General features: G+C 47.2%; 48 protein-coding genes, 1 tRNA gene and 3 pseudogenes (1 of these 52 running past the window's edge). 25 read left to right on the forward strand and 27 right to left on the reverse strand.

What is annotated here, in order from left to right:
* The first annotated feature begins 477 nt into the window (after positions 1-477).
* A complete protein-coding gene (locus tag HMPREF9439_RS09135) occupies positions 478-1,752 on the forward strand; it encodes a M48 family metalloprotease (RefSeq protein WP_008864599.1) in 1,275 nt (424 codons plus the stop codon).
* Positions 1,753-1,837: 85 nt separating this feature from the next.
* Here the strand turns inward: HMPREF9439_RS09135 and HMPREF9439_RS09140 are convergent, their stop codons facing one another.
* Positions 1,838-3,448 (reverse strand): bifunctional metallophosphatase/5'-nucleotidase, encoded by a 1,611-nt coding sequence (locus tag HMPREF9439_RS09140; RefSeq protein WP_008864600.1) that lies wholly within the window; start codon positions 3,446-3,448, stop codon positions 1,838-1,840.
* 256 nt (positions 3,449-3,704) lie between these two features.
* Between HMPREF9439_RS09140 and HMPREF9439_RS09145 the strand changes: the two genes are divergently transcribed.
* Positions 3,705-4,466: a basic amino acid ABC transporter substrate-binding protein gene (locus HMPREF9439_RS09145; RefSeq protein WP_008811171.1), complete on the forward strand. Its 762-nt coding sequence runs from the start codon at positions 3,705-3,707 to the stop codon at positions 4,464-4,466.
* A gap of 102 nt (positions 4,467-4,568) precedes the next feature.
* Here HMPREF9439_RS09145 and HMPREF9439_RS09150 read toward each other — a convergent pair whose 3' ends face one another.
* Positions 4,569-4,826, reverse strand: a complete 258-nt coding sequence (locus HMPREF9439_RS09150; protein ID WP_008864601.1) for a type II toxin-antitoxin system RelB/DinJ family antitoxin — start codon at positions 4,824-4,826, stop codon at positions 4,569-4,571.
* Positions 4,827-5,034: 208 nt separating this feature from the next.
* A complete protein-coding gene (locus tag HMPREF9439_RS09155; protein WP_008864602.1) occupies positions 5,035-5,625 on the reverse strand; it encodes a thioredoxin fold domain-containing protein in 591 nt (196 codons plus the stop codon).
* Positions 5,626-5,796: 171 nt separating this feature from the next.
* Between HMPREF9439_RS09155 and HMPREF9439_RS09160 the strand changes: the two genes are divergently transcribed.
* Positions 5,797-6,690, forward strand: coding sequence for a formate dehydrogenase accessory protein FdhE (locus tag HMPREF9439_RS09160; protein ID WP_008811173.1), 894 nt, complete (start codon positions 5,797-5,799; stop codon positions 6,688-6,690).
* 40 nt (positions 6,691-6,730) lie between these two features.
* Here HMPREF9439_RS09160 and mtgA read toward each other — a convergent pair whose 3' ends face one another.
* A complete protein-coding gene (mtgA, locus tag HMPREF9439_RS09165) occupies positions 6,731-7,444 on the reverse strand; it encodes a monofunctional biosynthetic peptidoglycan transglycosylase (protein ID WP_008864603.1) in 714 nt (237 codons plus the stop codon).
* A gap of 422 nt (positions 7,445-7,866) precedes the next feature.
* On the opposite strand from mtgA, the gene HMPREF9439_RS09170 reads away from it, so the two are divergent.
* Genes HMPREF9439_RS09170 through HMPREF9439_RS09180 form a run of 3 tightly spaced genes read left to right on the forward strand, consistent with a single transcriptional unit; the run spans position 7,867 to position 12,476 of the window.
* On the forward strand, positions 7,867-9,912 hold the full coding sequence (locus HMPREF9439_RS09170; protein WP_244862424.1) for a TonB-dependent receptor domain-containing protein: 2,046 nt from the start codon (positions 7,867-7,869) through the stop codon (positions 9,910-9,912).
* Positions 9,899-11,647, forward strand: coding sequence for an ABC transporter ATP-binding protein/permease (locus HMPREF9439_RS09175; protein WP_244862425.1), 1,749 nt, complete (start codon positions 9,899-9,901; stop codon positions 11,645-11,647). Before HMPREF9439_RS09170 ends, HMPREF9439_RS09175 begins: the two co-directional genes overlap by 14 nt.
* Positions 11,601-12,476, forward strand: a complete 876-nt coding sequence (locus tag HMPREF9439_RS09180) for a substrate-binding domain-containing protein (RefSeq protein WP_008864606.1) — start codon at positions 11,601-11,603, stop codon at positions 12,474-12,476. The genes HMPREF9439_RS09175 and HMPREF9439_RS09180 overlap by 47 nt, the downstream gene beginning before the upstream one ends.
* Before the next feature lie 404 nt (positions 12,477-12,880).
* Here HMPREF9439_RS09180 and HMPREF9439_RS09185 read toward each other — a convergent pair whose 3' ends face one another.
* On the reverse strand, positions 12,881-13,732 hold the full coding sequence (locus HMPREF9439_RS09185) for an NAD(P)H-dependent oxidoreductase (RefSeq protein WP_040603561.1): 852 nt from the start codon (positions 13,730-13,732) through the stop codon (positions 12,881-12,883).
* A gap of 516 nt (positions 13,733-14,248) precedes the next feature.
* Between HMPREF9439_RS09185 and HMPREF9439_RS09190 the strand changes: the two genes are divergently transcribed.
* The 3 genes from HMPREF9439_RS09190 (at position 14,249) to HMPREF9439_RS09200 (ending at position 16,413) form a co-directional block, all read left to right on the forward strand.
* Positions 14,249-14,680 carry a type II toxin-antitoxin system HicB family antitoxin gene (locus HMPREF9439_RS09190; protein WP_008864609.1) on the forward strand — a complete coding sequence of 144 codons (432 nt, stop codon included), beginning with the start codon at positions 14,249-14,251 and terminating at the stop codon, positions 14,678-14,680.
* Positions 14,681-14,830: 150 nt separating this feature from the next.
* Positions 14,831-14,906, forward strand: a tRNA-Glu gene (locus HMPREF9439_RS09195).
* Positions 14,907-15,192: 286 nt separating this feature from the next.
* Complete coding sequence (locus HMPREF9439_RS09200; RefSeq protein WP_008864610.1) at positions 15,193-16,413, forward strand: ATP-binding protein; 1,221 nt, start codon at positions 15,193-15,195, stop codon at positions 16,411-16,413.
* 144 nt (positions 16,414-16,557) lie between these two features.
* On the opposite strand, the gene HMPREF9439_RS09205 is transcribed toward HMPREF9439_RS09200, so the two are convergent.
* Together HMPREF9439_RS09205 and HMPREF9439_RS09210 are read right to left on the reverse strand one after the other, a co-directional pair.
* Positions 16,558-18,468 (reverse strand): esterase/lipase family protein, encoded by a 1,911-nt coding sequence (locus tag HMPREF9439_RS09205; protein ID WP_008864611.1) that lies wholly within the window; start codon positions 18,466-18,468, stop codon positions 16,558-16,560.
* 254 nt (positions 18,469-18,722) lie between these two features.
* On the reverse strand, positions 18,723-19,307 hold the full coding sequence (locus HMPREF9439_RS09210; RefSeq protein WP_008864613.1) for a rubrerythrin family protein: 585 nt from the start codon (positions 19,305-19,307) through the stop codon (positions 18,723-18,725).
* 538 nt (positions 19,308-19,845) lie between these two features.
* Here HMPREF9439_RS09210 and HMPREF9439_RS09215 point away from each other — a divergent pair.
* From HMPREF9439_RS09215 to HMPREF9439_RS09240, 6 genes are all read left to right on the forward strand, one after another.
* Positions 19,846-20,871, forward strand: coding sequence for a DUF7146 domain-containing protein (locus HMPREF9439_RS09215; protein ID WP_008864614.1), 1,026 nt, complete (start codon positions 19,846-19,848; stop codon positions 20,869-20,871).
* Positions 20,872-20,954: 83 nt separating this feature from the next.
* The gene (locus HMPREF9439_RS09220) at positions 20,955-21,977 is read left to right on the forward strand and encodes an AAA family ATPase (RefSeq protein ID WP_244862426.1); all 1,023 of its coding nucleotides are present in this window, start codon (positions 20,955-20,957) and stop codon (positions 21,975-21,977) included.
* Between the two features lie 135 nt (positions 21,978-22,112).
* Entirely contained in the window at positions 22,113-23,066 is a 954-nt protein-coding gene (locus tag HMPREF9439_RS09225; protein WP_008864616.1) for a DUF3150 domain-containing protein, read from the forward strand.
* A gap of 73 nt (positions 23,067-23,139) precedes the next feature.
* Positions 23,140-24,777 (forward strand): VWA domain-containing protein, encoded by a 1,638-nt coding sequence (locus HMPREF9439_RS09230; RefSeq protein WP_157645876.1) that lies wholly within the window; start codon positions 23,140-23,142, stop codon positions 24,775-24,777.
* A gap of 164 nt (positions 24,778-24,941) precedes the next feature.
* Positions 24,942-25,178 (forward strand): type II toxin-antitoxin system RelB family antitoxin, encoded by a 237-nt coding sequence (gene relB / locus HMPREF9439_RS09235; protein ID WP_008864618.1) that lies wholly within the window; start codon positions 24,942-24,944, stop codon positions 25,176-25,178.
* 145 nt (positions 25,179-25,323) lie between these two features.
* Entirely contained in the window at positions 25,324-25,542 is a 219-nt protein-coding gene (locus HMPREF9439_RS09240; RefSeq protein WP_008864619.1) for a hypothetical protein, read from the forward strand.
* 36 nt (positions 25,543-25,578) lie between these two features.
* Here the strand turns inward: HMPREF9439_RS09240 and HMPREF9439_RS09245 are convergent, their stop codons facing one another.
* From HMPREF9439_RS09245 to HMPREF9439_RS09255, 3 genes and pseudogenes are all read right to left on the reverse strand, one after another.
* A complete protein-coding gene (locus tag HMPREF9439_RS09245) occupies positions 25,579-25,767 on the reverse strand; it encodes a hypothetical protein (protein ID WP_008864620.1) in 189 nt (62 codons plus the stop codon).
* A gap of 307 nt (positions 25,768-26,074) precedes the next feature.
* The gene (locus HMPREF9439_RS09250; RefSeq protein WP_008864621.1) at positions 26,075-27,553 is read right to left on the reverse strand and encodes an FAD-dependent oxidoreductase; all 1,479 of its coding nucleotides are present in this window, start codon (positions 27,551-27,553) and stop codon (positions 26,075-26,077) included.
* Between the two features lie 143 nt (positions 27,554-27,696).
* Positions 27,697-27,912, reverse strand: a pseudogene (locus tag HMPREF9439_RS09255) (FAD-binding protein); the annotation flags it as partial.
* A 77-nt stretch (positions 27,913-27,989) separates the two neighbouring features.
* Between HMPREF9439_RS09255 and HMPREF9439_RS13360 the strand changes: the two are divergent.
* The 4 genes from HMPREF9439_RS13360 to HMPREF9439_RS09270 all read left to right on the forward strand — a co-directional run bounded on the left by HMPREF9439_RS13360 (position 27,990) and on the right by HMPREF9439_RS09270 (position 32,066).
* On the forward strand, positions 27,990-28,253 hold the full coding sequence (locus HMPREF9439_RS13360; protein ID WP_008864623.1) for a helix-turn-helix domain-containing protein: 264 nt from the start codon (positions 27,990-27,992) through the stop codon (positions 28,251-28,253).
* 18 nt (positions 28,254-28,271) lie between these two features.
* Positions 28,272-28,550 carry a recombinase family protein gene (locus tag HMPREF9439_RS13365; RefSeq protein ID WP_270208218.1) on the forward strand — a complete coding sequence of 93 codons (279 nt, stop codon included), beginning with the start codon at positions 28,272-28,274 and terminating at the stop codon, positions 28,548-28,550.
* Between the two features lie 106 nt (positions 28,551-28,656).
* Positions 28,657-30,342: an RNA-guided endonuclease InsQ/TnpB family protein gene (locus HMPREF9439_RS09265; protein ID WP_244862428.1), complete on the forward strand. Its 1,686-nt coding sequence runs from the start codon at positions 28,657-28,659 to the stop codon at positions 30,340-30,342.
* Between the two features lie 128 nt (positions 30,343-30,470).
* Positions 30,471-32,066 (forward strand): AAA family ATPase, encoded by a 1,596-nt coding sequence (locus HMPREF9439_RS09270; protein WP_008864626.1) that lies wholly within the window; start codon positions 30,471-30,473, stop codon positions 32,064-32,066.
* Between the two features lie 127 nt (positions 32,067-32,193).
* Here the strand turns inward: HMPREF9439_RS09270 and HMPREF9439_RS09275 are convergent, their stop codons facing one another.
* Together HMPREF9439_RS09275 and HMPREF9439_RS09280 are read right to left on the reverse strand one after the other, a co-directional pair.
* Positions 32,194-33,339 (reverse strand): Fic family protein, encoded by a 1,146-nt coding sequence (locus HMPREF9439_RS09275; RefSeq protein ID WP_008864627.1) that lies wholly within the window; start codon positions 33,337-33,339, stop codon positions 32,194-32,196.
* A 394-nt stretch (positions 33,340-33,733) separates the two neighbouring features.
* Positions 33,734-34,000, reverse strand: coding sequence for a hypothetical protein (locus HMPREF9439_RS09280; RefSeq protein ID WP_008864629.1), 267 nt, complete (start codon positions 33,998-34,000; stop codon positions 33,734-33,736).
* Between the two features lie 467 nt (positions 34,001-34,467).
* On the opposite strand from HMPREF9439_RS09280, the gene HMPREF9439_RS09285 reads away from it, so the two are divergent.
* The 6 genes and pseudogenes from HMPREF9439_RS09285 to HMPREF9439_RS13670 all read left to right on the forward strand — a co-directional run.
* Positions 34,468-35,133: a hypothetical protein gene (locus HMPREF9439_RS09285; RefSeq protein WP_008864632.1), complete on the forward strand. Its 666-nt coding sequence runs from the start codon at positions 34,468-34,470 to the stop codon at positions 35,131-35,133.
* A 183-nt stretch (positions 35,134-35,316) separates the two neighbouring features.
* Positions 35,317-36,705, forward strand: a complete 1,389-nt coding sequence (locus tag HMPREF9439_RS09290; protein ID WP_008864633.1) for an ATP-binding protein — start codon at positions 35,317-35,319, stop codon at positions 36,703-36,705.
* Between the two features lie 51 nt (positions 36,706-36,756).
* Positions 36,757-37,110 carry a type II toxin-antitoxin system RelE/ParE family toxin gene (locus HMPREF9439_RS09295; RefSeq protein WP_008864634.1) on the forward strand — a complete coding sequence of 118 codons (354 nt, stop codon included), beginning with the start codon at positions 36,757-36,759 and terminating at the stop codon, positions 37,108-37,110.
* On the forward strand, positions 37,076-37,378 hold the full coding sequence (locus HMPREF9439_RS09300) for an addiction module antidote protein (protein ID WP_244862430.1): 303 nt from the start codon (positions 37,076-37,078) through the stop codon (positions 37,376-37,378). The genes HMPREF9439_RS09295 and HMPREF9439_RS09300 overlap by 35 nt, the downstream gene beginning before the upstream one ends.
* Positions 37,379-37,800: 422 nt before the next feature.
* Positions 37,801-38,933: pseudogene (locus HMPREF9439_RS09305) on the forward strand (RNA-guided endonuclease InsQ/TnpB family protein).
* Between the two features lie 81 nt (positions 38,934-39,014).
* Positions 39,015-39,212 (forward strand): annotated as a pseudogene (locus HMPREF9439_RS13670) (type II toxin-antitoxin system PrlF family antitoxin); the annotation flags it as partial.
* An 85-nt stretch (positions 39,213-39,297) separates the two neighbouring features.
* On the opposite strand, the gene HMPREF9439_RS09315 reads toward HMPREF9439_RS13670, so the two are convergent.
* From HMPREF9439_RS09315 to HMPREF9439_RS09385, 15 genes are all read right to left on the reverse strand, one after another.
* Positions 39,298-42,276 (reverse strand): conjugal transfer protein TraG N-terminal domain-containing protein, encoded by a 2,979-nt coding sequence (locus HMPREF9439_RS09315; protein ID WP_008864639.1) that lies wholly within the window; start codon positions 42,274-42,276, stop codon positions 39,298-39,300.
* Positions 42,276-43,721: a conjugal transfer protein TraH gene (locus HMPREF9439_RS09320; RefSeq protein WP_040603566.1), complete on the reverse strand. Its 1,446-nt coding sequence runs from the start codon at positions 43,719-43,721 to the stop codon at positions 42,276-42,278. The genes HMPREF9439_RS09315 and HMPREF9439_RS09320 overlap by 1 nt, the downstream gene beginning before the upstream one ends.
* A 12-nt stretch (positions 43,722-43,733) precedes the next feature.
* Positions 43,734-44,639, reverse strand: a complete 906-nt coding sequence (locus tag HMPREF9439_RS09325; protein WP_008864641.1) for a conjugal transfer protein TraF — start codon at positions 44,637-44,639, stop codon at positions 43,734-43,736.
* A 9-nt stretch (positions 44,640-44,648) separates the two neighbouring features.
* Positions 44,649-46,991 carry a conjugal transfer protein TraN gene (gene traN, locus HMPREF9439_RS09330; RefSeq protein ID WP_157645878.1) on the reverse strand — a complete coding sequence of 781 codons (2,343 nt, stop codon included), beginning with the start codon at positions 46,989-46,991 and terminating at the stop codon, positions 44,649-44,651.
* The gene (locus tag HMPREF9439_RS09335; RefSeq protein WP_008864644.1) at positions 46,988-48,187 is read right to left on the reverse strand and encodes a hypothetical protein; all 1,200 of its coding nucleotides are present in this window, start codon (positions 48,185-48,187) and stop codon (positions 46,988-46,990) included. The genes traN and HMPREF9439_RS09335 overlap by 4 nt, the downstream gene beginning before the upstream one ends.
* A complete protein-coding gene (gene trbC, locus HMPREF9439_RS09340; protein WP_008864645.1) occupies positions 48,187-48,780 on the reverse strand; it encodes a type-F conjugative transfer system pilin assembly protein TrbC in 594 nt (197 codons plus the stop codon). The genes HMPREF9439_RS09335 and trbC overlap by 1 nt, the downstream gene beginning before the upstream one ends.
* 96 nt (positions 48,781-48,876) lie before the next feature.
* Positions 48,877-49,893 carry a TraU family protein gene (locus HMPREF9439_RS09345; protein ID WP_008864646.1) on the reverse strand — a complete coding sequence of 339 codons (1,017 nt, stop codon included), beginning with the start codon at positions 49,891-49,893 and terminating at the stop codon, positions 48,877-48,879.
* Positions 49,893-50,609: a conjugal transfer protein TraW gene (locus tag HMPREF9439_RS09350; protein WP_087942013.1), complete on the reverse strand. Its 717-nt coding sequence runs from the start codon at positions 50,607-50,609 to the stop codon at positions 49,893-49,895. The genes HMPREF9439_RS09345 and HMPREF9439_RS09350 overlap by 1 nt, the downstream gene beginning before the upstream one ends.
* Positions 50,610-50,624: 15 nt before the next feature.
* Positions 50,625-51,140 (reverse strand): S26 family signal peptidase, encoded by a 516-nt coding sequence (locus HMPREF9439_RS09355; protein WP_008864648.1) that lies wholly within the window; start codon positions 51,138-51,140, stop codon positions 50,625-50,627.
* Positions 51,137-51,550, reverse strand: coding sequence for a hypothetical protein (locus HMPREF9439_RS09360; RefSeq protein ID WP_008864649.1), 414 nt, complete (start codon positions 51,548-51,550; stop codon positions 51,137-51,139). Before HMPREF9439_RS09360 ends, HMPREF9439_RS09355 begins: the two co-directional genes overlap by 4 nt.
* Before the next feature lie 61 nt (positions 51,551-51,611).
* On the reverse strand, positions 51,612-54,323 hold the full coding sequence (gene traC, locus HMPREF9439_RS09365) for a type IV secretion system protein TraC (RefSeq protein WP_008864650.1): 2,712 nt from the start codon (positions 54,321-54,323) through the stop codon (positions 51,612-51,614).
* A gap of 33 nt (positions 54,324-54,356) precedes the next feature.
* Positions 54,357-54,968: a type IV conjugative transfer system lipoprotein TraV gene (traV, locus tag HMPREF9439_RS09370; protein ID WP_008864651.1), complete on the reverse strand. Its 612-nt coding sequence runs from the start codon at positions 54,966-54,968 to the stop codon at positions 54,357-54,359.
* Entirely contained in the window at positions 54,969-55,814 is an 846-nt protein-coding gene (locus HMPREF9439_RS09375) for a DsbC family protein (RefSeq protein WP_008864652.1), read from the reverse strand.
* A 48-nt stretch (positions 55,815-55,862) separates the two neighbouring features.
* Positions 55,863-57,071, reverse strand: a complete 1,209-nt coding sequence (locus HMPREF9439_RS12950) for a TraB/VirB10 family protein (RefSeq protein ID WP_008864653.1) — start codon at positions 57,069-57,071, stop codon at positions 55,863-55,865.
* Positions 57,068-57,671, reverse strand: the 3' portion of a protein-coding gene (locus HMPREF9439_RS09385; RefSeq protein ID WP_008864654.1) for a TraK domain-containing protein. Its footprint extends 122 nt past the window's final position; the window shows 604 of its 726 coding nt (coding positions 123-726); the start codon falls outside the window, past its right edge; the stop codon is at positions 57,068-57,070. The genes HMPREF9439_RS12950 and HMPREF9439_RS09385 overlap by 4 nt, the downstream gene beginning before the upstream one ends.

Below are 57,671 nucleotides of genomic sequence, written 5' to 3' on the forward strand. Positions count from 1 at the left end.
AGGCCGCTATCAGCAGGAACCCGAAGAGACCTACTGCAGCACTAGGCTACGGCCGCTGTAGAGGTGGTATGGAATCCTTGTTATTTATGACGAGGAGGATGTCAACAAATCTTCGCTTCTTCGCTAGTTATCCGAACAGCAAGCATGGAAAAAATAGACTTTGAGGATGAACATTACTTAATTTCTTAAAAGAACACATTTTCGTTTTTTCGGAAAAAGTCAGCATGTGCTAATTACTCAAACTGTTTAGTGTCGATCCTAAAAATTAAGCTATCTACAGAATCTAACCATCAAACAGATTCGAGAAATTTCTGAGAAACGAATTCTCTAAGTCGACGAAGCGTCGCAACCTTTGCTCAAATATTGTTGCGTGAAATGAGCTTGCTCCGATTGGTGTGATTCTTTTTCTCTCCTTACTCACATCCGCTATCTTTGGGCTCAAGATAAAACGCTCTTCCAGAGGGTTCAAGTAAAAAGATGAATGACGCACTGATTTTTGAAAGTTTGTTTTTAATATTCCTCTTTGCGAATCTCGTATTGGGTTTTTACCTTTACTTGAGAGAGGCTAAGTCGATAAAGGAACATCGGAATAAAGTTCCGCATGTGTTTTCAGGTCTTGTTTCTCTTGACGCCCACAAAGCGGCATCTTATGCTCGCCTGCATGCAGATAAGGTTAACGAGATTCGGCATCTCTCAAATTTAGTTTTAGTGCTTCTGCTGACCTTCGGCGGCGGCATTACTTGGTTTTCTAGCTTGCTGACCAATCAGCTTGGGAACGGTCTTTTCACACAGATCCTTTTTGCCTTGTGTGTTGGTTTAGCGTTCCTGGTAATTAACGGTTTATTTTTTGCCATTGCCAAGAATCCCGAAAAGAACAGTTCATATTTGATCCTTAGAAACTTCGGTTCCTCACGCAGCAAAGTGAGTAATGTTGTCTTCTTTGTAGTAATCGTCTCCGCTGTCCTCACCTGCTGGTCTGTAGGAGCTTCTTATTGGTGGATTCTTGCATGGGTCGCTTCTGCCGTTCTTGTGATCGGCGCTTCGGTGGTCAGCCGATCCATCGCTTACTCTGCTCATCCCTTGAGTGACGGAGAATTAAAGAGCAGGCTGGATCAGTTCTTAGGTAAGGTTGGTTTTGAATCAAAGGGTGTCTTTGTCGCGAATTCTGATCGTCTCGGCTCAGGAAGCGGTGTATTTATCTCTGGCTTAGGAACCAATAAGAAAGTTGTCTTGACTGAAAGTCTTATTGAACGGCTTAATCCTTCAGAGATTGAAGCGATGATTGCCAATGAAATCGGTCAATACAAATACCAAATCGGCTTCAGAGCTTACCTTCCGTACCTAATTCTCTCTTTTATCTTCTTTGGCTTGCTGAGTTACTTTTCCACCAAACCTTGGTTCTTCCAAGGACTTGGGGTTTCCTCAGGTTTTGATGAGAAACATGGTGTTGTATTGGTTCTTTTCGCGCTCACAGCTTATGTCTTCCTCTTCCCGCTGATTCCTTTAAGAAACGCTCTATTGTGGAAAGCCGAAGAAAACGCAGAACGTTCTTCTGTGAAGCTTGTGGACTGGAATGCAATGATCAGCGGAACTGCCAAGTTTGCCTCTGATAAAGCAGGATCTGTAACGCTCGATCCGTTGTATCTCGTCTTTAACAGCACACGGACAGACTCCATGCACCGAATCATGGATATTCAGCATTTGGCGCCGAGACACACTCGTCAAAGAGATTCTTGGCTGCCGAATGCGTAGTTGAGAAATTCAGATAGAAGGAGAGGCTGCTTGTTTGACGACATTGCAGCCTCATTTAATTTCACAGTTTTGAGTTCTCAGGTGTTTACTTCAACGCTGAAATCCTCGGTTCAGGAGTTTGGTTTATGGGTGACTTCTTCTTTAAATAAACTTTCAGGGCATCGGCAACGAGAGGCCCCGAATTCGAAATTTTGATGCCGTCGGCCAGAGCTTTGTGGTCATCTCCGCCGGAAGCAAGAAATGCACCAACTGCCGCGACATAAACCTTATTGTCATCCAACGGGTTCCATTTACCATCCCTGTCCTGCACTTCAACTGATCTTACTCTATGGCCAACCGGAGCAGTCGGACAATAGCTATACCTCAATCCCGACGCTTGAATCATTCTCGGTCCGATCCCGTCAACGTCTGAGACTCCGTGTTCAACGGCTTCGAAAAGCTGTTTGCCTGTGTATTTTCTGAGCAGAACCTTATCTTTGAACGGGAGCAGGTTGTCGATGTCGCCTTGAGTGATTTTTCCGACGGGAAGGGCGGCGCGGAAGTTTCCTCCGTTAATCAATGCAACAACTGCACCTTTAGGCCGTGCGTAATCCAGCATTGCGTCTGTGGTGACCATCGCGGACAGACAATCTCCTTCGCGGCAAGGATCCAGGCCGTCTCTCATTTTGACAAGATTGGTTCCGACGACTGTTGAATTTCTCTTGATGACGGGTTCTGCAGCCTGATTGATGATCTTTGTGATTTCGGGTGAGCCGCCGGCTTTTCCTAAACATACAGGTTCACCGTTCCAACTTGTCGGTATGCCTTCCTTGTTAAAGTTCATTTCCAGATGACCTAAGAATTTTGCTTCGCCGGAAGTTGTCACGATGAGAACCGGCTTGCCGCTCGGAGATCTCTCAACGATTGGATAGGGGCCCAAAGGAGAGCCTGGTCCAATGTAATCATGCGTGTGGCCGCCGACAATCAGATCCACACCGCTGACGTTTTTTGCTAACTCCTCATCGAAAGGTAAGCCGAGATGGGACAAGACAATGATGATATTTACTTTCTGAGTCTGAAGCGCCTTCACGGATTCTTTGACTGCTTTGAAGGGGTTCACAAACTTTGTGTCTTTGCAAGCCTTCGACTGGTTCACGACATCCGGATTGGCTAAACCGATAATTCCTATCTTTGCATCCGGTCTATCAATGACGGTGAAAGGCGCGATATTGTTTTTACTCAAAGGGCAACCCGGCGCCGGTTTGAGGTTAACTGCCAAGAAAGGAAAATCCGCGTTTTTGGCGTAGTCGGACAGCGCTTTGCAGCCTTCGTCGAATTCATGATTACCGAACGTTGCGAAGTCGTACTGCATCTTGTTTGTGATTTTGCCGACCAACGGCGAATGGTAATTCACATACAACAATGAGCCTTGGAACTGGTCGCCGCCGTCCAAGAAAATAGCGTTAGGATTTCTTTCTTTTACTCCTTTTACGTATTCGGCAACTCGTCCGTAACCGCCTTCGCAGTCGTTTTCCGTGATGCAGGCGCTTCCGTTTTTACTGCCTGCAAAGTGAGAGTGCATGTCGTTGGTGTGAAGGATTTCAACGGTTACTTCCTTTTTGTCCTTTATGGATTGGCAGCCGGAAGTAAGGATTAAAGAGATCGCGGCAATGGAGGCAAGAATAAAGCGGGTTGAAAAAAGGAAGCGAGGCGACATCGTAGAGAGAAACAAAATTCAATGAAGTTCTGACAGTTGTGGATCTGAAGGCAAAAACGAGGTGTGCCAAAAACTCGGTAGCTGAAGTTTAGCAAACTCAATTTTTGAGAAATTTCAAAGAGAAAGAATTTTGACCTGCAATTTTCATCATCCGTAAGGATGAGGAAAAAACTTTTCAAAAATGGAATTTGTAAGGATAAATTTCCTAAACTATTTTTTGTCAATAACCTCATCACGTTAGTTATAGGAATTTTCAATGTTCAGAAGAAATCTTTTAGCGTTCCTTTGCGCTTTAAGCATGTTGCCCGTCTCGGCTTCTTTTGCGAAGTCTCCGACTATTGAAGACGGCGTCCTCCTTGTCGGTACAGATTCGAGCTTTGCTCCGTTCGAGTTTTTGGCCGAAGACGGTAAGAATTTCACGGGTTTCGATATGGACTTGATCCGTGCGATCGGTAAAGAACTCGGATACAAAGTCGTGGTCCAGAACATGGGCTTTGACGCGACGGTTCCGGCATTGCGCACCGGTATTGTGGATGCCGTTATCGCTGGTATGACCATTAACGAAAAGCGTAAAAAGTTCGTCGACTTCTCCGATCCGTACTACACCTCCGGTTTGATCATTATGGTTCCGTCGTCTGATACAACAACCAAATCTATTAAAGATCTGGAAGGCAAGAAGATCGGTGCTCAGGTCGGCACAACGGGTATGTTCAGAGCAGAAAAAGTTCCCGGTGCAAAAGTGGTCACTTTCGCTAATGCCGCCGAGACTTTCCTGGAATTCCAAAACGGCGGTGTTGATGCCGTGATTCAGGACTTCCCGGTTGTGGCTTACTACGTTGCTCAAGGCGGTAATAAGGGCCGTTTGGTCGGACCGAAGATGGAAGCCGAAGAATATGGTATTGCCGTGACAAAAGGCAATAAAGAGCTGGTAGCTCAAATCAACAAGGCTCTTGCTTCTCTTAAGAAGAGCGGTGAGTTCCAGAGAATTTATAAGAAGTGGTTCGGCGAAGAAAACTAAGTTCGAAGTAGCTTCTTAATCAATAGAAAATGGCCCGGGTCAGTGAAAGATCCGAGCCGTTTGTTTTTAGAAGGTAAGAAACTAACAATTAATTGGTCAAATCTAGTCTTCAATAAGTTCGTGTTCGACGCCTTTACCTGCATTTAAATCGGCGATTGCTTTCTGCAAGTGCCTCATATTACTGGCTGAGTAGAAAGGGTCGGCTGAGACTTCAAAAGGAATCCGTTTTTCGCGAGTGACAGTTTTGGCGAAGATAGTGAAAGCGGCTGTCATTGACAAACCCATCTCCTGGCAGACTTGCTCCATATTTTTCTTCAATTCGCTGTCCATTCGAAAATTAACGTTGACTGTTCGAGCCATTTCGTTCCTCTTTAATATTTTTTAGATTTTTATTAATGTAATGACATATCGTGATGATTTCATTACAAAGGATATACAGCAATAAGATTTATGGGATGAAATAAAGGTTTGGTCTATTTTTTCCCGCGACGGAAAAGTTAAAGAGGCCTGAGTAATTGAGAATAGACCCAGAAAAAATTAGAGCCTCCGTCAGGAGGCTCGAGAATTGTTAGTTCAGTTCGAAGACTTTCTTCAACTCTTCGGTCGTGAGGTTCTCATCGAAGGGAACGTACTCACCTTTGCTGTTCTTGAAGACACCGTAGGGGACGGCACGGCAGCCGGAGCGTCTGTGCAGCTTGGTGTTTGTCCAGACTTTGTTTCTCAGATCTTCAGGAAGCTTGGAGACGTCGTAGTGGATACCACGGAAGTCCGGATCTTTGAAGTGTTCATGCTGTTCTTCAAAAGTCTTGCAGGGATCCTTAGACATCAAGATCGTTGTTGCCTGCGGTTCGGAGTGGATGTTCATGTATGAAATCGGGTAGAAAATCACATCAACATCATTGAGTAAGGGCTTAATACGGGTAAGCAAACGCATACAGTCCGGGCACTGGGTATCGAATGCGACAACGGCAACAGGAGCGTTGGGTTTGTGCGGGAAGCTGAAGCCGGTACCGTCTTTAAGGAAAGAGTCATACATTTTCTTTCCGTCCCAAATGGAGGGTACATTTGCGGGTGCGGCCTGAGCAGTTCTTGTTAAGCCGACGGCGGCAGCGCCTAAGGAAGCGATGAGGATCTTTCTGCGGGAAACAATTGATTGCATGAAATTGAGGTCCTTATTTGAGAAAAAGCGGATACTACTGCCACTCTAATACGGTTTGATTTTGAGAAACTTAAGATTAGACAAAAGTACTAGTCCGAATAACCGAAGGTGAAATTAGATTCGTTGAATTAGAATTGAGCGTCACCATCTGATTGAATTATTGGGAAAAACATGACAAAGAGTTCGAGACAGGCTGCAATTGCAGGATATCTGAAACGTGATGACGGCGTTGATTGGAAAGGATTGACGGATTACGCCAATTCTATGTATGACGTCAGAGACGAGCTTGAGATTGCAGACGTAGAAGATAATTTTGATACCGAGACAGCTCAAAAGGCAATCAAGAGCAAAACTCCGTACCTGACGCTGCGCCCGCTTCAAATTATTCCTGCCGAATTCAGAAAGGATCTTCAGAAGCTTCAAGACGCTTTTATTGAAAAGGGCGTCATCAATGTTGATGAACAGGTTGCCAAGCTGAAAGCTCTCGATTGGAACAAGCTCACCGATGCAACGATCAAACTTGCCGGTGAAGACCCGACAGCCTTCTACGAAGTCGCCACGAAAGAAGTTTTAGGCGAAGAAGCCGATGAAGACATGATGGCTGTTATTGCCGGTCTTCTGCTGAACGTTCTTCGCAGATATTTCCGTAATCTCGGCGAAGACATGACGCACGAGCTCTCCAAAGTCGACGAAGCCAAATCCGGCGATGCTCCTTTGGGCTGCCCGACCTGCGGTGCTCCGGCAGCGATTTCTTCCGTCACCGAAGGTACGGAGGGTACTTCCAACAACCGTTATCTTTTCTGCTCCTGCTGCGGAACTCAGTGGCCGTTTGAGCGCATTCGCTGCGCACTGTGCGGCAATACCAACAGCAACAAGCTGAAGTACGTCTATGCCGACGAAGATCCGGCGCACCGTATGCATGTGTGCGAAGACTGCGGCGGCGCCATGGCTACGGTTTTCCAGGACGCACTGAAAGGTCCGATGGACTATGACATTGAGCTGATCACAACCGGTGTGATTCTCAGCATGTACGAAGATTCGTTGGAAAACGAAAACAAGCAGTAAGAGAGAACCTTGTTCTTGAGAGCGGCTTCGGCCGCTTTTTTCATCTCTGCGGAATTTGGACCAAGTTCAGGTCGTGAGAGATTCGGTTGACGCGTCGATTGATGAGTGGTGCGGACTTCACAAACTGATATTTCTTCGGGTTAATCAAGATCGAGGCCAAGCGGATGGCTTCAGCGCGAGAAAGGTTTGCCGCGTTCTTATTGAAGTAATAACGGGAAGCGGCTTGTGCTCCGAAGATTCCGTTGCCGAATTCGGCGATATTTAAATAGATCTCAAGGATTCTTTTCTTGTCCCAGATGGCTTCAACGATCGGCGTCAGGATGATTTCCTGAGCTTTTCTGAAGTAGCTTCTGTCGTGGGACAGAAAGAGGTTTTTGACAGTCTGCTGAGTCAAGGTCGATCCGCCGGGGGCGCGCTTATCTGAGAGCAGATTTCTTTCTGCGGCCGTTTTAATGGCGTCCCAACGAAGGCCGTTGTGGTGCATGAAATCCGCATCTTCCGCGGCCACAACGGCCCGAATCAAATACGGAGAAATTTGATCGTAGTCGACCCATTGATACAGAACCGGATGCTTGCCTTCTTCCAACAATCTTTCTTGTTCTGCACGGATGTAGGGACTAGAAGAAGGATTAACGAAGTCGAAGAGGATGATTCGGCCGACATACTGAAGCTCGAATAAAAAGAAAGCGAGCAGGGCGCAAAGAAAAAGTTTGGCGGTCCAGGAGTATTTATTTGTTTTAGATCGATTGAACACGCAATGGTCCCTTTCGGATGAACATTTAGATTATACGTAGATCCTCTGGTGACCAAATTGGCAATTTAATTGATTTGGGTTCTGTCGGATGAAAGACAGAGAATCATGGATGCACTTAGAGGTTTTTTCGCGATTCATTTAGAGCTGTCGATTCGAGAAGAGTAGAGGCTGTCTTTTATCTCCGGAGTTCATAATCATCAAGATTATCATCCCTAAAACACGCTATAAATATAAATGATAATAATTCTTATCATTATTTATATTTTTTTTCATATCTACTTTCAATTGATAAAAAAATACTTTTTATATTATCTCTTTACCCCATAGGGAAGGTACCAACCTATCTTTAATTAAAGTAGTTAGCTAAAGAATAAAATATTGAAAATGATTCTCATTTCTATTTTATTATGAAACCCTTTACATTGACTGCAATTGCTGCCTCTGTTCTGGCAACTGTTACTTATCCCTCAGTTCAAGCCCGAGAGACTCCTTCCAACTCGGAAACGGTCGTCACGGCTCCGGTAGTTGTTACTGCGACGCGAACAGAAAAAAAACTCAACGAAGCTCCGTCCTCTTTAGTCGTTATCACAGACGGTCAGCTGGAGCAGGATAATCCCAAAACGCTTGGCGACGCGCTGTTGGATATTCCCAACGTTATGATGGAAGCCCCGGATAGTCCGGTCTTCACTCGAATCTCAATCCGAGGATCTGATTCTGATCAAATCACGTACTTGATTGACGGAGTCCGTCAAGACAATTACACGATGAGCGGCAACCGTCCCGCTTTCATGTTTGCTGATCCGGAAATGATCAAGCAGATTGAGGTTAGGCGTGGCGGAGGATCTTCACTTTACGGTAACGGCGGCATCGGCGGAACAATCGCAGTTACCACCAAAACGGCGGCAGATCTTCTCAAGCCAGGACGAGATTTTGGTGCCAAACTCAAAGCCGGCTACAACAACGATGCCGACGAGTTCGGACAGGCGGCATGGCTTTACGGCAGGAAGGGATCTGTGGATGCAGTCATCGGTTTTTCACATCGAGACGGCGGCAAAGTTGTCAGTTCTTCCAACGGCAAAAGGTCTAAAACTCCTCGAGACTCTCAATACGATTCATTTACATCTAAACTCAGTTTTACCCCTTCGGATGATTCTATTTTCTCGATCGGTTATAACTACGATGAGAACAAGCTGGATCAGGGTCGCACAGATAATGAAGCTAAATACCGTCTCAAACAGCACCGACTGAGCGGCAGTTGGGAATATAGCTCCGGAGATTGGGTGGATCTTGTTGTCAATATGCAGTACATGAAACTTGACAATAAGTTCGACGGTACTTCCTACAACAATGAAGCGTATTTCAAGGACAAGTTTGACTCCTACAGTATTAATACGCAAAACACCTCTATCTTTGAATTCGGAGGAACACATTCTTTAACTTATGGTTTTGACGCGTCCTTGAATAAGCAAAAAGCTACTGATGTTTACGGTCGTCCCGACCGCAGTCGTCCGAAATCTAAAGGCTATGATGCCGGACTCTTCATCCAAGATGAATACGCAATTAATCCGTATTTGACGCTGACTCCTGTTCTTCGCTGGTCTTATTACAACCGCAAACCGACGACAGATAACAACGATAAATTCGGGTTGGCTTCACGAAGCGACAGTAAAGTAACTCCGGGTATTACGTTAACGCTTTCGCCTTCCAAGCAGTTGTCCTTCTACGCCTCGGTTCAAAGCGGCTATCGTCCTCCCTTCTTGGATGAACTCTACACTTCTATTGAGTATCCGGAATTTGGAATGTATTCAGTCGTTCTTCCTAACCCGGATCTCAAACCCGAAGAATCTATTAACGTTGAGATCGGAGTCAACGGCGACTATAAGAGCTTATTCTCTGACTCCGACCGTTTTGTATTTCATGCCAACGTTTTCCGCGACCGCGTGAAGAACCTCATCAATGCCGGAGCCACGGGAGATATGGACTTTACCGATGACGGCGACATGATTCTTTACTACTCCATTGATAACGTAGGTAAAGCATTAAAGACCGGTTTTGAAGCTTCCGCGGATTACTATCCTGGCAACGCTGATTTTCATTTGTCTTACGGTTATTTGCATGCGGAAGATAAAAACACAGGAGAAAAGATTCCGGGACTCACTCCAATGCAGGCAACTCTTAGAGCCGGTTATACCTACAAGCCTTGGAATGTTAACGGATGGTATCGTATGCGTCTCTTCAAAGGAGGCAAGAGCAATCTAGAGACCGCTTGGAATAGCGGCGAATATAAACAGCTCGGTGGGTTTGCAACACACACTTTGGGTCTCACGTGGAAACCTCAGATCAAGGATTGGGCCGATTTCACGATGACCTTCTCGGTCGATAACATCACCAATAAGAAGTTCCGCTATCTCAACGGCGGATACGGTGTAGGAAGAAGTTACAGAGCGTGGCTGAGTGCAACCTTCTAATCAATTATCTCCCTTCATGTTCATACGACGCTCAAAGGAGGGGAGTTTCCCTTCCTTTCTTCGCGAGACCTTTTTTACCTTTCGTCAATGGCGAATGTGGTTTCTCCTGGGCGTTGTTATTGCAGCCTATCTCATCAACATTAAACTAGCTGTTGCATTAAACGACTGGAACGGTCGTTTCTACAACGCACTTCAAGTTGTAAATAAAGAAGAAATTTTCAGTTGTCTGTATGACTTTATCTTGCTTTGTTCGGCCATTATCTTGGTTTTGGTTACAGCTGACTATCTTCAGGGGAGGGCTGCTTTAATCGCACGCCGAGAACTCACTCACCGATTTTTTAATCGCTGGCTTTCGGAAAATGCCCCTTTTTATTGTCTGCGTTTGGAAAATAAAGAACCTGACAACCCGGATCAGCGAATTGCCGAAGATATTCGCGATGCTGTCTCAGTTTTTTTAAACTTATGCACTAGTTTTTTTAATTCCGTTCTCATGATCGGGAGTTTTTCAGTTATTTTGTGGAATCTCTCAGGTCCCCTAACCCTTTTTGGTTTTTCCATTCCCGGTTACATGTTTTGGGTATGCCTCATTTATACCTTCCTGGAGACACTTATCACGCATTTAATCGGCAGAAAACTTAAGCGACTCAATTTTGATTCTCAAAAACGAGAGGCAGATTTTCGTTCTTCACTCCTTGCAAAACGTACTCATGCCGAATCTATCGCGGGTCTTAAGGGGACATCTGTAGAACGGTTAGAACTTAACGGAAAATTCTCTTCACTCCTGAACGTTCTTATTGAAATCCTTAGAAAGAAAAGAAATCTGGAATACTTCTCGGTTGGTACCGGTCAAGTGACACATCTGACGCCGATTTTCTTTTCTCTACCGGCTTTTTTTGCGGGGACGATTGAGTTGGGTGGTCTCATGCAAATTCGAGGCGCGTTTATCGATGTCGCCCGCTCTCTTTCATGGATTGCCATGTCATATCAGCAGCTCGCTAGATTTGCTGCAACCTACGAACGTCTGTCGACACTTCATTACGCCATCGAAGAAATTAACGAAAAGCATAAGCAAACAGTCTGTTACTCAACATCTACAAAAGGACTTAAAGCGGATTTTTACTTATGCATTCCTGAACGCAGTCAGGACGAGCGACTGAAGGTGAAGTTGACTCTTAAGCAAGGACAATTAACGGTCCTGCAAGGCCCTTCCGGCAGCGGTAAGAGTTCGATTCTTCGAGTTCTTGCGGGATTCGATCGCTTTGCGTCCGGAATGGTTGAATCCCCCTCTCAGAAATTATGGATTACACAGCAGCCTTATCTTTTTAAAGAAACCTTAAAGGCTAACCTTACCTACCCCGAGTTGCCCGATAAAGTGAGTGATTCAAAGGCGCTTGCGCTTCTCGAAAAAGTTGGGCTCGGTCGACTTGAACCGTTTCTGAATCATACAGTCGACTGGCAACACAGGCTCAGTGGCGGGGAACAGCAGCGGCTCATGCTTGCCCGAATGCTCTTATTAAAACCCCAGGTCCTGCTCTTAGACGAAGCTACCTCTGCCTTAGATGAGACAACCGCTGAAGCCATGACGGAGATGCTTCGCCTAGAGCTCAAAAATTCAGCAATTTTGCTGGTGACTCATCAATCTGTTCTCGTTAGACACGCAGACCAAGTACTACAAATGAAGGATTTTTATGTCAACACACGGAAAAAACGTCTTTGTCCCGTTTCCCAGATATGAAAACGCAGTTTTTGTTGGGGACAGCGCAATTGAAGCCTTGGCGGAACTAAAGATTTTCGGCAAAGCCCTAATCGGAGGAGGGCTTCCGAATATGCAGTATTTTCATCCAAATGAAAAACTACTTGAATGCACTTCCTGTGTAATGCAGGATCAAAGGGTCTTGACCACAGCCATTCGTCGCGGTGAAATAGAGTATGTTCTTCTAGAAAATAATCCTGACTCTGATATTAACCCAGCGCTTTTGGCTCCAAAACTTGAAGCAGAAGGCGTGCAGGTCAAAATTCTTACTATTTTTCAAGATCCCACTGAAACGCTCCTTGAAATCGGCAGAGTTTTTGGCGAGGAAACGCGTGCTGGGCGAATTGTTCGGGAGTATCGTTTGCAGCAAGAACAGCTAAAACGTTATTCACCGCTTAGTCCTCAATCTATTCTGGCGCTTCTAGCCATTCGTCATCCACTGGACGATCGAATCTTCTTATTTGCGCTCTCTGATGCCTCCGAATTGAGCAAAGATCTTTACCCGGCACTCTGCGCTCATAATCCGATCAAAGAAGCCGATTATAAAACCGTGATTCCAGGGCTTGTAGAAATTGAAGATTTAAGTTTTTTCTTAGCATTCAATCCGGATTGGATTGCGATCACAGGAGATTATCTTGGAATTCAGAGAGCATTAGCGCAATTCCAAATTCATGAACGTATCGTTCCCGATGCGCTAGCAAAAAATAAGGTTTTTACAGTTCCATATTATGGAAAACCGCTTGCTGTGCGACGCCCACGCATCCTCAAGCTTTGGCGTGAAGCGGCAGAAACTGCCGCTCGAGTAAAGTGAACGGTGTGAGAAGTGTTTTCTCTTTCAACGTGTGATTGTGCCTGGCAAACGTCCGATTGCTACCAAGCATCTAATAACAATCGCTGAAATTGGTCAGGTGCTCTGTAAGCCGAGTCCGAAGACGCAGTTTTCATCATCCGAGAGCAATAGTTGTAGACAACGAGATTGATTCGGATCCGGGCAAATTGTCGAAAAGTTAACAACATTGTTCATAAGACGGGGCCTAAAACATCTCTATTAACGTTGTGTTTTACAACAGCTACGACAAAGGGGAACATCGATAGAAATTCAGTTTTTTCAGCCTGTGATGTGTAACTGTGTCTTGGTTAAGTTGGGAAAATAAATATGGCCGACAAAGATTGTCGGCCGTTCATAGGGGCAGTGGTGCCGATTAATTAAACCGATTACTTATTCCTGAAGAAGTCTCTTTCAAGCCTGGCATCTAAAACCGAAGCGAGTTTCTGAAGTTTTTGTTGGTACTGCGGATTCAAATTGCTCGGGCTTTGATCGTTGACAAATCGACCGAGATTTTTGGCGCCCCAGAAGCCAGCTGTGTCATCATCAACAACTTTGTAGGCACCGAGATACTTGTCCCAGACGGCATCGAGTTTTCCGATTCCGTCACCGACATTGCCTTGGCCGCCGCCAAGCCATCCGGCATTCATGATGGTGTAGATGCCTTTTCCTTTGAGAAGTCCTTCCAAGCCTTTTGGCGTGTCCTGATAAGCAAATTTCTTAGAAAATACGCGCTCCATGTAGCCTTTGGTGATTGCATTCGGACTGTCGTGCCAGTTCGGATAGCAGAAAATGATGTAATCGGCTTTAGAGACAAGAGCTTGTTCGGGCTTGATATCGTCCGGGGTTTGGCCGAAGCCGTCTTTGGCGTGGTAGAAGTTTTCCGGCGTGATGACCGGATTGAACCTGATCTTGTAGAGGTCTCTGATCTCTACTTCATAGCCTTTCTTGAGGAAGAAGTTCGCGGCGGTGTTGACCAAGAAACCTTCTAAGGATTGGTCAAAGCGCGGATCACCGACAACAAAAAGTACCTTCTTTGCCTTGCTGTCAGTAAAGCCTGTGGCTTTAGCCGAGATCCTCAATTTCTGAGGCACGATAGAAGCGGAAGTTACAGCATCGACGTTCTTGATTTGAGAGCCGGGTGCGGCATGATTAGGCGTGGCTCCGCTGACAGCATCTGCTGCATAACAACCGACGGAAAGGGAAGAAAGAAGTGCAGCGAGAAGAAGATTGTGTTTCATAAAGCCTCCGTGACGCTGCGAACGATTTATCTTCAACATTCGCAGCGATGATTAATGATCACGACGACGGCGAACGTTGAAGGAACTTGCACGGAGATGCGCAAGACCTAGCCTGATCTTCAAATGAAAACAAAGGATATTTTGCATATGAAATGTAGCCTTTGATATTGGATTTAACCCGAATTAATTCAACTAAAAAATTAAAAAATCGAATAAACAAAATTGTTTGCAAAAATAAACAAAAATGTATATAATTACTCATGTCGATAAACGATGTGAGGTAATTATGAAGCACAAGAAATTTATCGACGAACTTAAAGGCCTAGGTGTTGTGCTTGTTGACGGGACCAATCATTACAAGGCTTACTACAATGGTAAGCAAACAGTAGTGGTCCGACATCCCGCGCAGGAATACTCCAAGCGGTATATGGAGTTGATAAAAAAGCAACTAGGAATTAAATAGTAGTCGAAACGGAGGGAGAGCCCTCCGTTAACCGACTTAAATAAACGAAAGGAATGAAAATGGCAAACTATCAATATCCAGCGACTATTGAGTCGAATGGAGAGGGTGGATTTATAGCCAGCTTCCGTGATGTACCCGAGGCTATTACAGAGGCTTGGGATTTAGAAGAATTAAAAAATAATGCACGGGACGCACTTATTACAGCTATTGACTTTTACATCGAAGATGGAAGAGTATTCCCCCCAGCTTCAGATCTTCAAACCGGAGACTTAGCAGTTGATTTACCAGCCTCTGTCGTTGCTAAAGTTATGCTTTTGAATACTATGGTTAAGTCTAATGTTCGGCCAGCTGACTTAGCCCGAAAAATGAATATTAAACCTCAGGAAATTACCAGAATTACGGATATTCGGCACGCTACTAAAATAGACACGATTCAAAACGCATTTAGAGCTTTAGGTAAAGATTTGGTCTTAGAATTGAGGTAAAAATAATCTCAATAAGTTTATCGACAAATTTGCCCCTCACAAGGGGCATTTTTTTTAGATATTCCTAAAGACCGGCCTCCAAATAGAGGGAATACATCTGAGTTCTTAACGTTTCTTTTTAGGTGTATACTTTCGTCACATTTCGACGAAGTCCCTATCGTCTAGAGGCCTAGGACATGACCCTCTCAAGGTCAGAACATGGGTTCGAATCCCATTGGGGACGCCAATATCTGGTTTCTTTAAAAATCCTCCCATTCAAAGTTAATATTGATGCGGCCTCTCGTCCTCTTGATGAGGAATTAATTTCGTTTTTAGCAAGTTTGGAAACCTTTTCCAATAAAGAAGTGCTCACGATTCGCGCAATCGTTTAAGAAAGCGGAAAGCGTAGTTTTGAGGATTCTTGACTAATGAATAATTCTTTTATACAAGAAGTCTTACCTTATAATTACAATAGTTTCTTTTATAAAAGAAACTATTGTTTTTAATTAGCAAATTTCTTTTATAGAAGAATTATGAAGATATTTCCTCGAGATCGCTATCTTAAACAGCTCATATCTTTTCATGGTTCGGAATTGATCCGCGTGATTACAGGAATGAGACGTTCTGGGAAGAGTTCTTTGCTCAAACTCTACAGAGATTGGCTGGTTAATGAGAAGAAAATCGAGGAAAAGAATATCGTCTATATCAATTTCGAGTCTCTCAAATACTCCAACCTCACAGATTACCAAGTACTTTATGAACATGTTTGTGAAATCTCAGCTCAAGCCGGAGCTAAGGTGTATTTGCTTTTCGATGAGATTCAGAACGTCAAGGATTGGGAGAGGGCGGTCAATGCCTTGCGGGTCGATTGTGAATGCGAGATAGTTCTGACCGGCTCGAATGCGAGACTTCTCTCTGGAGAATTGGCAACACTTTTAGCCGGCCGCTATGTGGAAATCCAAATGTTTCCGCTTTCCTTCGACGAGTTCTTAGAATTCAGAAAGGATATCGGGGAAGAGATCCACAAATCCTTCGACGCTTTTCTGAGGTTTGGCGGCTTACCCGGACTTCACGAGCTTCAGGCTTCTCCCCGGGCTACCACTCAATATCTCAACGATGTTTTCAATTCCGTTCTACTGAAAGATGTCGTGTCCCGGAACAATATCCGCGACACCGAACTCTTGAATCGCATCATTCAATTCATTTTTGATAATGTCGGAAGTACCTTTTCTGCCAAAAACATCTCTGATTTCTTGAAAAGCCAAGGTCGAAAATTAGGCGTTGAAACAATCTACAACTATCTTGATTATTTGGCGAATGCTTTTGTCATCGAACGCGTGAAACGCTTTGACCTCAAAGGTAAGAAGTATCTGGAAACGCAAGAAAAGATCTACGCCGCTGACGTAGGCATCAGAAATTCAGTTCTCGGTTATCGGCCGTCGGATATCGCCGGCATCTTAGAAAACCTTGTTTACCTGAATCTGAGACAAAAGGGATTTAGCGTTTCAGTAGGAAAAACAGGAACATTAGAAGTGGATTTTGTGGCCTCAAAGGATAGGGCCGTTTTCTACGTTCAGGTCTGCTACCAATTAACGCCGGAAAATTTAGAGCGAGAAGTTTCTCCGCTCAGACAAATCAAAGATAACTATCCGAAACTCGTGCTCACACTGTCAGATTTGATGACAGGAGATATTGAAGGCATCAAGATTAGAAATCTCATAGATTTCTTGGTCGAACCGATAACAACGTACTGAAATACCCGGATTCCGGATGTATAACTGACGTTGCACAAGGCATTCATCGGAGAGAAAACTTTCTTCTCTCTCCGAAAGTGTGTTACTAGAACGTATGAGTCTCTTCCGGTCCTGAACAAGTCGCTGTCGGAATAGTCTCCATTATCAATTAGCCTTCACAGCCTTTGTACGGTGTGAAATATTCTGATCAACGAGTTGATTCCTCAAAATTTTTCTCAACTCAATAATTGCTTCAGGTGTTTCCTGGACGGAATGACCGGAGACAATGACTTTCTCGCTGGCCGCGCCCTCCAGATGAGAACTCCAATAGGGAACGATTCCGTCGGAAGATTCTTCTAATGGGCCTTCGGCATTTTCTCGACCGATGATGGAGTAGTACGTTACATTTCGAGAAATCGGAAGTTTGGCTAAAACTCGAATCGTAGGATCTTTTGCTGACAGATTGTCTACGCCGGTCATGTTAATTTCTCTCGGTAAGTCCTGACCGAATATCATCAGCGTCATTTCGCCGAGCTTGTTCACGATTGAGAGCGGCAGCTTGACAAAAGATGCCAGGTATCTCGCCCAGCTTGCGTCGGCGTACGGTGTGCCTTGATGAGGAGCCGCTAAAAATATTGCGGTTGTGACGCCTTGGAGAGGTTTGAACCGAAGGATGCTCTTGAATTTCGGATCCATTTGGTTGATTTTCTCGGAGGCTTGAGGGTACTTTTGCTCAAGTGCATCGATGATCGTGTTGCCTGAGTCGGACACAAGAAGTCTGGTGAGGATTCCTCCCATACTATGACCGATAAGCGTGATGTTTTTACTCGCCGGATTTGTGCGTGACGGATCGAAATGCTCAATGGTCTTATTGATAGCTTCTGCAATCTCCTGACGATTAATTAGGAGCGGAACGTTCGTCGGGTAGTACACCTGCCAAATCTGGTAATTATCTCGAAGCAGCTTGTCTCCCATAATTTCATTCGCGGTATTAACCCAGGCTTCGGGGCTGCTGGCTAAGCCGTGAATGAGGATGATGGTTCTCAAGTCCTTGTGGTAGGGACGCATCAGATAGACGGTAGGTTTATCGATGATATTTCCGTGTCCGAAAATCGTGCTGAGTGCGTTAGAGGCGAAGTCGGAGTTGGCGAGCCAAAGACCATAAGCGCCGCTGAAATTGGCCGACAAAGGAACGACGGTTTTACCGATTTTGACGCTCTGTACAAAAGACGGGTCATACGTTGAGATCACGACATCGTCGGCGGTAAGAATTTGACTCAGAGATTTCCCCGGAAATGAAATCATTGCCGTTACCGAAGAGTATGGCATTAGCCGCCAGGGCTGATCTTTTTCCTTTGCGGGGTCGTCTGTGGAGAGCACCATGCGGGCGCCGAGACCGTCAGCTGAGTATTGATTTTTAAGACCTTTAAAAGAAAGGACGGTATCCGGAATCAGCTCTTTAACCGTTTCAGCGTGTTCCGATAGCTGTTCTGGATTTTTGATATAGATGTTCCATTTGCCTTCGCGAATCGGGAAATCCGTTAGCGCTTTGCCTTTAGTCGCTCTGTAAAGCTGCTCGATGACATTTTGTACGGCAAAGTTGTAGTAGTCCTTCACCTGTGTTTGTCGATCTTCTAAGGCGCGGTCGCTGATTTTTCTGCCGGAGAAAAACAGATAAGCGTAAGAATATTTAGCCGTCTGAATATAATCGTTAAGAAGTTCGGCGTTGAGTTTTTGCTCATCCTGAATTTCACCGGCATCCTTTAGGACCTGCGCATCTTTTTGCGCACGCATTGCTTTGAAGAGCCACATTTCTGCCAGTGCAGAAATTTTGGACTCGTTGTCGGTTACAGAACTGTCTCCGACTGAATTGATACAGTACTGCACTCTGTTTTCGCAGTCCGAAAGACCCAGCGCTGTGAGAACCGTGTTGGTTGGGTCGCTTAACCGCCCCTGAGAGATGACATCGCCGCGGCGCTGAACCAAATATTCCTGACTATTGATGTTAGAGACCGTCACGGATGCGCAGCCGGACAGCAGAAGAATAGGTACGAGGAGGGCAGAGAGGATTTTCATCTGAGGCAAGCGTTAGCGGGAAAAATAATATTCAGAGACCGAAGCAAAAGCAGAAAAATAAATTTTGATACAGCGAATATTCAGAAGTCAAAGCTCCATTTCTCTAAACAATGAATTAAAAAAACATCGGTCGGACAGAAGAAATGAAACCCGGGAAAATTAGGCAAAATTAAACGGCGCCCGCTGCAAAACAGGTGCCGTTTCTTCAAGCTGTTCAGGCTTATGAACTCTGGAAGTTCAAACCTTTTTGCTCATTACTGATAAATGTCCAAGCCGATGTAATGCTGGTACGGATGGTCGCAGGCAGGGCACTTAACAGGAGGTTCTGTCCCTTCGTAGATGTAACCGCAAACCAGACACCGCCAGTGAATCGGTTTTTCTCTTTTCCAGATGGTTCCCTTCTGGAGCTGGTCAAGATAGGTCTGGAAACGATCCAGGTGGTGCTGTTCGATCTGAGCGATTGCTCTGAAGTGAGAGGCGATGACAGGGAAGCCTTCCTTGTCGGCGACTTCGGCGTAAGCCTGATAAGCCTTAACGCCTTCGTATCTTTCTTCGTCGATGGAGATCTTAAGATTATCTTCGGTGGAGCCAATAGCTACAGAATCAGTCGGGACTTCGGCAACCAGCTTTCCGCCGGGCAAGAAGTTCAAAAAGATCTTGGCATGACGGAGTTCGTTCGCGGCTGTTTCGTTAAATGCATATCCGATCGGGAAGTAGCTTTCTTTCACAGCTTTCTGTGCATAGAAAGTGTACCGAGCGTAGGATTGGGATTCATTCAAATAAGAAGTTGCAAGGTTCTTCTCAGTCTGTGTACCTGCAACGCTTTTTGTTTCAGCCATTTCTATATCCTCATTTGTGGTGGGTTAGAAGAAACCCTAATGAATAGCGTTACTTTAACTGTTAAAGAAGCATGAACGGCCCGTGGCGTCTCAAATTAAGTAAATCGATCAAGTAAGGTTAGAACGAGAATTTTGAATCAAATGCTCACAATTTAGTGAAGAGATCAACGAATCGAAGACTGTTGAACAAGGTTTATTTGAATTAAAAAATTCTTTTAAATTCAAATAAATAAAATTTAAAAATCGAAAATTGTCAAAGAAAGGGGATTTTTAGCGGAAAGAGGGGACAGAAAATAAAGAAAATTAGTGGTAAACGCCCATATGAAAAGACAAAAATCTCCGTATAGTGGCGCGTTGAATGTGTGGCTGCTTCATAAGCCCGTGGACTAAGGCAAGACACGTTATTCCGACTTGTTCGGAACTTGTCCAGAAGGATTTACCACCCTTCAAATATCTCTCTTTTTTTGGCGAACCGCCGTGTTCGCTAAAATTCGGGGACAGAGCGGGACGTCGAATTTTCTTTAAAAGGAAACATCCGATGGAACTTACTACCCACAAACTTCGTATCAGCCAAAGCACGGTGAATACCATTCTTTCTCGTGCCCAAGGCCACTACAAAAGTATTCTTCTGTCCGCCGGTGCGGATGAAACGATCTTCAAAACCAAAAACCTGGAATGCCCATGGTGCGCGGGAGTTGACCGTTTCTCTTATACCGACAAGTTTGGGAAAGGCGACAGTTTCTGCCGTCACTGCGGTTACCACAGCGGAGTCGATCTTCTGATGAAAATCAAGAAGTTCGGTTACGTTGACGCTCTGCGTTTTATGGCCCGCTTTCTCAATCTTCCGATTCACGAAGAGAAAACCTACAGAGTCACGAAAACACAAGAGCAGTCTTCTCCGGTAGAAGAAGTATGGGCTGCCTCTCATGCCTTAGGCGAGAAAGATAGTGCTTATGTCTATCTTCGAAGCCGAGGCTTGAAAAAGTGTTTTCCGGCGGCGCTCCGTGCCTCGAATCGTCTTCGTTATGCGCAGCTTTCCGAGGACGGACGGTCATGGGATCACTCCTTCTATGAAGGACTTGTGGCCGAGATCGTTAACTCTGAAGGACACCGAGTCAGTCTTCATCGCACTTATCTGGACAAAGGCCGGAAGGCCCCCGTTAAGGCGGTTAAGAAAGTACTCGGCAAGGAGCTCTCGGGGTGCGCGGTTCGTCTGGCCGAAACGGACGAATCCGGCGTGCTCGGATTAGCCGAGGGAATTGAGACGGCGCTGTCTGCGTCGGAGCTCTTCGGAGTTCCGGTGTGGTCGGTGGTTGCCGCATTTAATTTCCGCAACTTTGTGCCGCCGAAGTCGGTCCGCAGAATCATCATTTTCGGTGACTCGGACAAGAACTTTATCGGTCAAAGGGAGGCTTATGCGGGCGCCGCTGAAATCAAACAGCGGCATCCCGACATTGAGGTCGAAGTGCGTCTGCCCGAGCAATCGGGTTCAGACTGGAACGACGTCCTCATGGCTCAAAACCAAACAAGCTTCGGTGCACAGGCTTGTTTGGCAAAAACATAGTGTGCATCGTTTTTTACTTAACCCTGCGGGGCCTTTGTGCCCCGCAGGGAGTCCGAGGCTCCGTTTTTTATATGGAGCTTTGTATGTCACAGGTATTAAACGAATTCGTTTCGCTGGAATCTTTCGGATTTATGCAGGACGGATCACTTTTAGGATACCGATTAAAGGATATCGAACCGGAACTCCGGTGCCTCATTCCTCGCTTGGATCCTTCCTATGTTTTTGAAAAGGACGCTTTGTCGATCATGAGCGCCTGGTTTGAAATCGGTTCGGGTGAGCCGCTGTTTATCAGCGGCCCGCACGGCTCGGGCAAAACCAGCTTTGTGAACCAGTACTGCGCCCGAGTGAACGCGCCGGTGATTTCGATTACCGCACGCGCCCGCTTGGACCGTACGGATCTCATCGGCGGCTATGTCATTGATAAGGACAAAAGCATGCGCTTTGCCGACGGTCCGCTCACGCGGGCCTGGCGGCACGGCTGTGTGTTTCTTGTTAATGAGATGTCGGCAGCGCCGCCGGATCTTTGGCTGTCGGTCAATGAACTGCTTGAAGGCTCTCCGCTTTATATCCCGGAGACCGGAGAAGTGATTCATCCGCATCCGAGAACCCGGATTGTCATGACCGACAATCTGCGGGGGTTGACGGAAGATTACGGCTCACGCTATGTGGGACGCTTTAGTCAGGATCCGGCAGTGCTCGACCGCTTTTGGAAGATGCGCATGGACTACATGGGCGAGGAGGCTGAAGTTTCTTTATTAGAAGCGACAACTCCGGAGCTTGAAGTCCGAGGCATGTCCTTTGAAGAATGGCGGAAAGAATTTTCCGTGCGTCTGAGGAGGGCGGCGGACCGAGTTCGTCAGGCTTACTGCCGTCAGACGGAGGACGGAGCCGTTGCGGAAGCAACGATTTCGACCCGAGTCTTACTGCGGTTCAGAGACTTACTTCTTTTGAGCTATCGATCTCCGGCGATGAAGAATGAGCCTCGGGCTGCTTTGAGGCGTGCGATGAAAATCGCGCTGACGGACTGTCTGGAAGAAGCCGGCGCATTGGCGGTCGAAAAATTGGTCGAATTAGAAATCGGCGATATCGGCAAGCATATTGCCTAAGCGCAGTTTTCTAACGGACCGATCGTTCTTTACTCCAGAGATGATTTCGGTCATCTCAACCCATCGTTATTCGAGGGCCTTTAAGCCCTCGGATGACGGGCCTTAAGGGCTCTCTTTTTTATTTAAGGAGGCCCTATGGCTGATTTGTTTGGTAACCGCGGTTTTTGGCAAGACAGCGGTTGTTTATCAACCGAAAAGAAAGAAGATAAAACGGAAGATTCCGATCTGGTGCTGATTTGTTTTCAGATTAGTGTCTGGAGCGGGACGACAACTGAGCAGACCTCAATTGAGGAAGGCGCGGAGTTTATGAAACGCCGAAGGATTATTCCGGGCGTGATGCTGAAACCTTTTCTTGACTTCAGAGCGCGAGCCAAGGCTTTGTGTCAGGAGATGGGCGAACCTTATCTCAACGGTTTCGTGATGCGAAGGCAGGATGCTGCCGTTGCGGAACGAGCATTGAGTGTTTGGAGAAAAGAATTCTGCAGGCGGCGCGATGAAGTTTTTGCGCCGGCCTATGAAGACATTCTTGCTCAGAGGCTCGAAGGCATCATTCCTCCGGGTTGTTCGAAAGAAGCCGTTTTTCCTCCGACGAATTTTGTTCTGCGTCGGATCAGCTTTGAGTTTGATGCGTTTGTTCTGGCTGCGCACGGTACGGGCAAACGAAGCTCAAAGGATGCTTTTCTTGACGGGTTGGCCGAGCGTTTTGCCGATGAGACCGATCTCATCTGCGCGGCGCTTGAGACCGCCAACGTCACGGAAGCGATTGTGTGTCGCGTCAGGACGCTTTATGAACGGGTACGTTCATGGAGCTGTTCTCAAACCCGATTTGCTCTTGCTTCCGCTGCACTGGAAGAAGCGCTTGCCGAAGGCAGCCGGACCCATGTCTGGTGCCGAAACAAGAAGCTTTTTGTTCAGTTTCTGGAGAAAGCTCGGGAAGCATTTGCGCAGGCAAATGCAGGCCACGAGCAGAACACAACGGAAGAGGCAGAGTCTCTCGTATCCGTTCCTTCAGTTGAGGAAAGGCGAGAGGTGCTTACCGGAGCGGCAGGCATGATTGCCCGCGGCCGGTCGCTTTTTCCTTTCGGTTAACCGACTTCCTGTTCAGTGTCTCAAGGCGAAAGCCTTGGGACACGGTTCCGGAATAATTTTTAGGAATTTCACTTTGTCTCAGATAACGATTGCGTTACCCGCGATATTAAAAGCGGTAAACGGCATTTTGACTTCTCTTTCTGGGGAAAAAGAAATCAAAGTGGTATTTGCCGGCACGCCTTGCACAGACGGCAAGACCGTTTATTTAGGAGAGCCGTTGCTTCAGTCTCAGGATGCGCTGGATGCCTACCTGTCTCACGGGACGCATGAGATTCATCACGTTTTGTACAGTGACTTTGATGAAGTGGCTTCGCTCGGAGGACTGCATTCGCTCGTTAATGCTCTGGAAGACGTTCGCATTGATGCCATCGGATATAAAAAATATCCGGGCGGCTATCTTTGGCGCAATGAACACTTTTCTAAGATGGCTCGGGCAGGGCAGCTTCCGAAAATCAACGAACATACTTCGCCGGGCGCGCTTCTTTGCCTTACTTGCTATTGGTGCATGACCGCACTGATGCTGGAATACGACTGCTCAAAGCATTATTCGGAAGAAGCAAAGAATGCTTTTGTACAGAGATTCGGTCAGGAGCTCTTTGAGCGGATTATGCAGAAGGCAGAAGAATCGGTCAGAAGCCCGAATACCGCTGCGGTTATTCAATGCGCAAGAGAGATTGCACAACTATTCAGTCAGGCGATTTCTCAAAAGGTATTCTCTGAAGAGAACAAGTGCAGTTCCGATCAACCAGGCGCCGGCTCTTCATCAAAAGGAGCATCGGCTTCTTCTGAAGGAAAGGGCAAAGCCAAAATTCCGAAGAAAGACAAGCAAAAGTCCGACGAGTTTGATGCCTTGTTCGAGAGCGATGATCTTAAGGACGCCGATATCCACCGTGCCATAGAAGAAGACTATAAAAACTATCGAGGAGCCACAGGCGAGAATCCGACCGGCAAAGCCGCGGTTTGGCCGACGGTCAGAAGTGAACTCAGTCCTCGGGTTGATCCTGAATTCAAAGCGGAAGCGGAAAAGCTGCTTCGCGGAGGCTCACAGCAGTTTCATCGGTTCCTGCAGGGATTGAGTTTCCAGCCTACGCGTTATGCGAGAAGCGGCAGAGACCTGGAGCCCAAGAGACTGAGCCGGTTTTATGTCGGCGACACCAGAGTGTTTCGATGCGAAGAATCTGTGCTGCGTCCGTCAGTTGCGATGTGCGTCCTTTTAGACCGCAGTGGCTCCATGACGCGCGAAGACATGAGAACCGGATCTTTGTGTGGTCAGACCATCGCCGGAATGACTGATTCCGTGAGCGGATGCCGAAGCTCGGTTTATGCATTCCCGGGTGTTGAACGGCAGACGCTGTTAGAAGTCAAGCGTTTTGATGAGCCCGTTGCGTCTTGTTTAGATCGCTTTTGCGCGTTAAGGCCTTTCGGATACACGCCGGTCAGACAATCGATTAACTCTGCGGCCGCTCAGCTTGTCAGTCGAAGAGAGTCCCGCAAAATTATCTTTTTGATTACGGACGGATTGTGTTCCGATGCCGAACTTCTGACTGATATTGAGCAAGATTTGAAGCGTGCCGGGATTGAGATTGTCTGCTTGGGCATCGGGGATGATATTCCGAAGATTTTTAGTATTCAGTCAGACATCAAGCATTCTCGTCAAATGAAAGAGGCGGCTTATAAGCTTCTTGAAGAGACGTTTAGAAGAAGACATTGATCTTTAGCCGCATGGTCGTCGTGAAGATTTTTGCGATACCAAGTTTGAGCGGCTGTGTTAATTCGGCCTCGGAAGGATAATTAAGGAAGGAGATCCGTAGAGTTTTTCTTCTCGGATGATTTCTTTCTTCTTGAAGGAATCGAAAATTTTCAGGGGATTGTTCGTTGTTAGAAATTCAGCTTCCGAAATGCATTGAGGCGCGGCTGTGTCGGTTTGCTAAAGAAACGGGTCGCTCAGAGACTGCTTTAGTCAAAGAAGCTCTGGATCATTATTTAGATGATCTGGAGGACATCTATTTTTCTGACAAGGTAGTACAACGAATACGCGATGGCCGGGAAGACGTCGTTTCCTCTGAAGAAATGGCGCAGATGCTTGGTCTCAAAAGTGAAGGGTCTCGTTAGTTGCGAGGATAATTTTTTGTAGTTTTTCTCAGCACACTTTCTTTCTATCGAGCCCTAGTTTCAGGCGGACGCCTCTTTTTGCAGCAGTTCTTCAAGGAGACAGTATGGCAGTGTTAAAGATCAGAATTCCGGACGATGAGTTGGCATGCTTAGAGGTCTTGGCAGAACGCAAGGCACGACCAAAACACAGATCGTTCTATCCGCTCTGAGAAGTGTTTTTGAAGAAAATTTCTTAGAGAAGAAAACGATTCTTCTGCCTGAAGACCAGTATCAAGCTTTGGTTGAATTGGTCGGCAGTCCTTTGACGCCGCAGGAAATTGAGGGCAGAAAGAAGCTCAAAAAAGTCCCCGACTGGAATTTGTGAGGCGGCTTTGCCAGCCGCCGCATTTGCATTAGGCAATCACTTCCGGGTGGCCGATTTCTTAGCAGGCTTGCAAAACTTTCCGCGGACGGCTTTTTTCCAATCTTCTGGCGTAGTTGGCGGAATGTCAGAGTAATCGATATCCTCGTCTCTGATGCTTTTGATTCGTTGGAGTTCTTCCGCAGTCCAGGGTTTGGCATCAGAAAGCTTGAAATGTACGGTTGTCATAGGCTTGATTTTCAATCAGCTTTTAAAGCGATTACTGTTCGGAATTGTTTGGCGAAATGGAAGTTTTCTGCATAGGTCTCTAGTGCGTGGGCAATGAGTGACACAGCGGCTCACCTTCCATTCTGATAGTTTGGCATCTCAAATCTTTAGTTTCAATGCTCTCAACTTGGTATGGTGATTTGAGGTCTGAGGTTTTGTTAGTTTATTCACAGCTTTAGAATTGAAAGAGCTTCCGACGGTAGTCTATCGGAAGCTCCTCTTCAGTCGCACTCTAACCATCTAACGAAGGTTAGAGTGTCTCTGAACATTAGGCAGGATTCTTAGCTGCGTTCACACCGGCGATACGACCGTATGTGAAGATGTCAGCCATAGCGTTACCGCCGACACTGTTGGTACCGTGGATACCGCCTGTGACTTCACCGGCTGCATACAAGCCGGGGACGACATTGCCGCGACGGTCAATGACTTGAGCGTCTTTGTTGATGATCACACCGCCCATGGTGTGGTGACGTTTCATCGTAACGCGACCGGCATAGAACGGGGCTTTGATGATCTTGTTGACCAGAACGCCTTCAGCACGGCCGAGCGGATCTTTCTTGGTGTCAACAGCCTTATTGTAGGTGTCGACAGCTTCTTTGAGGTTGTTTGCAGGAACACCGATCTTCTTAGCCAGGTCTTCAATAGAGTCGGCGTAGTAGAGTGTTCCGGTCTTCAAAGCAACTTCGTTTTCTGGTCCTTTGGAGTTCTTCAGCTGTTCAAAACCGTCTGCGTCAACGATTGTCCAAGCAATAGCCTTCGGCTGATCAAGCATGGCGTCACGCAATACGTCACGTCTTGCGTCTTCTTTAATGAAGCGTTTGCCGTCGAGGTTCACAAACAAGAAGCGGTCAACATGCGTGAAGAGGTTAGGAGCATGTTTTTCTCCCGGAACTCCGCCTGGGATGCACTGGATGTAATCCAGACCGCGGGTGCCGGCACCGATATCGACTAAGTCGATTAAAACGTCACCGGTGGCGCCGGGATGGTTTGTGGTATCCAACTGGCCCATGCGAGGATCATGAATGGCTGTCAGTCTGTCATTGGCTGCGAAACCGCCGGCTGCTGCAACGACGCCGTTAAGTGCACGCAGATAAAGCGTCTTGCCGCCTTTTTGTTCAACTTTGACGCCGAGAACACGGCCGCTCAGCTGATGTTCACGGATGATTTCGACGACGCGGGTGTTGTAGAGGATAGGAATGTCTTCTTTCTTGCAGACTTCAAGAAGTGCCTTGATGTATGCGCCGCCTCTCGGTCCGATGGGATTACGTGCACGTTTGTAGAGACCGGCATAGATCTGATAGATATGGTCTTCAAACTTGACGCCATGGTCTTTGAGCCATTGAACGCTTTCAGGTGCTTTTTCTGTGAGCTGGTGAACCAAGACAGGATCGCCGCGTCCGTCGCCGGCAGCTAATGTTTGTTGAGCGTGCAGGTCGGGAGAGTCTTTAATGCCGGCTTTTTCGTAGTCGGCTTTGATAGCTGCGTTAAATCCGCCTCCGGCACGAATTGTGTTGCCGCCGGCAAACATCATTTTTTCAAGGACGACGACTTTCTTGCAGCCGGCTTCTTTTGCAGAGACGGCAGCAGAAAGACCGGCACCGCCAGCCCCAATCACGATGACGTTGTAGGTGTCATCCCAATTGATAGCGGCTTCAGCAGCAGAGCTGAAGAGTGTTCCGAAAACACCGGCAGCGGCAGCAGCTGCAGGAGCGGAACCAAGGAATACTCGACGTGAAAGCTTTGTCATTTTCTTCTCCGAATGTGAAATCTGAGGTTTGAGGCGGTTTGCTTGCTTGGCCTCGTTGAGAAGAAGTCTAAGAATTCAGCGCTTCTCGCCAAATAAACATTAGGTTATTGACAAAGTTAAAGTTAAAGAGTAAGCGATTTTGGTTAAGACTCGGAAACAAGATTTTCTGCCGCGATCATGCCAAATGTGAAGGCATCGGCTAAACCGTTTCCACCGATTCGGTTTCTTCCATGGATGCCTCTGGTGATTTCTCCGGCTGCGCAGAGTCCGGGGATCGTTTTGCCTTCCTTGAGACATTGAGCTTTTTCATTGATCCGGAGGGCGCCCATGGTGTAATGAATTCTCATGCCGACGCGGGCGGCCCAGAAGGGCTAATGGCTAGCCATTGAATATCTATTCAAACCTGCACATACTCAGCTTCCACTGGAGGGAGAGTATGAAAGAAATTCATAATTTGATGACAATCGGGGAAGTAGCCGGATCTTTTGGAGTTTGTGTTGCAACCGTACGACGGTGGTGCAAAAACGGCAAATTCGCACGAGTCATCCGAACAATGGGCAATCAAAGACGTTTTGATCCTGATGAAGTTCATGAAATGCTTCATCCGAACAGCGATAAAAGGATCGTGGTCGGATATGCAAGAGTCTCAAGTTATGATCAGCGCTCGGATTTGACAGCCCAAGCCGAAAGACTGTGCTAATACGGTTGTCAGCTGGTAATCAAAGACCTCGGAAGCGGGCTCAATTGCAAAAAGCCTGGCCTTAAGCGTTTATTGAGACTGCTTTTACTTCGACGTGTCAGCACGTTGGTTCTTACCCACGACGATCGACTCCTCCGATTCGGTACCGAATTGATTTATTTCATCGCTCACTATATGGGCACTCGCGTAGTCATCCTTGATGAACCGGAACAAGAGTCTTTCGAAACGGAGCTCGTCAAGGACGTTATTACCTTGATGACAGTCTTCTGCGCTCGCCTTTACGGGAAGCGCTCATAGAAAAATAAGGTAAAGGAAAATACGGGTATAAAAAATCTAAGTTTTCGTTAGTATCCAATTATTACTTTATTTTTACCCCTAAATGTCCAGCCTTGAGCGAACACTCGTGCGTCAGTTTGAGATGCCCAATGAGACCGATAGAGTTTCATTGGATCGGATGTGTTCGTCATATGGTTTTGTGGCTTCCAAATTTCTCTTTGCCTTCCAAACCAGAGAACTTCGAGGAGAGGTTAGGGACTTCCGAGCTTTTCGAAATAAACTGGTGGCAGCTCTGAGTAAAAAACCTGTTGAATTTAATCAGAGACTCGCGGACTTGCGAACAAACGGCAAAGCGGCGGAGGCAAATCTGCTTACTTTGCTCCGGGAACTTAAAGAGACGTCAGGGCCTCACCTGCAGGTGCGTCACTGGAAGCTGGCTTTGGAAGAAACATCCAAGATGGCATTGACGCATTGGAAAAGCGTCATTGCAGAAGCTAAAAAGAAGCTTGCGCATACGTTAAAGCATTTTAACGATCAGGATCGTCATTACGCGTGCTGGCTGCTTTGCGGTGTAAACCGTCAATTTTTTGAATTGTTGGACGGAAGAATCCCGGTGCCGAATCCGGAAGTATCTTTCGATCGGAACTATTGTCTCAGCTACGATCGGCCTCTTTCTTCAAAGGCACTTCGGTCAATCGCGGGAGTTGTAAGACGAACCGTTAATAAGGTTAGAAGAGACAGCGTCTGTTATCCGCGAACGCAAGCTTTTCACAACCGCATTGACTTTGATGCAAGCTGCTATACAGTCAGATCAACGGAAGATGCTCAATTTCTTGAGCTTATGTCACTGCAGCCCGGTAAAAGAATCTCCCTTCGGCTTAAAGGCAGAAGCAAGATCCGCGGAACGCTCCAGCTGATACGTGATACTGCGGGTACTTACTCGCTAAGAGTGTACGTGCCTCAGCAATGTGAAGAAAAAAGAAAGACCGGCACCGTCATTGGAATTGATCTCGGCTACACAGAGATGATGGCCACGAGTGAACAGGAACTTCTTGGGACGGATCTGGGACAATACTTTTCTGCTATTTCAGACAAACGACGAAAAAACAGCGAAGGCCGAAATCGCATGCATTCGCTCTTTCGCAATCTTTTGAAGAAGCCTAACAAGGACAATCTCGCTAAGGCAGAGCGGATCCGAAAACATAACCTCGGCAGAAAGAAGCAGCGGGCCAGGTACATCCGTGATATCGGAGTTATCAAGACTATCGTTAACAGAGAGTTAAATCTTCTTTTTACTCGGAAGACAAACCCGATCAAGCAGATAGTCGTTGAAGACCTAAGCGCACGTATGAAGGTTCATTTTGGAAAGAAATGGAACCGACGACTGAGCGGCTGGATGCGAGGATACCTACAGGAGAGGATCAGATATAAAGCAAAAAAACATGGAATTGAAGTAAGCGAAGTCAATCCGGCCTACAGTTCGAGAGAATGCCCCCGGTGTCACTGCACGGACAAAAAAAACCGATACGGGAATTCATTTAAGTGCTCGCTTTGCGGGTACCACGGACATGCTGACTTGGTTGCTTCGTTAAACATTCTCGGCCGTCTGGGGGATAAGGAGATCCGTATAGGAATGTCTCCGTCTCGGGTGAAAGCAGTACTGGATGGTCGTTACGTCGGTTGGAAATCATTAAATCATACCGTTTCCGACAAGATTTCAGGTGAGGCACGTGTTGTGGACGAATCTCCCCGTTCAGCCTCATCGAAGAGCGAACTGAGAAGCAATGTACAGGTTTGTACGGCTTCCAGATAACGGTTCGGGAAATATTTTAGCTATTAGAGGCAGTTGGATAATTCGGTGAAATCCTTAAAAAACTAGAGATATTGAGGAACTATAAGTTCTCATTAAAATAGAGAAAATCATGATGGTGGAATGGCTTGATGACTGATAATAACTTGAAGAATTTGCCGCTGGGAACATCTGATTTTGCTGCCTTAAGGCTTGCAAATGAGATTTACGTGGACAAAACGGATTTGGTCTACGAACTGGCTTCTAAAAGACGCAAATATTTTTTGGCTCGTCCAAGAAGATTTGGAAAGTCTTTGTTGATTTCCACCTTTGAGTCGTTGTTCAGACACGGACTAAGAGATTTCAAGGGTTTGGCTATTGAGAAGCTGTGGATTGAAGAGTCAAAACCTCTTGTGGTGAGGCTAGACTTTTCGGAAATAAAGAATTTTTCCTCACCTGAAGACTTCTCGAGAAAATTTACTTCTCTTATTTCTAGATGTTTCGGCATGGTCGGATTCCAATATGTTGACGACGACCTTAACAGCGCTTCAGGTCAATTATCAACATGGCTTCAAACATTAGACATCAACGCGTTAGTAGTCCTGATTGATGAATACGATGCACCATTAACCTCTTGCCTTAATCAGCATGGGTTGTTTAATTCTGTTAGAGAGAGGATCTCTGAGTTTTATGCCGTTCTGAAATCCAACGACAGAGCACTCAGATTTGTGTTTGTTACCGGAATCACAAAATTCAATAAAACCAGTATTTTTTCCGAACTCAATAATTTGAGCGATATTTCTTTAGCCCCGCAATTTGGTTCCTTGTTAGGCTATACGCACGAAGAAGTTCAAACATACTTCGGATCTTACATTGCTAAGTCAGCAGAAGTTCTTTCTATAAGCCAAAACGAATTAATGAATCGGCTTGCTGCTCATTACGATGGATTTTGCTTTGAGGAGACTGGGACGAAGAGGGTTTTTGCACCTTGGTCGCTTCTCAATTTCTTGGCTCAACCTGATCGGGGGTTAAAAGATTATTGGTTTGAAAGCGGAGGTAAGCCTGCCGTTTTGCTTGAATATTTAAAGAGCCATGCTCTTAAGGATCCTGAAGAGTACGCCAGAGATAAAACAATTGCGCTGTCGGAATTGGCTGGCTCTTCTGATGTTGAAACTTTGTCCGATATCGGTCTGTTAACGCAGGCCGGCTATCTCACTATTAAGTCCGTCGAATTTGGTAATACGGTTTTTCTTGATTATCCTAATTTGGAAGTTAAACGTGCAATGGCTCAGCTTTACACCGAGCATCTTTTGGACGGAAAGGTGGCAGGACAAGTAGGAGCAGGGCCGATTGTTAAGGTCTTATATGAAGAGTCGGCGGAGTCTGTTTTCCATATCCTTAATCGACTTTTTCTGGCGATTGATTATCAAAGGTATCCGGTGAGGGACGAAGCTTCTTTAAGAGCCTATGTTCAAGTCTATTTTGCGGGCGCCGGCCTGGATGTAAAAGTTGAACATCACAATGCACATGGCAGGAGCGATTTGGAGGTGAATGCAGGCAATAGACATTGGATCTTTGAGTTCAAGGTTGTGCAGGGCAACAAAGGCGAAACCGAAAAACTGAGTGAGGCTGTTGAGCAAATAAAGCAAAGGCATTATGGAGATCAACAATACTCACAAGAAGTGAAGAGGGTTGCGCTTGTCTTCTCCATTGAAGACCGAAAATTCGTCAAGTGGCAAGAAGTTTAGAGGCGCGGCTTGCACGGAGCCGGACGGGTTTGCGGCTCCGGACCGCGTTAACTTTTCAGTGAGCAAAAATTTTGCTATCTCACTCCTGTCTATTTGCTGCTTTATCAGGGAGGATACGTTTCATACGTCAATCTTGGATAAGATCAACAAGAGCTCCAAATTTCCAAACGGTTGGTCTTCTTCCTCTTCCTTCACTAATTTTTGTCACTAATCCAGCTTTTTCGAGTTTTTGAACGGCGAGGAGGAGAGTGGCTTTCGAGGCCTTCACTTTGGTTTGGTTAATCAAGTTCGGAACCGTAAATATTGGTTGAGCAAATAAGTAATCAAGCAACTCCATCGCCAGAGAAGAATTGGTGGCTTCCGCAAATTGGGTTTTTGAGATCTCGTAAAGATCTGTCATCTTCATCAGTAGAGATGCGTTTGCTTTCGAATGCTCTACGACAGCTCTCAAGAAGAATGAAATCCAAGTATTCCAATCGTTATTTTTTGAGATTTTTGCCAAAGAAGCGTAATAAGCTCCTCGGTGCCTCTGAAGGTATGCGCTGATGTAAAGACAAGGAGTATGAAGGATCTTCTTAGAAGCTAAAAACAAAGTTATAAGAAGTCTACCCATTCTTCCATTTCCGTCTAAAAATGGATGGATCATTTCGAACTGTGCGTGAAGGACAGCGGTTTGAATAATCGGATGTAGATCTTCTCTTCGAGCAAAAAGCTCCCAGTTCTCTATAAGTTCCTCGATGAATAAAGGGTCCGGCGGAACGTAAGAGGCCTGATCTAAAGAAGATCCTGGTTTGCCGATGTGGACTTGAACGGTTCTCCATGCACCGGGAGTCTTACGCTCTCCACGAGCACCTCTCAAAAGTAAGGCATGAAGAGATTTGATTAAGGAGACGGAAAAAGGACGACCGTTTTTAATTTCTTCCAGCCCATAGTTCATAGCTTCGTGGTAATTCAATACTTCCTGAATATCGTCTCTGCGTTCCAAGGGCGCAACTATTCCGACATTTTCTCCCATGACCTCTTCAAAAGTAGTCACAGTCCCTTCGATTTCATTCGATAACTGCGCTTCCTTCATGAGCCAAGATATCCAAAACAAATCGGCTTTGGCTGAGGCTAGCATCATGCCATCTAGATTTGAGAGACTGAGGAGGGAGGAAAAGCTAAGTGAGCCGAAATCACCCCAAGGTAGAGTCTCACGCTGGTCTAACGGGAGTTTTCGGAGGTTGAAAGGTTTTCTGATCATTTGGAACCTTTGAGATGTCACATTCAGCATTTGTCCGATTATTCCTTAAGAACTCAAAAGCATTCCTGCTGTTGCCGCCAATTGTCTGTAGGAATAAGGAACAATTTTGTGTTTAGTTTTTGTCCAAAAATTAAACACAAGTATGATTTTATAGGTATCTTTGGGTTTTGTGTTTAAAAATTGGCGGTTTTTTGAACACAAATAGCTTTTTCGGATGTGTTGTGGATGAAAAAATCGTCAAATTTGGACGCAAATTAGAAGCGGAGGCTTCCATAACAAGGACGAACCAGAGAAGTGCTTAAAGAAGGAAGTCCGTCTTTTTTTGGCCGGACAATTAATTGGCTGGAACAGCGTTTGGAAGATTTGGTATTCCTGTAATTCAGATGTCAAACTGGTTGCGAGCGCAGATTCTTCGCAAGAATCGTTAATTGTCCCAAACCGGCTTTGTGTCCATCAACTTATGCCGACGCATTAAGACTTCTTTATCTTTTTCCGGCTCAAAAATTATTTTGGAGCATGCGTCGAATACATCAGATGAAAGAGGAATGATCTTGTCATCAAGACGGCTGGCGAACAAGCTATGCAAAGCTTCCAAAATCAGTTCCTCAGGCGTTTTTGCTTCTCTTTTTGAAAGTTCAGAAAGCAAAGCAGCATCAAAATCGCTTAATTTCAGGCTGATGGTTTGAGACATCTGTAGCTCCCTTTTAGGAATGATGATCCATTTTACTTGTGCTTGTCGAGGTTGAAAAAGGTGATTTTTTCGTTCACAAAGGCAAAAAATTTAGATTTGTGCTTGGAAAAAGGCTATTTTCTAAACACAAAAGTAGTTTCCATCGGCTTTGCGTTCAAAAAACGTTGCATTTTGACCGTAACTACAAGTAACTTTGAGGATGTCCCGTTTATTTAAAATTAAATTATTGAAAATTCAATAATTGAAAAACAAATAAGATGTCGAATCCTTTCGTTGTCGGTTTCTATGTTCCTGAAGAATACTTTTGTAATAGATCAAAAGAGACCGAGCTTCCAGAGGATTGCATTTTGAAGGCAAGAACGCTGTCCTTCGTTCGGTAAGTGAGGAAGCAAGGACCATTTGAAGAACCACGTCTTTCACGATTTTCTGAAAATGATTAAAGCGATGTATGTTAGGGAGGAGAAGTTATGAGAAGGTTTGCTATTTCAGCATTTGGCGCAGTTTTGTGCTTAGCTTTTTCGACCCTCTTTACACAAGAAGTGTTGAGCGCTGAAAAGGCCCAGCGGCTTTGCCTTGTGAATTCGCCTGCGGAACTTATTGCTTGCCGCCGAGGCGATTCTTTGTACTACCAGCAGCCGGGCCTTGTGCACGGAAAATATCTTCTGGATTTTGCTGCTCAATATTGCGACACAAACTTCGAGATAAATATTCAGTTTCCATACGTACTTTGTGTGTACTCAGGAGTTAAAGAGAAAATTGCCGCACAAGAAATACGTAGAAAAGAAATGGAAAGCAATATGCTGTCTGCCTTGCGAAGGCTTGGTAAAGAATTGGACAATCCTGTGTCAGGATGGAAACAAATCAGTTCAGAGGATGAGAAGCGTTTTCTAATTACGTCGCAAGGTACCGGTTCGGTTATTCAGGACGGAGACGAAGTCACGATCAGATTGCGTTACCCTGGAAAAGACGGCAAACCGGAAAAATTTGACGAACTAAAGACCTTTGTGGTAACGAAAGACGACACTGGATTTAGAGGCTTGAGGCAAGGCAGTTCATTGATCATTGCTTGCAATGGAGAGAAGAAGCTTTTCGAGTTTGTTGATATTCTTTTGGTTACCAAATTGAAACCTTGAGGTTACGATTAGAGGTTGAAGCAAACCAGTTCGAAGCACGTACTTTATTTTTTAGCCTTTCTTTTGTCTAGCTTGAGAGTAAAAATTCTTCCTTAAAAACATATAGATAGATATTTTACGTTATTTAATGTTATTTAATTTCTGTCGGTTGTTTTGTATAGTTGCGAATGAAGGAGACTCTATATGAGTGCGGAATGGACAATTACTGGTTTGACCTACGACAGGGAAAAGGCTGAGAGAACATTAGATAACAACAATCGTCAGGCGAGTTGCTCAGTTTTGTTTTCCGCTCAATGTGCCAGTTTTAACTATTTCATGGCTTCCGAGGTTAATTTAAGTATGGAGGGGCCTCTTATTTGGGAAAAATCGCCCCGATCGTTTATAGACGTCGAAGAAAAGGAAGCTCCTGAAGGCCGAAATGAACGTTCCATTGTTGCTTCGGCTTTGTCTGGCTTAGAAGTTCTCAGGCTTTTGAATACAGAGGCATATGTCAGGCTTTCAAGAATGGAGATTGCTGACAACAAAGAGGACCAACTCCGTTATCTTGAAAAGTTCGGTTTGATTAAAAAGTCTGGGTCTGCATATGAGCTTCCGCTATTTAGCGCATATCTCTTAGCTAGGAATCTCTCGGACTTCAACCAACTGGCCAAAAAGCGTGTTCGAATTGTCTCGTACGGCGGCAACGACAATTTGAGTCCTGCTATTTGTGACATAGAGTTCAAAGAAGGAATCGTCGAGGCTTTTCCATCTGTTTTCAAGGAAGTTGTAAGGTTGATCCCGAGACACGAAAAGATTGATTCAGGGAGCGGAAGAAGGTTAATTGAATTTTCAATTCCGCAAGCTGTTATTAGAGAGGTGCTTAGCAACGCTTTTGCTCACCAAGATCTTTCTTCCGAAGAGGACGGAATAGTTATAGAAATCTTCAAAAATAGAGTCGAGATAACGAATTCAGGTAAACCAGTCTTGGATCAACTTCATTTTCTTGATGGCGCCCCAACTATTAAGAATAAAAGAGTTTTCACCGAAATGAAGAATCTTGGCTTAGTTGATGGACAAGGATATGGCTGGAGAAAAATCGTCAAAGAACTTGAATCTCGAAGTCTTCCGGCTCCTGAAATTAAGATCAGGAAAAATTCAATAACGGTGACGATTTGGTTTGAAAAGCCATTGAAGCTCCTTTCATTGGATCAAAGGAATTGGACGGTCTATTTGCATACCGTGCTGAGATATCTGCTCAACGAGCCGGCGAATAATGCGTCTCTCAGGCAGAGGCTTAATTTGCCTGAGTCGAAATCTTCTACCGTTAGTAAGTTGTTCAGGCAGGCAGCAGAAGGAGGTCTTGTGAAACCTTTTGATAAGCACTCTTCAAATAAGACAAAGAAGTACCTACCAGCTTGGAGCCAAGCTTCGTCTCGAATTCCCGTGAAAACAAAGGATTATGATAAGCTGAAGCTAGAAGAAGAGAAGACAAATAATTCACAGAATTCCCTGTCAAACAAAGCCTTCATCGGTCAGGAAGATGATCAACTTATTCAAAAAGCCCGTCAGCGCTTGAAAGAACTGGGCATCTAATTTGTCTAATTTATTTGACACTCTTAGAGTGTCTACCATAGAATACAGTCTATGGAAATTAAGCAAACACAAAAATTTCACAAGTGGTTTTCAAAACTTGACAACGTCACTTCCGCTATAGTTTTTGCCAGGTTGCTCGTTGTCAGCATGGGCTCGCTGGGGCTTTGGAGAAGCGTGGGAAAAGGCGTTTCTGAGTTAAAGATAGACCACGGTCCAGGATATCGAGTTTACTTCACCTTCAGAGGCGGAGAACTGATTTTGCTTCTAGTTGGAGGCGACAAACGACACCAAAACGAAGATATAAAGAAAGCTCAAGAAATGGCTCAGTGCCCTATCGAAGATTGTGAAAACTTTTTTGAAGGCAATAACGATGAAAACGCTAAAAGTAAAAAAAATGGATGTTGATGACTTCATCCGAGACGATAAATCCGCAGCTGTTTTTCTAAATGAAATGATTAGACTCGATAGCGGAGACGGCTCTATGGTTCGCCTTGCTATCGGAAATATCATCAAATGTCACAATGTTTCTGAAATAGCTAAAACAGCCTGTGTTTCAAGAGCTAGCCTCTACAGTGCCTTTAACAAAGACGGAAACCCGTCTTTCGATATGGTCCAAAAAGTTTTGGCTGCCATGGGGTTGGGCATTCAATTTGTGCCGTTGGAAAATCGCTAAACAAAGGATGTCAATTTAGGAAGCAAACAACCTCTTAAGACGTTGCTCTACGTCGACTAACTCGGCCTAAATGATGAAGCTTGAAAAAGCCTCAGTCGCTGTTCACGCTGTTCGCGAATTTATCAACAAGGCCCGTAACACACCGTCATTCATGACGGTGATTTAAGGGCCTCACAGACTCGTGGTTCGGCATATTTTGATACCTGATTTGTCGGTGGAAATAAAGGGCCCATCACGGATGATTTCGGAATAAGAGAAACGGAACCAAAGATATTTCTCCCCAAAATTTACCGTATCGTTTTTCCCTATGATGCAACTTATTCGACTCCGTTAGAATGGGTTATTACAGCGGGGGAACATGAGTGCTAATTAGACGCGGGTTCAAATTCGAACTAAAACCAAATGGAATGCAGAGTCAACTGATGAAGCAATTCTGCGGCTGCGCCCGTTACGTCTACAACCGCACCTTGTCCCTGGAAAAGTCACTCTATAAGAAAGACAGCAAGCATTCTTTCAAATACACAGAGGCAGCCAATAGACTCCCTGAATGGAAAAAGAAAAATCCTTTTTTAAAAGAGTGTCACAGTCAAGTTCTTCAGCAATCGTTGAAGGACCTGGATCAGGCTTACCTCAATTTTTTTCGGAAACAGGCTAATTTTCCGAGGTACAAGAAAAAATTTCAGCAAGATTCCATTAGATTTCCCCAGGGCGTTGAACTTGATGAGGCTAAGCAACAGATACGACTGCCGAAAATCGGCTGGGTAGGATATCGGAAAAGCCGGGACATCATCGGTAGGATAAAGAATGTCACTGTCAGCCGACGCGGGGAGAAATGTGATGTCAGCATACAGACTGAGTATGAAGTCGTCTCATCTGCTCCGAATCCTTCTGAAATTGGAATAGACATGGGAGTCAAACGTTTTGTGACTATGTCAAACGGTGACTTCGTTGAACCTCTAAACGCTTTTAAGCAGGAGCAGGAAAACTTGCCAAGCTTCAAAGGAAACTTGTGCGGCAAAAGAAGGGAAGAAACAGCAGAAAGACAAAGCGAAAAATTGTTCGATTGCACCGCTATATAGCCGACAGCCGAAGAGATTTTCTTCACAAGACCTCGACAAAGATAGCTAAAAACCACAGCCTCATATACGTCGAGGATCTGAAAGTCTCGAATATGTCCGCTTCTGCCAGTGGAACAAAAGAATCCCCAGGCAAAAACGTTAGGCAAAAAAGCGGACTGAATCGATCCATTTTGGATCAGGGATGGTATAGCTTTTTCCGCATGCTCTCCTACAAATTAAAGCAGAGAGGAGGAAAGCTGATAAAAGTTGATCCCAGAAACACGAGCAGAACTTGTCCGCGGTGCGGACTTGTCTCGGCAGAGAATAGAAAATCGCAAGCAACCTTTGCATGCATTGGCTGCGGTTTCCGCTCCAACGCAGATGAGGTCGGAGCGATAAATATATTAAGGGCCGGGCAGGCCCGGTTAGCCTGTGGTATGAGTGGTGCAGTAAGGCCGCTGTCAGCAGGAACCCGAGGAGACCTGCTGCAGCACTAAGCTACGGCCGCTGCAGAGGTGGTATAGAATCCTCGCTATTTATGACGAGGAGGACGTCAATCTGTTGATTCAGACGGAAGGGGTGTAATCATCATGTTAACTAATTGCGAAGACGAACTCGTCTTGAATAACTTTTTAAGTATTCTCGCCAAGGACATAGAAAATTGTCCGCAGAACTTAGTTCCTATGACAGTTGAGAAGTTTATTAAAATTTTTTCTCTCGTAGAGGACATTAAGATTGATCTCGAGACTCCTTTGGATGAAGAAGATGATGAATGAAAAGTCTTCTTGGAGGATACCCCCCCTAGGGACCTTTGAGAAACAATTTTCTTCTCTGGCTGATAAGAACTTTAGGAGTAGAAGATTAGTTTTCGTCTTTTGCTTCCTTTTCCACTCGAGCTTCTCTGTAACCAAGTCCGCCGGCAAGAGAATTAAGGAGGATTGTGCTCATGCCTTTTTGTTCGTTCAGATAGTTAACAGAGGCACCGTCAATACGATCTCGTCTTAGCTCAGTCATCGCATCCTGGTTCATAAGTCCTACTGAGTTTGTCTCTTCCTGCTCATCAAATTTCCTATTGAAATCTTTTAATCCCGCGTTTAACGAGGTTGATAGGAGAGAGGCGCCCTCGGTTTTGTCTTTGAGCGAAATTGCTTGTTTGCCGATCAATTCTCCTCCCTTGCGTTGCATAGCTGATAAGGAGTTATCTCCATGACGTTTAAGAGCGTTTTGTTCAAGACCAGTATTTTGTATTTGTCCGGGGCCCAAATGCCGGACATCTGCAGCACGATCGTAAGAGTCTGCGGCAACTGAAGCACCTAAATACTCTCGTTTATCGGAAGAATCAAAGAGAGCTTTAAGGTGCGATTCTGCAGACAGGTTGTCTGAAGACAGTAATTTCTGCATAACCAAAATGTCGTTATTGACGGCAGTTTGACTTGTTCCGCTTAGGGTCTCTGACTGAGATCGAGAAGCAGAGAACGTCTCAGACACCATTCGGCTTTGATCATTAGAGGAGCGATAGGCCTTATCCAAGGCAGCCGAGAAGTTTTCAGCGACCCGACGCATTTCATCATTGGTAGTCGAGGAGGCAATTTCTTTCGCTGTGCTCTTGAGCACCTGGTAGGCCTCGGCTTTCTGACGTTGGGTCGCGGCGCTTTGAGAGCCTGTTGCAGTGTCTACGAGCAGCTGAGCAGTTTTTGCTTCCAGTCCGATTCCCATTCCTGCAGCTTCAGCTGCTCCGCGAAGATGAGACATCGCATTTTGCACATGTCGTGCAACAGGTTTTCCTTCTGAATCTTTGCTCTGCGTCGAAACGGCTCCGAGTACGGCCGGACTACTTTGAGCAGCGGCTAAGTTTAGATTCTCAGACGAAGCGGAAGAAACTCCCTTGGCATCTTTGGCCGCTTCCTTTGCAGCATCTGTGGAGAACTGTGCTTCTCCGCCTCCGGCTTGAAGTTTTGCGCCGCTCGTGAAAGACAAGTTCTCGGAATTCGATAAACCTCTGGATACGGTTGAAGATTCTCCAGTGCTCTTCGAATAAGAAGATGAAGACGAACCGGCAGTAGACTGCCCTGCGCTCAGGCGTTCGGATAATCCTTGACTCATTGCTCGAGCAAATTCTCGGCTGACGGCATTTGAAGAAGTGGCAGCCGAAGACAGAGAAAGAGCCTGACTCTCAGAAGCAGTCAAAGTTGTTGCGGAAGAAGATGCTGTTCCTGTCGTGCGGCTATGCGTTAATGCACCGGAAGAAGAAACGCCGAGATCAATAGAGGTTCGAGCCATGCCTGTCACGGTTCCGGTTTCGTCTCTTGTGACGGAGCCATAAGCAGTCTGAGATTTAGAAGCATAAGGATCACTCCAAGAGGAAGAAAGATCGGATTTATTTGCGGAAGCCGAGTTCATGGATGTATTTCCCATAGAGATGTTTCCGGCATTGAAGTTTCCGGCTGCCGCTTGAGCGGAGGCGCCGGAAGAAGCGCCTTGAGCAGGCGCCATTAAACCTGTGGCCATCGAGACAAATGCCATATCACTGCCTTTGGCAAGTGCAAAGGCAATCAGAGGGATCAAAAGCATGATGCTTCCGGCAATGGCTTGAGAAGTGGCGCCGGCTTCACGAATGATTCCGGCTGCCAGCAAAGTACTTCCGCCGAACTCGGTGGCAATCCGATTCATCGGATTGGCGTCTACGGAAATCATCAGATAGTTAGCAACGGAGAGGAGCGGCGCCCACAGCTGGAACCAAATCAGCAATACAAAGAACGATCTAAAAACCGCTCCGGCAGCGCTTCCTGCCGCTACCATCAAAAGAAGCATTAGGGGGAAGGCGGCAATGACGATGAATTCCACGCAGTTGCGAATCTTAGGAAGACTGTGTTCCGCCAAACGCGCCAAGGTGCGGTAATTGATTTCGGACGTGAGATTGGCTTGAGAAGCGGAATATTTAGCGGCGAGATCAAGCGGAGCGCCGGCCTGTGCGGCAATGGATGCCATGCCTCGCGGAAGGGCTGTGAGCATGACGGAATGCTTGAGGCTCTGTTCCAAGGAACGAGAAACACCAAGCAAAAGCGCTTCGCTTTGCGGAAGCGTGCGTCGAATGACATCGGCGGGATCAATTCTTTCCGGTACTAAGACGGTACCGAGGCGCTTAGACAAGAAGTCGAGTTCAACGGTATTGAGATGCTGTTCGAGGTTTTGGAGCGCCTGATCGCATCGTTGGACGGTGCCGTCGGAAGAGACGGAAGAGCGTGCCGGATTGATCCAGCCGTCTGCGGAAATCGTGGCCCAAATGTCGCCGGAGTGGCTGAGTTCTGCCGCTTTATCGGAATGATCCAAGAGCTCCGGTCCGATGCAGTCGGCAATAACACGATCCGTTAAAGCACGGCCTTCCGGTGTGACGGGGCCGGCGGCTAAAAGACTATTTAAGGCGCGCTGAGGATAGACTAAGCCGAACTTAGAGAAGCGTTCAGCATCCGGCAGAGAGAAAGCAGTTTCGAAGCTTTCGGTGAGAAAGTGTCCGATTTTAGAAGTGGCGGACGCAAAGAATCCCACACCGAAAGGGACGTTGCTTACGACATAAACATCAGCGCTCCGTTCGTCGTGTATAGCGACATCTACTTTAGGGACGAGCATTACAGAGTAGAACAAGACGGCAGCAAAAAGATAAACCTTTGAAGCCAATCCCTGCCACTTCAGAAGGGCGCCGGTGAGAGTGACAAGAAAGCCGGCAAGCACGGCAGTTTTAAGCAGACCTTCGTAGGAGGAGCCGGAGCAAATCGAAACCAAGGCTTCGAATAAGTCTCGAATTTGGCCTCCGTTCCAGTAGGCGTAATAGTCCATCACCATTAGAGGTTTTCTCCGAAGGAAAGGTTGGCCGCTAAGTCTGCGGCTAAAGCGCCCTTGACACTTCTTTCTAAGTGTTCAATCTGCGTAATGAAAGAGTGGGCTCGGCTCATCTGCTGAAAGACCGCATCGCTGCGCGATGCAATGTCTTTACGGACTTCATCAATTCTTGCCTCAATGACCTTTAGGTGTTCGGCAGCAATAACGCCGGTCTGAGAAGCGGAAGAGGCGGAAGCAGCAGCCTTGATGTCTAAAGACAGACGATCCATGGCTCGTATGACGGCTTCAAAAGCGGCAGCTTCGACGTAGATGCGCATGATGTCTTGAGAGAAACCTAAGTAACGATGAGAAGCGGTGGCATTGATCAGACGGATTAAAGGGATGGTGGAAGACGAAGCTAAAAGCAGCATGTCGGCTTCGGAGACAAGATTTGGGTCGCGGCGCAGGATGGAGTTTCTGTAGTTTGATGCTGCCTTCATGAATTCATAGGGAAGGTTAACTTCATCGAGCGTTGTCTTTTTAACAGTCAAGCAGCGATCATCTCCGTCTTCTTCGACACAGCGGAGCCGGAAAGCTTCACTCTCTAAGACTTGGGTGTCGGGGCGTCCGAAAAGAAAACCCACTAAGTCCTGACCGGCGATCGGGATGGCACGTGTCACCGTATCTTTACCGGAGCCTTCACGGACATAAATGACGGTGCCCACGAGCGTCATCATGAGTTCTTTTAATTCTTTGCTGTAAGAAGCATTAAAGCTGCCGCCGGAAAGCAGGGACCATGTGAGGTTTAACTCCGGCGCATCGACCACATTTCCGCCGGAATCTTTACGGGTCGGCGCGTAATCCAAAACGGCGGCGCCGTCCGTGCGCGTCTTCGCATCGGCTTCCGAAGCATCAGAAACAATACCTGAGGCACGCAAAGCATTGCGGGCGTCAAAGCCGGTCTTCTGAATCCATTGCTCTGCGCCGCTCATCTTTAAGAGGTTTTGTGCAGAGGTGCAGGAGTCCTGGAACATATTGGTGTACTGGCGAATCATGTCACGGAAGCTGGTGACTTGTTCATTGAGGTCGGGTGCTAACGACTGAAGGGCAAGCTGAAAAGCTAAGCCCGGAAGGGCGGTCCCGATGTTGCGTAAGAAAGCGACGAATTCTTCTCGAGACGGAATACCGAAGGCGCCAAGAAATAAGTCAATGCCGCCGCAGCCGGCAGACAGAGAAGGCGGAGTGAAATAAAACGCATTGAAGTCTTTGCGCGGGGCTCGATAGACAAATCCGCCGCCTGTGACGGTATTCATGCCGGAAGACTGATAGACACCTGCCGGTGTGACATTGCCTTGATAAGAACCTGCGGCAGAATAGAAGTCTTTCATGAAGCCTGCGGAAGCGTCTGCAGTGAAGAGACAGGTGCTCAGAGCCAAAGCTGAGAAGAGTTTTGTGAATTTACGGGTCATGGCTGAAGAGGATTAAAGGGACGGAGGGACGGCCTGCGTTGTTACGGGAGTCGCGGCTAAGGCGTCAGGGGCAGAAAAGTTTGTGGTCTTTTGCACAGAGCTTGCGGCTTGTGCGCCGCCGAAAAGCGATTCTCCGGGCTTGCTTAAGGCGAGCGTCTGGATGCGGCTTAGCATGTCTTCGAGAGAAAGTACGCCGGAAGACACTAAGTAAGAAGCGGATTGATCGCGTTTGACCATGAACAGCGCAGGTACTCGGTCGAGTCCCAAACCGTTGGTTAAAAGTTTGGAGACGCCGTTGTCGGGGAGCGCGTCCGGGAAATGATCATTAGAGGAACCGTCCAGAGATACCGCGAGTACTTCAAAACCGAACGTGTCTTTGAGCTGTTTTACCAGCGGCGACTGCAAAGCACAGAAGCGGCAGTCAGAGCGGTAGAAATACATCAGCCCCCAGCCTTGTGCGATCTGCGGAATCTGTTCTTTACGGATTTGGTTTCTGTCTTCCTTTAAAGAGACTTGGGCGAAGTTTGCGGCCGGATTAATGGTTGAGAAATCAAACTGCGGGTTCTGCCAAGAAACCCGACGGTTCATGTCTGTGAAGAGCGCGGCTTTTTCTTGGACGAAATGGTTCACTTCTTGGAATGCCAAGACATTGGCTTCCGTGGGAAGGAAGGTCGCGATCTCTAATCGTTTGGTGTACTCAGCTCTCAGTTCAGCGGCGCTCAGGATTAAAGAAAGATCTTTAGGCGCATTAGGATCCGGAGCTTTTTTCTTTAATTCTCCAGGCGGATAGTAAAGAAAACCTCGGTCATCTGAATTCCAAACGTCTTCTTCCCAGAAGGAAGCGGCCTGCGACGCGGGGACAGCAAGCGTTAAGACAAACGATAAAAGCAGACAAAGATTTTGTGGTCTTTTGCACATAGTTAGAGATTAGTTTTTAAGATTTTTAGAAGGCGCTTTAGATGATGAGGGGCGGTTGGGCGCTGTCGGCGTACCCGTGAAATTGGGATCGACGACATGCGAAGATCCAACTGACGGCGGGACATAAGCGCCTAAGTCTTTATCGACCAAGTTCTTGGTGTGGGTGGTTCCTCGGTCTTGAGCAGCTGCGGAATTAAGTTCGTTCTTTTGGACGATTAAGGCTTCGAATTCAGACAAGTCCATCGCGTCAAAATCCAGGCGTTCAAGCTCTTCTTGGGTAAAACCTTCGCACTGAGGGTTTTGGGCCGAGCCCCAGCCTTTGCCCAACTGAGGCCGGCCTTGTTCCTGAAGGATTCGGGCAAGCGGAGAGTTGTAGCAGCAATAGCTTTCTTTTCTTTCGACGCAGGTGACGACTTTCTTGGAACAGTAAGTTCCGACATAGTGGCAGAGCTTCTGGCCTTTCTTGAGCATTAAGGTTTGCTCTTTAGGTTCGCACTGGAGATAGTCCAATGCGATTTGGAGGGCAACGGACATGGCGAAAGAGGTGGGGTCAAACGTGAAATACATTTGGCCCCCTTGGAGCGTCATTCCGAAACCATAGAAAGAGAGCGACGGATTGTAGATACCGCTCGTTGCATCGCCGTAGAGCATATTCAAGATGCCGGAGGTAGCGTCAGAAGCCGACAAGACGTCATAAACGTAGGGGCTTCCGATGTATTTGACGGTTTCTACCGTCACGTCTCCGGCAAAGCTCATTGCTTTGCCGAACGCAGACGAATTGGCTGTTCCGGCTTTAACTTTGGTATCGCAGCAGGAGAAGCCTAAGACTTTCTTGGAGCATTCATCGACTTCTCCGTTAAAGAAGCGGCCGTTGTCGTAGTCGCCGTAAAGGGCGCCTTGACGAGCGGTCTCGAGCATTGTGATCACTTTAGAGAAGTCGGAGTCGGCCGGATCACCGGAGCCCTCGCAGACGCCGTCCAAGCATTCGGCGGGACGGCAGATGGTTTCCGTGACGGCGGAGCCTTCTTTTTCTACACAACGATAGGTGTGGGCAGTGGTCAGGCACTTGCCTTCGTCATCGACCGCAATGCATTCGGAAGAGACTTTGACGCAGTCTTTATCGGCTTCGAACTTACCGCAGTCGTTCTTGGTTTCTTCTGAGCCGTTGCCTGAAGCTCCGCAGACGTAGATATACTCGTATTTCCAGCAGTCTTTATAGACGGGTACGCCGTTGATGATCTTTTCTGCCGGGCCTTCAACGCATTCCGTTCGAAGCACCGTACAGGCCGGATTATCTTTAAGCGGAAGACAAGTGTCCGAGGGTTCAATGGAACCGATGACAATGTTTGAATCAATGATGTCGGCGCCGGGTGCGGAGATTTCTGAGTCGCCTTTACAGAAGATCTCTTTTTTGTAAGCCAGACACTTCGGGCCGTCACGTTCAATACAAGTGGATTTACGGATTTCGCACTCGGGAAGTTTTTCTAGGGCTTCGCAGGCGTTTTCGTTTAGGGATTTGGTGCAGTTATAGATGTATTTGCGCTGAATGCATTCGCCTTTATCGTTGGTCTGCATACAGGAGTAACCGGAGGCTTTACAGGTCATGCCTTCCGTAGCTGTTTTACAGGCAAGAAGATCAAAGCCCGGTTTGGCCGGTGTGCCTTCCGGCGTGATGTCATCGCCTTCAATCGGATCGGTATTAACGCAGTGGAACTTCTGCGAATACTGCGCACAGGAACCGTCGGCACCGACTCGCTCGCAAACTTTTTCTCCTATGGGCTGACAGCCTTTAGAGGCGATGATTTGGCAGCTATTGGAGGCGCCGGGAGCAGCGCAGGCAAAAGCGAGTTCTTTCTTCCAGCACTCTTTATAAACGGCTACGCCGTTAATGATTCGTGTCTCAGGACCTTCGATACATTTCTCTTCTGCGATATAGCAGTCGGGATTGTCTAAGAAACTTGAACAAGTCGTCGTATCCGTTCCGGATATAACGGTATGAGAACTATCGAGAATTTCGATGTTTTCTGTTTCTTTTGCTTCTTCGGAACAGATATAAGTACTGTTCCAAGACATACAGGTACCGGTCAGGCTGTAACTCAGACACTCTGCTTTTGTTTGACGACAACCCGGTGTTTGTTTTAGGCCGGAACAATAATCGACAGTCGAGCTTGAAGTGCAGTGACGCGTGGTTTGATAGTTCCAGCATTCGCGCCAGACCTCAACGCCATTAATAAACTTGGAGCCGGGACCGTCGACACAGACCTCGGGGCCGTCCGTGCAGGCGGCACGGACAGGCGCAGAAGACAGGACGGTCAGGGAGGACAAAAGGACGATTAAAGGAAGACGGATCATGATTCGAACTCCACGACTTTGCCGTCATCGCTGACGCAGGTGGTTCGCCACTTGTCTAAGGAAATGTCGTTGACGTTTTTCTGAAAAGAAAAACGCTTGGAGATCGACCCTGAATAATCCCATTTGCCCGGCCGCGTGTAGATATCCATCTTGATTTCTACCGTACAGTTCACGCCGGTACAGCGAGTTTGTCCCGTCCAGACGCCTTTACAGTTAGAGAAAAAATGTTCGCTTTGAAAGTCCTCCGCCTGTATATCAAAACCGAAGTTAGCGGAATTTTTAACGTTGGTTTCTATCCGAAGTTTTGGGATAAGGTCATTAGAACACTGGTACTTGAGTTCAATGACGTCTCCGCCGTTGCAGGTGTCTTTGCCTAAAGAGGAAGAGGTCTCGGAAGCAGCTTCAAAGAATTTGCCGATTTCGCAGCCCGAGTAGCCGACCACTTCCAAGTATCGATTGCATCGATAAGTGTTTTGTTCAAACTGCTGAGTTTTACAGCGGTATTGATAGGTGCTGTGGATTTGGACTTTTTCTCCGACGTGGCAAGTTTGGGGCGGTGTATGAAGACACGTGTAGTCCTGTGAAGTTTCGTTGTAGTCGGCGAGGCACTCGACGGTAAGTTTCTTACCGGTTCGAGCAATACATTCAAATAATGTTGAGACATCGAGCTTTTCTGTCCAGCCTTCAAAGCAGGACTGAGTGGAGCTTCCGACCGTGGTTTCTTCGCAGACGGAAAAGTCGGTCTGGGGCGGACGAGTGGTGGTAATGGTTTCGCAGATTTCCTGACCATTAGGCGGAAGATCGGGAAGCTTGTTTAAGAGATGATCACGATCGGCCAAGATGTTGTCGAAATCGGATTCTTCCCAATCGGGTCTTGAATGTGTGTCGTAAATCACCTGGACGGCTCTGCAGTCCATAGAAGTTTGCGACAAACATCCGTCGGCTTTTGAGCTGCCGGGCGTCAGAAGATTGCCTTGACCTTTAGCAAACAGATCTTTGAGTTCGGAAACGTCTGAGCCATACTCAGGAACCGTGCCGGAAGCTGAGCTCTCGGTGAGGATGTCTTTGATCGACAGCCTAGCTGCTTCTTCTTTGGCGGCGTCCATCGCGGACTGTTTGTCGTAAGCGACGGCCGAGGAGCTCAAGAGCATTAAAAGGGCGGAGCTGATTAAAGCGCGAGGAAGGGTGCTAAGCATTACGGTCGGTTCCCAAGTTTGGTGCGAAGCGAGCGGGCGGCGTCTCCGATCGAGTCTTTGCGATCGGTTAGACGGTCTAAGGCGTATCCCAAGGTCACGTCTCCGGGAACAATGACGGCTTTAGGGCTTTGGATGCACCCGTCCGAGGAAGCGGAGCTTTCTTCTCTGATGATTAAAGCGGGAACCTGACGGACATTGAATTCGGAAAAGAGTTCAGGATTGAGCTGAACATCGGCGCCGGAATCGATTAGGGACTGGAAGGCTACCAGCGACTGAGGATTAAGGAGCGGAAGTTTAGAGTCCGTCGATTCTTTGGTCTCCGGCACGCCGCGGAAAACCAACGGGATCCCGGCGTCTTTGGCATCACGGGCCAAACGTTCTAAAGAAGCCTCGGGCATAGAAAACGATACCAAGACAAAGACCTGCGGCAGAGGCTTTTGCGGTGCGGCCTCCGGATATCGCATCTGCTGAGAGAGTTCGGAAGAGGCATCAAGTACGTCCTCGATGGTCCAAGGCTCAGGTGCCGCAAGGCAAACAAGCGGACAAGTTATCAAGGCGCTCAGGATAAATTTGAAAAAGTATGATTTATTCATAAATAGATTTTTGAATAAGTATGTTTAATTCAAAAAGTTTTTTTGTGTTCGGTTGGAAGGAGCATTAAAGTTTGAAAAAGTGTGCATATTTCAGAATCAACTCGGCTGAATCCCCGCTCCTTGGCAGCAGTCCCGTTTGCGATAGATGAGATAAGCCGCATCTTCCCCGCCGGAAGCCCAGGTTTTGCCGGAATGCCAAAGCGAAGTTGAGGCGCCCATCGGATAACAGCATCGTCCGTCTCGTTTACCGGTGGTACGTGACGGATACATCATTTGTGTTCGATAGACACGCTTATCCATGATCGGTTCGAGATAAGGGCCGCATTGGCCTTTTTCTCCGTAAGCGGCCCATTGAAGACCGGAGCGATGGAGCTTCATCGTGAAGCGGGCGACAAGAAGAGATGAGGCCTGCGGAAAGTGAACATGAGAGCCGACCCAGCCGGTTAGCGGGAAGATTCCGCCGTGGCAGTCGGCGCACCAATAGAGCTCAGAAACCGGGAGGGAAGACGTTGCCGCCACGCAGTCTGCGGCGCAGGCTGCGGCAGCCGCAGGATTAGCAAAGAGCGAAGCGTCGGGATTTAAGAAGAAGGTGGTGACCGAATCATCCCAAAGCGGATCGAGTTCTGTCATATAGGCTAAATCCCATGCGGACTGTTCCAGGCATTTAGTGTCTAGGAGGACTTCAAGAATAAAAAGCCAAGGCGTGAAGTACCAATGCACCTGATAAAAGGAAGAGCGCTGAGCTGAAGTCGATTTATTGGGCGTACGGCCGTGAGCAGGCGCTCTTATGCCGACATTTAATTCCATGCCGCCGAGCGACGGAAAGCAATAAGGCGTGCGGACGACCTCGGCGGTTCTTAACGGTTCCCAGAAGGACATATTAAGACCGACAGTGATATTGGCGCCGGAGGCACAAAGACAAAGACGATTGGCATCGGTTTCGGGATCGGCATTCTTACCCGAAGAAAGCGTGACGCCGCCGAGCTTGATCGGAAAAACACAGCTCCAGCAGACATCCGTAATCGGATTGATGATTCGGCCTTCGCAGTTTCCTGCAGAAGCGGAAGCTGCAAAACAGAAAGATAAAAGGAGCATTAAGAGAGAGCGTTTCATCACTGAGGCATCAAAGAAAGGAGTTCGGACAATTGGTCGGGCGCAAATTCGGCGCCGCTCGGACCTTCCGGACCATTAAAGAGAAGAGCAGGGACGGCTTCGATTCCAAAGACGCGGACTAGGGCGCCGCCTTGATCAAAGAACACACGGCGATGGAGCTTTTCGGAGACGTCTGCCGGCGCGCCGTTCACAAGGACAACCCGCAGATCTTTCTGCGACTCAAAGAGTTTCTGCGCGACTTTCAGAGATTGGACGTCGGTTCCATCAACAAAAAGCAGTGAACGAGAAAGGTTCGGCATTGGGATGGACTGAGCCTGACGAAGAAGAGATTCCGGCAAAGTCTCGGGAACAGAAGCAGACAATTCCCATACTCGCAGTTCTGTGGCTCTCTTCAATCCGACAACTGGTGTCGGGTGTTCGAGCTCTTTGGAAATACGGTTTTTGTTTTGGTTGAAACGACGATCGTATTCACCGGACACTTTCATTGCACCGACACGAGATTTAAAAGCTTCGAGAATGTCGGGTTCGGAAATATCGTGCAATGGACCGAGCGGTTCGAGGATTTCGACTTTGGGTTTAAGTGCGGTTTCCTTAGCGTAGGGTTTTGCGACACTAAAGCTCACCGATGGTTCGCTCGAAGCAACGCTGTAGGCAGAAATGCAAACGACGGAAGAGACGACAGCGCAAGTTGAAAGAATGACACGGGTTAGTTTCATGACAATCTTCGGCCATTAAAAGAGAGGATGAGCTTTGCCGCTGAAGCGGCAGCGGTCGATCAAGCCGAAAGCTTCATAACGGCTGTCATAAGAATCTTTGTGCGTTCCGCGCACAAAGTATTGGTCTTCCCCTAAAACCTGAGGCTGAGTGGCTACTAAAGGATTGCCGTTCAGAGCGCGTTCTTTAGCGGTGGTGAGTTCTTTGCCGTCGCAATAGAACGTACGGTTCTCACGCGTCAGCGTTTGGCCGGGACCACAGCCCACTTCCTTGATAAAGGTCAGACGGTAGCCTCCGACAGCTGAAGGCTTAGGTTCAAAAGCCACGTAATCTCCGACTTTGACCTCCTTTTGTCCTCGTTCAATCGCAAAGAGCTTGAACGGCAGAGAGTGAGAGCGGTTTAAAGCCAGATGCCAGCGATGGTTAACGAGGCTGAGGATTAAGAAGACAGCTAGCCAAATCCATCCGAAGCGGCGAACATGATCTTTTAGACGATGCCAAAAGACTCTCGGGTGGGCTTTCATGCGGCTCATCGATTGACTCCGCTGTTTAATCGAGCTTCGATCTGCTGAAGCTGATTGCTTTGCTGCTCGGCAGAAAGTCCGAGTTTGGCGGTAAGGTGCGTCGTGTAGTCAGGGAGCTTTGCGTTAGAGATGACGGCAGAAGAAACCAGAAGAACGCAGTCGCATTCGTTTTCTATCTGGGCAAGTTCTTCTTTGAGTCTTTTGGCGAAGTGTTCGGCTTCGCCAATAATTTCTTCTCCGCGTTTGCCTTGAGAGACAACACGGACTTCATTGGCTTTAACGACAGAATTGAGATTGACAACGGCAAAGCGGGGACGATCCAGAAAGTCGGCAATTCGGTTTTTGGCTTGATAAGCGCAGTAACCAAGCCCTAGACCGATAGATACGGCGATGGTGACGGAGAGGAAGGAGATTTTCATAGGATTGAAAGGAAATGGAATTGAACTCTTGGAGAGGTCTGAGAATTAAAGGGAAAGACAATTAAGGAATGAACTCGCCTTGACCGCGTTCTAAAAGAACCGCTTCGATGGCTTTTCTCATCGACAGTCCTTCCTTGCGGAAGCGATTGATATCGCTGATGTCCTTCGGATGCGTACTCATGACCAACAGAGAAAACGGATCGAGAATCAGACGATTCACAGAAGTCGGCGCATCGCCGATCTTGACCAACACTTCGGAATAAACATCCCTCAGACCTTTAAGAGAACGGAGCTGCTGGAATTCATAGTCGTCTAAGCCGAGCTGGGATTCCTTTTCGCATTCACTCAAGACGGATTCTTTGAGCTTCATGATGAACTTGCAGTCGGCGTTGTCTAACGCTGCTTTAGCAGCAGAACTTTTCCAATAGTCTCCCGGTCCTTGCGTACCGGTAAAGAAAGCGCCGTTTAATTTACGGGCACGGCGGTAGCCGGCCTCAATAAACTTAGAAGAATGTCCTCGGACCATTAAGTCCCAGGCTTCATCGATGATGACAAGTTTGGGCTGGGAACGCTCGCCTCTTCGCATCTCAACGTCTATGAGATACATCAAGAGCATTAGTACAACAGCTTGAAGAGACTTCTTGGTGTTGAGCTGTTCCAGCTCAAGCACAATGAAGTGATTGTCAAAGTCGATATTGGCTTCTCCTTCAAAGAAGGAGGCATAAGCTCCGCCTTGTGCGTAAGGCATGAGTTTGACGCCGAGGTCGACAAGACGGGGATCGTCTAGTGTCTTCTGCTCTTCTGTAGTTAAAGAAGCGTAATAGGCTTCCCAATCAGGATCATTAAGACGAGGATGAGCACCACCTAATCGTCCGTTATGAAGCAGTGATCGAGTGAGGTCGGTAATCGCCGGAACTTTGTTCAGCGCTTTGGCTTCATACCAAATATGACGGATATGGATCTGAAGATGCGAGAGCATTAAGTCATCGAGCTGTTCGTTCGAAGACGCCATCTGAGCAATCAGAGGCAGGACTAAGTCCATATCGGCTTCGATGTTCTTTGTCACCGACAGAGGATTAAGACAATCGATCTTGCCGTCCGGACGCGGAGTATCCGAGAGTTCTATCCATTGGCCGTTGACGCAGTGGCAGAGTTTTTCGTAGCTTCGGCCGATATCGATGACCCACACACGACCGTTGGAGCAAAGTGTTCCGAGGGCCAGAGAGTTCAGCATGACGGATTTACCGGATCCGGAGGATCCCGTCACGATGCCGTTGTAGTTGCCATGAGGATTAGCAAAAGGATCAATGTGCGTGATCTGACCTCTGCGCGAGAACAACGAAAGGATCGGTGTCGGCAGCAGATGGCCGGCACGCGTGCCTGAACCTTTCCAGTCTCCGAGCAACGGCATTGTATTGGCGGCGTTGGCGCTCGTCTTCGTTGATGAACGTTTGGCAAGCTTGACGTCATGGGCCAGCAGCGGGCCTCCGGTCATTGGTAAAGAGGCCATTAAGCCTTGAAGATGCATTAAGTGATCTTGCATAAGCTCAATCGACATCTTTTTGAAGATCCCGATTGCCGTTTGAACTTCATGGGTGACGTTCTCGGTCGTCGGGAAGATCATGACTTGGTGCGAGAGCTGGACTAAGCCTTCACCGTGCTCAAAAGACTGCACAGCTGCTCTCCAATCTCTGGCTTCCTCTTGAAGCGTCGGAATAAAGCGGGCAATTTCCGTAGCAGACATTTGTTCTGCTCGAGCGCTTTTAAGCTGAGCGTAGCTTTTGCCTTTTTCATAAGACGTTTTAGAGAGATAAGTCGTAATGAGGAACGGACTAGAGAAGCCTAAAGAACCTTCCACATCTCCAGCAGCCCGAGCCATCTTGTCTAATGAGAAGCTTTGCGGATAGCCGTGCGGTGAAAGGCTCACTGCTTTGATGATTAAAGGATGATGAGCAGAGCGGAAGATAATCCCATCTTCTTCTACCGAAATGGTGGTGTCGTGAGAGACCATTTGGGCTCGAGGTTCTCGGGCAGTATCGACTTCGGAAAACGACCATGCGCCGTTCACAAAAAGCTGAGGATTAAGAATGAGGGATAGGGTGTGAACCAAAATCCGCTCATCCCAAACAAAGGGCGCGAAATGCCATTGGTTCAAGGTCGAAACCATGACCTTGCGAACCAAAAGTGCATTGTCTCTGGCCTCGGAAGCAAAAGGATCCCTAGCAGGGATGACAACCGAAATCCAGCAGCGAAGATTGCGGCCGAGGATGGGCAGCCCCGGATGGGGCGCCTGAGCCGCAGAGCGAGAGAGAAACTTTGCCTTGGCTTGTGTCATGGCGGACAGCAAATCCTTTTGCTCGGCGCGTGCCGGCGTGTCTTCCGGTGTCGGACGAAGGGTTTGGCTTCGGACAAGTTCGACAAGAGGTTCGATAAACGGAGATCCGAAAAGACTCACCTGAACCCCGGTTCCGTCCGGAAGGATTGATCCGATCATGTGCTCAAGGCTTTTTGCCATATTTAAGGACGTTCCCGTTTGGGGTGTCACTTCAATGACAAAACCCAATCCTTCAAACGATCCGTCGGGTGCGGCAATGACACAGAGCTTGTCGCTTTCTTCAAACTGGGCGTAGGGCAGTTCGTCGGCGAAGCGGTCAATGCGTAAAGGCGCTTTGCGGCGTGTCGGAGTAGCACCTGGGTGCGCCTTAAAGTTCGGTTTTAAGTCTTGAAAGGCAAACAGAGAGGCCGCAGAAGACAGGAAGTTTTTGAGCTTCATGGGAAAGAAAAGGACGATTAAAGGAAGGACGGATTAAGGTTTGCCGGTAAAGCCGAAAGCGGGAAGCTGCTTGAGCTTTTCTTTTTTGGCTTCGTTGGGATCCTGAGGCTGGTCGGAAGACAACGGATAAACGGGTTTAGACAAGCGGGAAGACGAGACAAGTTCATTGACACTGTCGGTTGTCCAGCCGCCGTTCTCTAAACGGACATAGAGATACCGCTGGTCATGCAGGTCGCCCAACTTATCGTGGAAGGGTGCGAGCCAAACGCGAAGAACAGTTTCAGGCTTCCTCCAGGGGCGCGCCGGAACAATCGTGACAAAGTCGGAGGTCCGTTCAACGGCGCCCGTTTGCACTTGCTCAACAGAAACTTCTGTCGAGACGGTCGTTACTTTCTCTTTGCCCTTAGTTTGATTTGGTTCAAAAAACGGCTGGACAAAGTCTTCTTCCTCAGAAGCGGCTAATAGGACAGGCGTTGTCGGATTGTTTTCTTCATAGACTTGAGAGATGTTTCTGCAGGATGGGCCTTCGGAGAGATCAGCACAGGCAAAGTCCGTCTTTGCATTAGAAAATCCTGTGAGCGATCCGCAACCGGAAAGCATTAGCGCTGCAGAAACCGCAGAGACGATTAAGGAGAGACGTTTCATTTAATTTCCTTGCACGGGTACATTGATAAACGCCTCAAGTTTGTCGAGCGGAAGGGCGCCGGCGGTTCGGTCTCCGGCTTCATTGATCAGCGTCGGAGTTCCGCCGATGCCGTGCTGTTTAGCCAAAGCAAGGACATCGTTTACAGGAGACGGACAAACCGGATTGTCGGCAATGGCTTTGAGCATCGGTTCGCCTTTTAAAGCGGAAGAAAGAGCTTTAGACGGATCTTTAGCGCACCAAACCGCATCGGACTTGCCGCGAGCTTCCGGGTGAATCGATTCCAGCGGGAAGAGGAATGTGTAGACGGTCACGTCTTTTAGGGATTCAAGTGTGGTTCCGAGTTTGCGGGAAAACGGACAATCCACATCGGTAAAGACAGCAAGTTTTCTTTTGCCGTTGCCGTAAACCGTTTTTACCGCTTTGTCCAGTGGTAAAGAATCAAAAGCGATTCTTCTCAAATCTTTAAGACGCTTGTCCGTTAAGTCTTCGCCTCGATCCATATCTAAGAGACGACCGGAAAACACAAATCTTGCGGTCTTGTCAAAGTAGATCACTTCTTTACCGACGGTGGCTTCAAAGATGCCTGCCAGCGGCGTCAGCCGATACGCAAGAACTTTAGTCTTGGGATAACGGGTCTTGAAGTTCTCCGCGGCAGTCTTCAACTCGTCGGCTTGGCCGGCGATTAAAGGAACAGACGGCGGATTGGACTCTTTAGAGGCCGGAGTATCAGAAACGTCGTGTTTCTGAGGTGCAGAAGTTTTAACGGCAGAAACTGTCTGAGCCTTAAAGTCGGGATTGACGCACGCACCGGAAGCAAAACTCGAAATCGGTGCGGCAAGTCCCATTGAGATTAGGACGGTTAGGAGGGAGGATGGTTTAAACATGGCAAAAAATTAAGGTTTGGTATTTCGTTCAATGGACAAGCCGTTGGAGATGACAATCTCGACATTGCGTCCGGAATCCACTTCAAGAACCGGGAACATGTCGCTTGCGAGCTTTAAGTAGTAATCAGTGATTCGATCCATGGCGTGTGTGGCGCCTTCTCCGAATCCCGCTTTCCAGGGATTAGTGACCGTAGTAGAAACGGTTCCGGTAATGGAAGTCGTTTGATTCTCAGAAGCTAAAGACACAGCCTTGCCGAGACCGGCTAAGGTTCCGGTAAAAAGCGCATTCGCGATGGCTTGTCCGCTCTTAGTGACTAAGCGGGCACGAAGACCCGTTTTACCGTCTTCGCCGGAGACATATCCTTGAATCTTTTTATCTACGGCTCCTCCGTTTTCATCGATACAAGACAAGCGGTCAAGACGAATCAGCACACGTTCGCTCGCTAATTCTCCGGTTGCATTGGCGGTCACAAAGCAGCGCTTAATACCGGATCGATAGAGATTAGGCATGACTGCTGAATCTGTGAGCTCTAAAAGCACGGGAACCGGATTGCCTGAGCCTTGTCCTCTGGTCGGCGCAGTGGCGCCGTTTAAGAGGCGAGCTTTAGCAAACGTGCCGCTCGGCAGATAAGACAAGGTTTCAGGTTTTGCTTTAGCCGGCAGCGTTCCGAGAACATTAGAAGGACTGGGAGCAGAGCCGAAATTGTTGATGACAAGACGAGGCGCCGGAGAAGAGGCCGGGGCATCCTGCTGCTGGCGAGAATATCTGCCTTGAGGCTGATTTCCGCTTGTAAAGCCTGTCTTCTTGCTGATCGGCTGCTTTCCGAGAATCTCGGAAGGCGGCCAGCCGTCTTCCGACGGAGCGGCCTCGGTAGGACGATTAGTCTTAGGAGCGTTCTTTTCTAAGAGCGCAATACGATCTTCTAAGCGTTTCTTATCGCTTTGAAGTTTGGCTTCTCTCTGCTTTGCTTCTTTGGACTCTCTTTCTAAGTTCAGTAAGCGATCGTTGTAGATCGCCTGATGCTGTTCATAGTCCGCTTTAGACGGAACCATCGAGATTTGTGTAGTGCTTGTGATCTGAGGGGCTGCAGCCGGCTTTTTGTTATCAGAGTAGTAAGAAGAAAGCATGGCCACGGCAAAAAGTGCGCCTAAGATAATTAGCGTCCAGGTGATTTGTTTCTTTCTTCGCTCACTTTCAAAATAACTCTTAACGCTCATCTTGCGGACCTCACTAACCAAAGATCTGCAGATGCACCGGGCGCAAGATCAGAAGCTTCCGTAGCAACGGCCAAGACACCGTTTCTCCAAAACTCCGGTTCACGAACCGTCTGTTTGTGTTTTGTACGATTCAGGATGCGATAGCGTTCAAGTCTCAGCCCTAAGACATTCCAAGCCCTGACAGGCTGAGCGTGGAGATAGACGCCGGCAAGCGTGCCTCCGAGCACTTCGCCCTCGGAGTCCCGCAATTGCGGGATAAGTTTTAGCGCAGTCTGGATTCGCTCTTCATAGGGAAGACTGGAAAGTTCAGACGGCACGGACGGATCATCAAAAGAAGAGAAGGTTCCGGATTCTTTCAAAGTGACGGTCTGAGCGGTCAAACGCTCTTTAGGAGAGAGCGTAATGCTGTGTGTCTGACCGGATTCAGTGACCACAAACATTCCTGTGGTTTCTTTGGTCAGCGGAACGACATACAAAGCACCGGTGGTCGGATCTTTATCGGCCTGGATCAGATTGTTGTCATAAACCGCTCGGACAATCTTGCTGTTTAACACAACAACACGGTTAGGCTGTTTATAAGCGACCGCAGCATGTACAGAG

This window comes from Parasutterella excrementihominis YIT 11859 (assembly GCF_000205025.1).
GTDB classification, from domain to species: domain Bacteria; phylum Pseudomonadota; class Gammaproteobacteria; order Burkholderiales; family Burkholderiaceae_F; genus Parasutterella; species Parasutterella excrementihominis.

What these genes read in the sequence shown, in the direction of transcription:
- HMPREF9439_RS12950 (WP_008864653.1), bottom strand. Translation starts at nt 57,071, where the DNA reads ATGAGCGTTAAGAGTTATTTTGAAAGTGAGCGAAGAAAGAAACAAATC.
- trbC (WP_008864645.1), bottom strand. Translation starts at nt 48,780, where the DNA reads ATGAATAAATCATACTTTTTCAAATTTATCCTGAGCGCCTTGATAACT.
- HMPREF9439_RS09220 (WP_244862426.1), top strand. Translation starts at nt 20,955, where the DNA reads ATGTCACAGGTATTAAACGAATTCGTTTCGCTGGAATCTTTCGGATTT.
- HMPREF9439_RS09245 (WP_008864620.1), bottom strand. Translation starts at nt 25,767, where the DNA reads ATGACAACCGTACATTTCAAGCTTTCTGATGCCAAACCCTGGACTGCG.
- HMPREF9439_RS09270 (WP_008864626.1), top strand. Translation starts at nt 30,471, where the DNA reads ATGACTGATAATAACTTGAAGAATTTGCCGCTGGGAACATCTGATTTT.
- HMPREF9439_RS09355 (WP_008864648.1), bottom strand. Translation starts at nt 51,140, where the DNA reads ATGAGCCGCATGAAAGCCCACCCGAGAGTCTTTTGGCATCGTCTAAAA.
- traC (WP_008864650.1), bottom strand. Translation starts at nt 54,323, where the DNA reads ATGAAGCTCAAAAACTTCCTGTCTTCTGCGGCCTCTCTGTTTGCCTTT.
- HMPREF9439_RS09200 (WP_008864610.1), top strand. Translation starts at nt 15,193, where the DNA reads ATGAAGATATTTCCTCGAGATCGCTATCTTAAACAGCTCATATCTTTT.
- HMPREF9439_RS09350 (WP_087942013.1), bottom strand. Translation starts at nt 50,609, where the DNA reads ATGAAACTAACCCGTGTCATTCTTTCAACTTGCGCTGTCGTCTCTTCC.
- HMPREF9439_RS09205 (WP_008864611.1), bottom strand. Translation starts at nt 18,468, where the DNA reads ATGAAAATCCTCTCTGCCCTCCTCGTACCTATTCTTCTGCTGTCCGGC.
- HMPREF9439_RS09325 (WP_008864641.1), bottom strand. Translation starts at nt 44,639, where the DNA reads ATGTGCAAAAGACCACAAAATCTTTGTCTGCTTTTATCGTTTGTCTTA.
- HMPREF9439_RS09335 (WP_008864644.1), bottom strand. Translation starts at nt 48,187, where the DNA reads ATGCTTAGCACCCTTCCTCGCGCTTTAATCAGCTCCGCCCTTTTAATG.
- HMPREF9439_RS09280 (WP_008864629.1), bottom strand. Translation starts at nt 34,000, where the DNA reads ATGTCTCAAACCATCAGCCTGAAATTAAGCGATTTTGATGCTGCTTTG.
- HMPREF9439_RS09190 (WP_008864609.1), top strand. Translation starts at nt 14,249, where the DNA reads ATGAAAATGGCAAACTATCAATATCCAGCGACTATTGAGTCGAATGGA.
- HMPREF9439_RS09250 (WP_008864621.1), bottom strand. Translation starts at nt 27,553, where the DNA reads ATGACAAAGCTTTCACGTCGAGTATTCCTTGGTTCCGCTCCTGCAGCT.
- HMPREF9439_RS09160 (WP_008811173.1), top strand. Translation starts at nt 5,797, where the DNA reads ATGACAAAGAGTTCGAGACAGGCTGCAATTGCAGGATATCTGAAACGT.
- HMPREF9439_RS09285 (WP_008864632.1), top strand. Translation starts at nt 34,468, where the DNA reads ATGAGAAGGTTTGCTATTTCAGCATTTGGCGCAGTTTTGTGCTTAGCT.
- HMPREF9439_RS09300 (WP_244862430.1), top strand. Translation starts at nt 37,076, where the DNA reads ATGAAAACGCTAAAAGTAAAAAAAATGGATGTTGATGACTTCATCCGA.
- HMPREF9439_RS09295 (WP_008864634.1), top strand. Translation starts at nt 36,757, where the DNA reads ATGGAAATTAAGCAAACACAAAAATTTCACAAGTGGTTTTCAAAACTT.
- HMPREF9439_RS09180 (WP_008864606.1), top strand. Translation starts at nt 11,601, where the DNA reads ATGTCAACACACGGAAAAAACGTCTTTGTCCCGTTTCCCAGATATGAA.
- HMPREF9439_RS13360 (WP_008864623.1), top strand. Translation starts at nt 27,990, where the DNA reads ATGAAAGAAATTCATAATTTGATGACAATCGGGGAAGTAGCCGGATCT.
- HMPREF9439_RS09185 (WP_040603561.1), bottom strand. Translation starts at nt 13,732, where the DNA reads ATGAAACACAATCTTCTTCTCGCTGCACTTCTTTCTTCCCTTTCCGTC.
- HMPREF9439_RS09320 (WP_040603566.1), bottom strand. Translation starts at nt 43,721, where the DNA reads ATGACCCGTAAATTCACAAAACTCTTCTCAGCTTTGGCTCTGAGCACC.
- traV (WP_008864651.1), bottom strand. Translation starts at nt 54,968, where the DNA reads ATGAAACGTCTCTCCTTAATCGTCTCTGCGGTTTCTGCAGCGCTAATG.
- HMPREF9439_RS09215 (WP_008864614.1), top strand. Translation starts at nt 19,846, where the DNA reads ATGGAACTTACTACCCACAAACTTCGTATCAGCCAAAGCACGGTGAAT.
- HMPREF9439_RS09345 (WP_008864646.1), bottom strand. Translation starts at nt 49,893, where the DNA reads ATGAAACGCTCTCTCTTAATGCTCCTTTTATCTTTCTGTTTTGCAGCT.
- traN (WP_157645878.1), bottom strand. Translation starts at nt 46,991, where the DNA reads ATGATCCGTCTTCCTTTAATCGTCCTTTTGTCCTCCCTGACCGTCCTG.
- HMPREF9439_RS09315 (WP_008864639.1), bottom strand. Translation starts at nt 42,276, where the DNA reads ATGGTGATGGACTATTACGCCTACTGGAACGGAGGCCAAATTCGAGAC.
- HMPREF9439_RS09155 (WP_008864602.1), bottom strand. Translation starts at nt 5,625, where the DNA reads ATGCAATCAATTGTTTCCCGCAGAAAGATCCTCATCGCTTCCTTAGGC.
- HMPREF9439_RS09150 (WP_008864601.1), bottom strand. Translation starts at nt 4,826, where the DNA reads ATGGCTCGAACAGTCAACGTTAATTTTCGAATGGACAGCGAATTGAAG.
- HMPREF9439_RS09210 (WP_008864613.1), bottom strand. Translation starts at nt 19,307, where the DNA reads ATGGCTGAAACAAAAAGCGTTGCAGGTACACAGACTGAGAAGAACCTT.
- HMPREF9439_RS09140 (WP_008864600.1), bottom strand. Translation starts at nt 3,448, where the DNA reads ATGTCGCCTCGCTTCCTTTTTTCAACCCGCTTTATTCTTGCCTCCATT.
- HMPREF9439_RS09290 (WP_008864633.1), top strand. Translation starts at nt 35,317, where the DNA reads ATGAGTGCGGAATGGACAATTACTGGTTTGACCTACGACAGGGAAAAG.
- HMPREF9439_RS09375 (WP_008864652.1), bottom strand. Translation starts at nt 55,814, where the DNA reads ATGGGACTTGCCGCACCGATTTCGAGTTTTGCTTCCGGTGCGTGCGTC.
- HMPREF9439_RS09240 (WP_008864619.1), top strand. Translation starts at nt 25,324, where the DNA reads ATGCTTAGAGGTCTTGGCAGAACGCAAGGCACGACCAAAACACAGATC.
- HMPREF9439_RS09360 (WP_008864649.1), bottom strand. Translation starts at nt 51,550, where the DNA reads ATGAAAATCTCCTTCCTCTCCGTCACCATCGCCGTATCTATCGGTCTA.
- HMPREF9439_RS09135 (WP_008864599.1), top strand. Translation starts at nt 478, where the DNA reads ATGAATGACGCACTGATTTTTGAAAGTTTGTTTTTAATATTCCTCTTT.
- HMPREF9439_RS09275 (WP_008864627.1), bottom strand. Translation starts at nt 33,339, where the DNA reads ATGCTGAATGTGACATCTCAAAGGTTCCAAATGATCAGAAAACCTTTC.
- HMPREF9439_RS09225 (WP_008864616.1), top strand. Translation starts at nt 22,113, where the DNA reads ATGGCTGATTTGTTTGGTAACCGCGGTTTTTGGCAAGACAGCGGTTGT.
- HMPREF9439_RS09145 (WP_008811171.1), top strand. Translation starts at nt 3,705, where the DNA reads ATGTTCAGAAGAAATCTTTTAGCGTTCCTTTGCGCTTTAAGCATGTTG.